47 protein-coding genes (1 of these 47 running past the window's edge) are annotated in these 57,671 nt (G+C 71.7%); 21 read left to right on the forward strand and 26 right to left on the reverse strand.

Translation table 11 applies throughout. From position 1 onward, the window contains the following. The 4 genes from AB0D46_RS10405 to AB0D46_RS10420 form a co-directional block, all read right to left on the reverse strand. Positions 1-1,373, reverse strand: a 1,373-nt coding sequence (locus AB0D46_RS10405) for a CHAP domain-containing protein (RefSeq protein ID WP_362876884.1), incomplete at its 3' end; no start/stop codon positions are given. A gap of 58 nt (positions 1,374-1,431) precedes the next feature. Continuing rightward, complete coding sequence (locus AB0D46_RS10410) at positions 1,432-2,880, reverse strand: peptidoglycan DD-metalloendopeptidase family protein (RefSeq protein ID WP_362876885.1); 1,449 nt, start codon at positions 2,878-2,880, stop codon at positions 1,432-1,434. Positions 2,881-2,931: 51 nt separating this feature from the next. Further along, positions 2,932-4,227: a transglycosylase family protein gene (locus tag AB0D46_RS10415; protein ID WP_362876886.1), complete on the reverse strand. Its 1,296-nt coding sequence runs from the start codon at positions 4,225-4,227 to the stop codon at positions 2,932-2,934. Positions 4,228-4,589: 362 nt separating this feature from the next. After that, on the reverse strand, positions 4,590-6,089 hold the full coding sequence (locus AB0D46_RS10420; RefSeq protein ID WP_362876887.1) for a hypothetical protein: 1,500 nt from the start codon (positions 6,087-6,089) through the stop codon (positions 4,590-4,592). 107 nt (positions 6,090-6,196) lie between these two features. On the opposite strand from AB0D46_RS10420, the gene AB0D46_RS10425 reads away from it, so the two are divergent. Continuing rightward, positions 6,197-6,736: a WcaF family extracellular polysaccharide biosynthesis acetyltransferase gene (locus AB0D46_RS10425; protein ID WP_362876888.1), complete on the forward strand. Its 540-nt coding sequence runs from the start codon at positions 6,197-6,199 to the stop codon at positions 6,734-6,736. Beyond that, positions 6,733-7,851: a glycosyltransferase gene (locus AB0D46_RS10430; RefSeq protein WP_362876889.1), complete on the forward strand. Its 1,119-nt coding sequence runs from the start codon at positions 6,733-6,735 to the stop codon at positions 7,849-7,851. The genes AB0D46_RS10425 and AB0D46_RS10430 overlap by 4 nt, the downstream gene beginning before the upstream one ends. A 120-nt stretch (positions 7,852-7,971) precedes the next feature. Here the strand turns inward: AB0D46_RS10430 and AB0D46_RS10435 are convergent, their stop codons facing one another. The 4 genes from AB0D46_RS10435 to gmd form a co-directional block, all read right to left on the reverse strand. Then, positions 7,972-8,190, reverse strand: a complete 219-nt coding sequence (locus tag AB0D46_RS10435; protein ID WP_362876890.1) for a DUF6458 family protein — start codon at positions 8,188-8,190, stop codon at positions 7,972-7,974. A 290-nt stretch (positions 8,191-8,480) separates the two neighbouring features. Beyond that, a complete protein-coding gene (locus AB0D46_RS10440; protein ID WP_362876891.1) occupies positions 8,481-9,176 on the reverse strand; it encodes a hypothetical protein in 696 nt (231 codons plus the stop codon). Positions 9,177-9,261: 85 nt separating this feature from the next. Continuing rightward, entirely contained in the window at positions 9,262-12,039 is a 2,778-nt protein-coding gene (locus tag AB0D46_RS10445; protein WP_362876892.1) for a LamG-like jellyroll fold domain-containing protein, read from the reverse strand. A gap of 244 nt (positions 12,040-12,283) precedes the next feature. Then, positions 12,284-13,297 (reverse strand): GDP-mannose 4,6-dehydratase, encoded by a 1,014-nt coding sequence (gene gmd / locus AB0D46_RS10450; RefSeq protein WP_362876893.1) that lies wholly within the window; start codon positions 13,295-13,297, stop codon positions 12,284-12,286. A gap of 290 nt (positions 13,298-13,587) precedes the next feature. Here gmd and AB0D46_RS10455 point away from each other — a divergent pair, with 290 nt between their 5' ends. Continuing rightward, positions 13,588-14,532, forward strand: a complete 945-nt coding sequence (locus AB0D46_RS10455) for a GDP-L-fucose synthase (protein WP_362876894.1) — start codon at positions 13,588-13,590, stop codon at positions 14,530-14,532. A gap of 14 nt (positions 14,533-14,546) precedes the next feature. Here the strand turns inward: AB0D46_RS10455 and AB0D46_RS10460 are convergent, their stop codons facing one another. Continuing rightward, the gene (locus AB0D46_RS10460; RefSeq protein ID WP_362876895.1) at positions 14,547-16,034 is read right to left on the reverse strand and encodes a sugar transferase; all 1,488 of its coding nucleotides are present in this window, start codon (positions 16,032-16,034) and stop codon (positions 14,547-14,549) included. A gap of 382 nt (positions 16,035-16,416) precedes the next feature. Here AB0D46_RS10460 and AB0D46_RS10465 point away from each other — a divergent pair, with 382 nt between their 5' ends. Both AB0D46_RS10465 and AB0D46_RS10470 read left to right on the forward strand, forming a co-directional pair. Further along, positions 16,417-18,684 carry a M4 family metallopeptidase gene (locus AB0D46_RS10465; protein WP_362876896.1) on the forward strand — a complete coding sequence of 756 codons (2,268 nt, stop codon included), beginning with the start codon at positions 16,417-16,419 and terminating at the stop codon, positions 18,682-18,684. Between the two features lie 479 nt (positions 18,685-19,163). Beyond that, entirely contained in the window at positions 19,164-20,621 is a 1,458-nt protein-coding gene (locus tag AB0D46_RS10470; protein WP_362876897.1) for a nitronate monooxygenase, read from the forward strand. Between the two features lie 118 nt (positions 20,622-20,739). Here AB0D46_RS10470 and AB0D46_RS10475 read toward each other — a convergent pair whose 3' ends face one another. The 4 genes from AB0D46_RS10475 to AB0D46_RS10490 form a co-directional block, all read right to left on the reverse strand. Then, on the reverse strand, positions 20,740-21,189 hold the full coding sequence (locus AB0D46_RS10475; protein ID WP_362876898.1) for a hypothetical protein: 450 nt from the start codon (positions 21,187-21,189) through the stop codon (positions 20,740-20,742). A gap of 237 nt (positions 21,190-21,426) precedes the next feature. Beyond that, positions 21,427-24,063, reverse strand: a complete 2,637-nt coding sequence (glgP, locus tag AB0D46_RS10480) for an alpha-glucan family phosphorylase (RefSeq protein ID WP_362876899.1) — start codon at positions 24,061-24,063, stop codon at positions 21,427-21,429. A gap of 120 nt (positions 24,064-24,183) precedes the next feature. Next, positions 24,184-25,053 (reverse strand): hypothetical protein, encoded by an 870-nt coding sequence (locus AB0D46_RS10485; protein WP_362876900.1) that lies wholly within the window; start codon positions 25,051-25,053, stop codon positions 24,184-24,186. Positions 25,054-25,225: 172 nt separating this feature from the next. Beyond that, positions 25,226-25,762, reverse strand: coding sequence for a GNAT family N-acetyltransferase (locus AB0D46_RS10490; RefSeq protein WP_362876901.1), 537 nt, complete (start codon positions 25,760-25,762; stop codon positions 25,226-25,228). Positions 25,763-26,183: 421 nt separating this feature from the next. On the opposite strand from AB0D46_RS10490, the gene AB0D46_RS10495 reads away from it, so the two are divergent. From AB0D46_RS10495 to glgB, 4 genes are all read left to right on the forward strand, one after another. After that, positions 26,184-28,178, forward strand: a complete 1,995-nt coding sequence (locus AB0D46_RS10495) for an alpha-1,4-glucan--maltose-1-phosphate maltosyltransferase (RefSeq protein WP_362876902.1) — start codon at positions 26,184-26,186, stop codon at positions 28,176-28,178. Then, entirely contained in the window at positions 28,175-29,881 is a 1,707-nt protein-coding gene (gene treS / locus AB0D46_RS10500) for a maltose alpha-D-glucosyltransferase (protein ID WP_362876903.1), read from the forward strand. The genes AB0D46_RS10495 and treS overlap by 4 nt, the downstream gene beginning before the upstream one ends. A gap of 155 nt (positions 29,882-30,036) precedes the next feature. After that, the gene (locus AB0D46_RS10505; RefSeq protein WP_362876904.1) at positions 30,037-31,485 is read left to right on the forward strand and encodes a maltokinase; all 1,449 of its coding nucleotides are present in this window, start codon (positions 30,037-30,039) and stop codon (positions 31,483-31,485) included. Then, a complete protein-coding gene (gene glgB / locus AB0D46_RS10510) occupies positions 31,482-33,764 on the forward strand; it encodes a 1,4-alpha-glucan branching enzyme (RefSeq protein WP_362876905.1) in 2,283 nt (760 codons plus the stop codon). Before AB0D46_RS10505 ends, glgB begins: the two co-directional genes overlap by 4 nt. Here glgB and AB0D46_RS10515 read toward each other — a convergent pair. Together AB0D46_RS10515 and AB0D46_RS10520 are read right to left on the reverse strand one after the other, a co-directional pair. Next, entirely contained in the window at positions 33,754-34,134 is a 381-nt protein-coding gene (locus tag AB0D46_RS10515; protein ID WP_362876906.1) for a thioredoxin domain-containing protein, read from the reverse strand. The two genes, glgB and AB0D46_RS10515, sit on opposite strands and share 11 nt — an antisense overlap. A 120-nt stretch (positions 34,135-34,254) precedes the next feature. After that, entirely contained in the window at positions 34,255-34,647 is a 393-nt protein-coding gene (locus AB0D46_RS10520) for a MerR family transcriptional regulator (RefSeq protein WP_362876907.1), read from the reverse strand. A gap of 400 nt (positions 34,648-35,047) precedes the next feature. Here AB0D46_RS10520 and AB0D46_RS10525 point away from each other — a divergent pair, with 400 nt between their 5' ends. Further along, complete coding sequence (locus AB0D46_RS10525; RefSeq protein ID WP_362876908.1) at positions 35,048-35,668, forward strand: helix-turn-helix domain-containing protein; 621 nt, start codon at positions 35,048-35,050, stop codon at positions 35,666-35,668. Positions 35,669-35,786: 118 nt separating this feature from the next. Here the strand turns inward: AB0D46_RS10525 and AB0D46_RS10530 are convergent, their stop codons facing one another. Further along, on the reverse strand, positions 35,787-36,812 hold the full coding sequence (locus AB0D46_RS10530) for an ATP-dependent 6-phosphofructokinase (RefSeq protein WP_362876909.1): 1,026 nt from the start codon (positions 36,810-36,812) through the stop codon (positions 35,787-35,789). A 310-nt stretch (positions 36,813-37,122) separates the two neighbouring features. On the opposite strand from AB0D46_RS10530, the gene pta reads away from it, so the two are divergent. The 3 genes from pta to pyk all read left to right on the forward strand — a co-directional run bounded on the left by pta (position 37,123) and on the right by pyk (position 42,000). Further along, positions 37,123-39,237, forward strand: a complete 2,115-nt coding sequence (gene pta / locus AB0D46_RS10535; protein ID WP_362876910.1) for a phosphate acetyltransferase — start codon at positions 37,123-37,125, stop codon at positions 39,235-39,237. Positions 39,238-39,292: 55 nt separating this feature from the next. Next, a complete protein-coding gene (locus AB0D46_RS10540) occupies positions 39,293-40,507 on the forward strand; it encodes an acetate kinase (protein ID WP_362876911.1) in 1,215 nt (404 codons plus the stop codon). Between the two features lie 62 nt (positions 40,508-40,569). Next, positions 40,570-42,000, forward strand: coding sequence for a pyruvate kinase (gene pyk / locus AB0D46_RS10545; RefSeq protein WP_362876912.1), 1,431 nt, complete (start codon positions 40,570-40,572; stop codon positions 41,998-42,000). A gap of 100 nt (positions 42,001-42,100) precedes the next feature. Here the strand turns inward: pyk and AB0D46_RS10550 are convergent, their stop codons facing one another. The 4 genes from AB0D46_RS10550 to AB0D46_RS10565 all read right to left on the reverse strand — a co-directional run bounded on the left by AB0D46_RS10550 (position 42,101) and on the right by AB0D46_RS10565 (position 46,374). Next, on the reverse strand, positions 42,101-43,468 hold the full coding sequence (locus AB0D46_RS10550) for a hypothetical protein (RefSeq protein ID WP_362876913.1): 1,368 nt from the start codon (positions 43,466-43,468) through the stop codon (positions 42,101-42,103). Then, positions 43,458-44,033, reverse strand: coding sequence for a DUF6114 domain-containing protein (locus tag AB0D46_RS10555; RefSeq protein WP_362876914.1), 576 nt, complete (start codon positions 44,031-44,033; stop codon positions 43,458-43,460). Before AB0D46_RS10555 ends, AB0D46_RS10550 begins: the two co-directional genes overlap by 11 nt. Before the next feature lie 107 nt (positions 44,034-44,140). Then, positions 44,141-44,779: a DUF6230 family protein gene (locus tag AB0D46_RS10560; RefSeq protein ID WP_362876915.1), complete on the reverse strand. Its 639-nt coding sequence runs from the start codon at positions 44,777-44,779 to the stop codon at positions 44,141-44,143. Positions 44,780-45,381: 602 nt separating this feature from the next. Beyond that, positions 45,382-46,374: a tetratricopeptide repeat protein gene (locus tag AB0D46_RS10565; RefSeq protein ID WP_362876916.1), complete on the reverse strand. Its 993-nt coding sequence runs from the start codon at positions 46,372-46,374 to the stop codon at positions 45,382-45,384. A gap of 304 nt (positions 46,375-46,678) precedes the next feature. On the opposite strand from AB0D46_RS10565, the gene AB0D46_RS10570 reads away from it, so the two are divergent. After that, positions 46,679-47,317 carry a TetR/AcrR family transcriptional regulator gene (locus AB0D46_RS10570; RefSeq protein WP_362876917.1) on the forward strand — a complete coding sequence of 213 codons (639 nt, stop codon included), beginning with the start codon at positions 46,679-46,681 and terminating at the stop codon, positions 47,315-47,317. A 108-nt stretch (positions 47,318-47,425) separates the two neighbouring features. Here the strand turns inward: AB0D46_RS10570 and AB0D46_RS10575 are convergent, their stop codons facing one another. The 4 genes from AB0D46_RS10575 to AB0D46_RS10590 all read right to left on the reverse strand — a co-directional run bounded on the left by AB0D46_RS10575 (position 47,426) and on the right by AB0D46_RS10590 (position 51,488). Continuing rightward, positions 47,426-49,126 carry a methylmalonyl-CoA mutase family protein gene (locus tag AB0D46_RS10575; protein ID WP_362876918.1) on the reverse strand — a complete coding sequence of 567 codons (1,701 nt, stop codon included), beginning with the start codon at positions 49,124-49,126 and terminating at the stop codon, positions 47,426-47,428. 109 nt (positions 49,127-49,235) lie between these two features. After that, entirely contained in the window at positions 49,236-49,565 is a 330-nt protein-coding gene (locus tag AB0D46_RS10580; RefSeq protein ID WP_362876919.1) for a DUF3817 domain-containing protein, read from the reverse strand. Positions 49,566-49,685: 120 nt separating this feature from the next. Next, entirely contained in the window at positions 49,686-50,195 is a 510-nt protein-coding gene (locus AB0D46_RS10585; protein WP_362876920.1) for a MarR family transcriptional regulator, read from the reverse strand. Positions 50,196-50,216: 21 nt separating this feature from the next. Then, positions 50,217-51,488 carry an MFS transporter gene (locus tag AB0D46_RS10590; protein WP_362876921.1) on the reverse strand — a complete coding sequence of 424 codons (1,272 nt, stop codon included), beginning with the start codon at positions 51,486-51,488 and terminating at the stop codon, positions 50,217-50,219. A gap of 138 nt (positions 51,489-51,626) precedes the next feature. Between AB0D46_RS10590 and AB0D46_RS10595 the strand changes: the two genes are divergently transcribed. Both AB0D46_RS10595 and AB0D46_RS10600 read left to right on the forward strand, forming a co-directional pair. Further along, positions 51,627-52,619, forward strand: coding sequence for a DUF5937 family protein (locus tag AB0D46_RS10595; protein WP_362876922.1), 993 nt, complete (start codon positions 51,627-51,629; stop codon positions 52,617-52,619). Between the two features lie 243 nt (positions 52,620-52,862). Further along, a complete protein-coding gene (locus tag AB0D46_RS10600; protein ID WP_362876923.1) occupies positions 52,863-53,870 on the forward strand; it encodes a glycoside hydrolase family 6 protein in 1,008 nt (335 codons plus the stop codon). Positions 53,871-53,963: 93 nt separating this feature from the next. Here the strand turns inward: AB0D46_RS10600 and AB0D46_RS10605 are convergent, their stop codons facing one another. Continuing rightward, positions 53,964-54,260 carry an MTH1187 family thiamine-binding protein gene (locus AB0D46_RS10605; RefSeq protein WP_362876924.1) on the reverse strand — a complete coding sequence of 99 codons (297 nt, stop codon included), beginning with the start codon at positions 54,258-54,260 and terminating at the stop codon, positions 53,964-53,966. Beyond that, entirely contained in the window at positions 54,257-54,604 is a 348-nt protein-coding gene (locus tag AB0D46_RS10610) for a DUF3817 domain-containing protein (RefSeq protein WP_362876925.1), read from the reverse strand. The genes AB0D46_RS10605 and AB0D46_RS10610 overlap by 4 nt, the downstream gene beginning before the upstream one ends. Before the next feature lie 151 nt (positions 54,605-54,755). Between AB0D46_RS10610 and AB0D46_RS10615 the strand changes: the two genes are divergently transcribed. The 5 genes from AB0D46_RS10615 to AB0D46_RS10635 form a co-directional block, all read left to right on the forward strand. Further along, complete coding sequence (locus AB0D46_RS10615; RefSeq protein WP_362876926.1) at positions 54,756-55,394, forward strand: AIM24 family protein; 639 nt, start codon at positions 54,756-54,758, stop codon at positions 55,392-55,394. Continuing rightward, on the forward strand, positions 55,394-56,044 hold the full coding sequence (locus tag AB0D46_RS10620; RefSeq protein WP_281209704.1) for an AIM24 family protein: 651 nt from the start codon (positions 55,394-55,396) through the stop codon (positions 56,042-56,044). The genes AB0D46_RS10615 and AB0D46_RS10620 overlap by 1 nt, the downstream gene beginning before the upstream one ends. 11 nt (positions 56,045-56,055) lie before the next feature. Then, positions 56,056-56,859 carry an AIM24 family protein gene (locus AB0D46_RS10625; RefSeq protein WP_362877006.1) on the forward strand — a complete coding sequence of 268 codons (804 nt, stop codon included), beginning with the start codon at positions 56,056-56,058 and terminating at the stop codon, positions 56,857-56,859. A gap of 85 nt (positions 56,860-56,944) precedes the next feature. Continuing rightward, positions 56,945-57,421, forward strand: a complete 477-nt coding sequence (locus tag AB0D46_RS10630; RefSeq protein WP_362877007.1) for a MarR family transcriptional regulator — start codon at positions 56,945-56,947, stop codon at positions 57,419-57,421. A gap of 120 nt (positions 57,422-57,541) precedes the next feature. After that, positions 57,542-57,671 carry the beginning of a PepSY domain-containing protein gene (locus tag AB0D46_RS10635; protein WP_362876927.1) on the forward strand. Its footprint extends 446 nt past the window's final position, so only the first 130 of its 576 coding nucleotides appear in the window; its start codon is at positions 57,542-57,544; its stop codon lies off the right edge, out of view.

Raw genomic sequence — 57,671 nt, forward strand, 5'->3', positions numbered from 1 at the left:
TGTCGGACCGTGTGCAGGACCCGCCCGTCCGCGGCCACGAACGCCACCTGGAGCTCGTCGTTGACGGCGGCCGCGGACACGTCCGCCACGGTCACTCCGGACACCACCGGGGACAGCGAGTTGAACACCCACTCACCGCTGAAGAAGCGAGCACCGTGGTACTGCTTCGCACCGTTCTCGGTCGTCAGAACCACCTGGAGGTCATTGCCCGTACCGGCGATCGCGACGTCCGCGATGGCGGCCGGAGCACCCTCCGCGGACACGTCACCCCAACCCAGCCACGTTCCGTTCGCCAACCGCGCCGTGTGGTGCAGGACCCCGTCGGCCACCGCCACGAGCTGCACGTCCGAGCCCGTACGGGCCATCGCCACCTTCGTCACCGGCTTGTCACCCGCCGGGTTCCCCACCGCCGCCAGCGGAGTCCAGTTGCCGTCCGCCCGGCGCACCGTGTGGTACACCTTCCCGTCCGCCACCACCGCCACCTGCAGCTCCGCACCCACCGAAGCCGCCGCCACCTGCGTCACGTTCGCCAACTGACCGGCTGCCGCGTGGACATCGCCGAACCCGGCCCACTGGCCGTTCGCGAAGCGGACGGTGTGGTGGAGCTTGCCCTCGTTGCTGACGGCGAGGACGTGCGTGTCGCCGTTGATGCCGGCCTCGGCCGTGGTCCGGACGCCCGAGGGGATCTCGCCCGCCTCGTTGTCGACGTTCCCGAAGCTCGACCAGGTTCCGTTCGGGTTGCGGACGCCGTGGTGGAGCGACCCGCCCGCCTCCACGGCGACCTGGGCCCGCCACTGTCCGGACGGCGCGGGCGGCGTCACCACCGGCGGCGGGGTTCCGGGTACGCCCACCGGTGAGACGAAGGCGAGGGCCTTGCCCGCGCCCGGGTTGTTGTAGGTCCGCCAGTTGAACCAGTTCTTGTACGAGACCTTGCCGCTCTCGTTGCCGCCGACGGTCTGGATCTGCGAGCCGTCGGAGGAGACTCCGACGACCAGGCTGACGTGGTTCGCCTCGCCGGAGACCGAACCGTCGTCGTCCCACAGGACCGCGTCGCCTATCCGCGGTCCGCTGGTGTGCAGGGTTCCGTTCTTCTGGCCGTAGCTGTGGAAGGACGCGGCGGCCGCGTTGAGGCCGCTGGTGTTCGCGCCGGCCTGCTTCCAGACCCAGCGGGAGAACTCGGCGCACCAGGCGGACGGGTACACGCATCCGTAGTACGGCGTGCAGTTGTTGCCGACCTGGTTGCGTGCGATGTCCGCGACGCTGGGGGCGTTGGCCGCCGCCGACTGGGCCGAGGCCATCCCCAGCATCGGGGCGAGCACGACGGCGGCGAGGAGGAGGGAGCGGCTACGGGCGGACTGCTTGGCCTTGAACATGAGGGAGAGGTCCTTTGTGGAAGAAGTCGGGTGAGGGGGAGGAGCGGCCCGTGCCGGGTCAGTTGTAGGTGCCGGTGATCGAGACGCCGGTACGGGTGCCCGTGACGCCCGTCAGGTCGACGGAGCCGACGCCGGTCCAGTTGCCACTGACCTGACGGACCGTGTGCAGGACCCGCCCGTCCGCGGCCACGAACGCCACCTGGAGCTCGTCGTTGACGGCGGCCGCCGCGACATCGGTGACCGTCACTCCGGACACCACCGGGGAGAGGGAGTTGAACACCCAGTCGCCGCTGAAGAAGCGGGCTCCGTGGTACTGCTTCGCACCGTTCTCGACCGTCAGAACCACCTGGAGGTCATTGCCCGTACCGGCGATCGCCACGTCCGCGATGGCGGCCGGAGCACCCTCCGCGGACACGTCACCCCAACCCAGCCACGTACCGTTCGCCAACCGCGCCGTGTGGTGCAGGACCCCGTCGGCCACCGCCACGAGCTGCACGTCCGAGCCCGTACGGGCCATCGCCACCTTCGTCACCGGCTTGTCACCCGCCGGGTTACCCACCGCCGCCAGCGGAGTCCAGTTGCCGTCCGCCCGGCGCACCGTGTGGTACACCCTCCCGTCCGCCACCACCGCCACCTGCAGCTCCGCACCCACCGAAGCCGCCGCCACCTGCGTCACGTTCGCCAACTGACCGGCCGCGGCGTTCACGTCACCGAAGCCTCCCCACGAACCGTCGGCGAAGCGGACGGTGTGGTAGAGCTTGCCCTCGTTGCTGACGGCGACCAGGTGGGTGTCCCCGTCGATGCCGGCCTCGGCGGTGGTCCGCACGCCCGAGGGGACGTCGCCGCCCTCGTTCTGGACGTTCCCGAATTTCGACCAGGTCCCGTTCGGGTTGCGGACGCCGTGGAACAGCCCCCCGCCCGCCTCCACCGCGAACTGGGCCCGCCACTGGCGGGTCGGCGCGGGTGGCGTCTCCACTTCGCCGCAGTTCTTGCTGCTGAGCGTCGAACCCATGCTGAACGGGACGCCGTTGAAGACGGATTGCTTGACCGTCCCCTGGTACTGCTGCTCGTAGTGCAGGTGGGCCCCGGTGGAGTTGCCGGTGTTGCCGACGATGCCGATCTTCTGGCCTCGGGTGACGCGCTGTCCGACGGTGACGTCGTGGTCGTTCAGGTGGGCGTACAGCGTCTTGGAGCCGCCGCCGTGGTCGATGACCACGTACTTGCCGTAGCTGGTGGTGAGGGACTTCACGACGCTGACGGTGCCGTCGGCGCTGGCGAGGACCGGCTGGTTCTCCGTCGAGGAGCCCCGCGTCCAGTCGATGGAGAGGGTGGAGGGGCTGTGGCCGCCGTACGTCTTGCCCAGCCAGGACTGCTGGCAGCTGAAGGGCATCTGGTAGGCGGGGCCCGCCGCGTGCGAGGGCGTGGCCGCGAAGGCGACCAGACCGGAGGCGGCCAGGGCCAGGCCGGTGGCGGAAGTCAGGACGCGGCGGGAGAAGGCGAGAGACATGAGGATTCCTCGAAAGTTCGGGGTGGGGGGCGCGGCGCGGGTCGGCGCGGGTCAGTTGAAGGTGCCGGTGAGGGCGACGCCGTCGCGGGCGGCGGGAACACCGGTCAGGTCGACGGAGCCGACGCCGGTCCAGTTGCCGCTGACCTGTCGGACCGTGTGCAGGACCCGCCCGTCCGCGGCCACGAACGCCACCTGGAGCTCGTCGTTGACGGCGGCCGCGGACACGTCCGCCACGGTCACACCGGACACCACCGGGGACAGCGAGTTGAACACCCACTCACCGCTGAAGAAGCGAGCACCGTGGTACTGCTTCGCACCGTTCTCGGCCGTCAGAACCACCTGGAGGTCATTGCCCGTACCGGCGATCGCGACGTCCGCGATGGCGGCCGGAGCACCCTCCGCGGACACGTCACCCCAACCCAGCCACGTACCGTTCGCCAACCGCGCCGTGTGGTGCAGGACCCCGTCGGCCACCGCCACGAGCTGCACGTCCGAGCCCGTACGGGCCATCGCCACCTTCGTCACCGGCTTGTCACCCGCCGGGTTACCCACCGCCGCCAGCGGAGTCCAGTTGCCGTCCGCCCGGCGCACCGTGTGGTACACCTTCCCGTCCGCCACCACCGCCACCTGCAGCTCCGCACCCACCGAAGCCGCCGCCACCTGCGTCACGTTCGCCAACTGACCGGCCGCCGCGTGGACATCGCCGAACCCGGCCCACTGGCCGTTCGCGAAGCGGACGGTGTGGTGGAGCTTGCCCTCGTTGCTGACGGCGAGGACGTGCGTGTCACCGTTGATGCCGGCTTCCGCGACGGCGCGGACGCCGCCGGGTACCGCGGCCGCCTCGCCCTCGACGTTGCCGAAGCGGGTCCAGGTGCCGTCGGCGAAGCGCGTCGCGTGGTGCAGGCCGTTGCCGGAGTCGACCAGCACCTGCGCCTTCCAGGACTGCGCGGGGGCCGGCGGGGTGGGGGCGTCGGGGTACGGGTTCGCGTGGTCGGTGCCGAGTCCCCTGCTGCGGCCGCAGCTCGGCCAGGCGCCCGGCCCCTGAACGGCCAGGACCTTCTCGGCTATCAGGATCTGCTGCTTCTTGGTGGCCTGGTGTGCGTACGCGGCGTACGCCGTGCCGCCGAAGGCCCGCCAGGTCGACGCGGAGAACTGGAGGCCGCCGTAGTACCCGTTGCCGTTGTTGATGCTCCAGTTGCCCGAGCTCTCACACTGGGCGACCTTGTCCCAGGTCGCCACGCTGGCCGCCGAGGCCGAGGTGGTGCCCAGCGGGAGTGCGACGGACGCGCCGATGGCGACGGTGGCGGTGAGCGAGGCGAGCGCGGTGGTTCGACGGCGAGCAGGCATGGCGGATCCCCCGGGATGATGACGTGGATGTGCTGCGGACGCGCAGTGGAGCGGTGCCCGGGGGTACGCGTTTTCGGCCGCACCACCCGGTGTTCCCCCGGCCCCTGCGGGCCGTTGACACGATCATGTCCGCTGGTCGGAGGCCGATCCAGGGGTTCCGGCCGGCCGAAAGCGGCCCCGGCCTGAAGCGTCCGCCGGGGCTGGAACCAGCCATCGGGGAGGCGTCACCGACGTCGGCTCCCGGACATGCCGAAGCTCCGCTCGCGGGCGACGGGCGAGCGGAGCGGGGCGAGCGGAGCCGGCCGTGCGGAGCCGGCAGGCGGGCCCTGCGGAGGGATGCCCCGGCGGCAACCCCGCGCGCGTCAGCGCAGGGTGGTGGCCCCGTCCTGACGGTACGTCGCCACCAGCGCGAGGCACAGCGCGGCGATGGCGACCCGGCCCGAGGCCTGGAGCAGCGGGCCGCGCAGCAGGATGAAGGAGTACCCGGCGACGAGCGGGACGACGACGGAGATCAGGCTGCCCGGGGGTGAGCGGCGGGTGGCGCGCTTGGCGTAGCGGCGGTCCACGCGGGCGGCTGCGTACCCCATGCCGAGCAGTCCGGCGCCCATGCCGAGCGGGCCGAAGTCGATCCACAGCTCCGCCCAGATCGGGGAGGAGAGGTTGGTGTTGACGGTGCCCATCCAGGTACCGACCATCACGCCCGTGTCGCGCGGCTTGCCCGGCCACATCGAGCGCGGCACGGCGAAGAAGATCGATCCGGCGAGCTGGCGGCCGTAGAAGTGGCCGGGCCCGGAGTTGGAGTAGGTGATGGTGTTGGCGAACATGCCGATCTGGTCGTAGTCCTTGAGCGCCATCGGCTCCAGGAACGACGTCGTCTCGACCGGCTTGTAGTTCTTCTCGTCGTAGCGGAAGCGGTCCGCGAACGGGAACACCAGGAGGGCGATCACCACGGCCATCGACAGGGCCACCCGGTACATCGCGGCGCTCACCGGGAAGACGGTGAACAGCAACGCGAACATGACGGTGAGGAACCAGTACCGCGGGTTGGAGATCGGGTTGTTGACGATCAGGTTCAGCCCGGCGAGCGCGGCCCAGGTCACGATGACCGACACCTTGCGGCGGGCGAACTTCGAGGTGATGAGCCAGCGCGTGTACAGCAGCAGCGCGAGCAGCGCCGGCACGGTGCCGAAGCCGCGCAGCAGGGCCTGGCCGGCCTGGCCGTCGCCGTTGGATACGCCCGCCTCCTCGATGCCGGCGATGATCTCCTGCCGGCTGGAGAAGAACACGGTCGGGCCGCCCAGCTTCACGATGAAGGCGGCGCTGCACAGGAAGGCGAGGACGGTCAGCAGCTGGAGCCGGCGGCGGTGCGCCATGACCGGCCGCGGTTCCTTCTGGGAGCCGCCCGCGCGGCCGGTGGGCCGGTGGCGGGCCAGCAGCACGCCGACGTCGAAGGCGGTGCAGCCGAGCAGGACGAGGCCGACGGCGACGGTGAGGTCCGAGCGCGGTCCGACGACCGGGGTCGGTACCTGGCCGAGTACGGCCTGGGCGAGGGGGGCCACGCCCATGGCCATGTAGACGAAGAGCCAGAAGGAGCCCTGGAGGAGCTTGCGACGACTGGTGAGGACCATCGCCGAGAGTCGGGCGCCGGCGTACATGGTGAGCAGCAGTTGGAGCCAGAAGGCCGCGTCGCGGGCGCCGGCGCCGGACTGGACGGCGACGAAGAACGGCAGGAAGACGGTGAAGCCGAGGGCGAGCGGGACGGACAGCGCGCGGGACAGCAGCGTGCGCGGGGTGGTGACCCTGCCCCACTTCGCCTCGTCCTCGACGGGGGGCCGTGCGGGTGTGACGGTGGGCTTGCGCATGTCCGTAGCCACTCTTGCCCCCACCCCTGTGCGTGATCCGCGCGCAGTCTAGTCTGAGCGGGCTGCGCCCGGGGAGGCGCGTCGGGGTGGACGATGAGGGGCGACTGTTGCGTGATCTTCCTGCCTTCACGCTGGCCGGGTACGACAAGGGGCGCGGGCTGCTGACGCAGGCGCTCTGGTTCGCCGTGATGAACACGGTGTTCATGGCTTGGTGCTGTCCGGCGCGGTGGCGCGTGGCCCTGCTGCGGGCCTTCGGGGCGAAGATCGGCGAGGGCGTTCTGATCCGGCACAAGGTGCGGGTGCTGTGGCCGTGGAAGCTGACCGTCGGGGACCACACCTGGATCGGTGAGGGCGCCTGGTTGCTGAACCTGGAGCCGGTGACCATCGGGGCGAACGTGTGCCTGTCGCAGGAGTCGATGCTGTGCACCGGCTCGCACGACCACCGGGCCGCCGACTTCCGCTACCGCAACGCCCCGATCACCGTCGAGGACGGCGCGTGGGTGGCCGTACGGGCGACCGTGCTGGCCGGGGTGACCGTGGGCCGCTGCGCGGTCGCGGGCGCGGGCGCCGTCGTGCACGAGGACCTGCCGGAACTGACCCTGCAGACCCAGGACGGCCGGCGCCGTCCGGTCGAGGAGCCGAAGTGAGAGTTCTGCACGCCGTCACCCTGCACTCCCCCTCGCACGCCTTCGGCGGGCCGGTCCGGGTCGCGCTGAACCTCGCCAAGGGGCTGCGGGCCCGGGGTCACGAGGCCCGGCTGCTCGCGCTCGGCGAGGGTTTCCCCGCGCCGTGGCCCACCGACGTGGAGGGCGTTCCGGCCAAACTGTTCCCGGCCCGACGGATCCTCCCCCTCGGCTTCAGCGGGATGACCTCGCCGGCCCTGCTGGCGTCGGCGGGCCGGCTGGTCCGGGAGGCCGACGTGGTGCACGTGCACCTGGCGCGGGACCTGGTCACCCTGCCGGTCGCGCTGGCCGCGCTGCGCGCCGGCAAGCCGCTGGTGCTCCAGACCCACGGCATGGTCGACCCGAGCGGCAAGGCGCTGGCGAAGGTGCTGGACGCGGTGGCGGTACGCCGCCTGCTGCGCGGCGCCGACGCGGTGCTGTACCTGACCCCGCACGAACGGGAGGGCCTGGACGCGGTGGTCGGATCGCCGCTGGAGCGGGCCGTACGGCTGGTCAACGGCACCCCGGCGCAGGCGGAGCGGCCCGCCCCGCAGGGCCCGCCGCGGATCCTGTACTCGGCACGGCTCCAGGCCCGCAAGCGGCCGGTGGACTTCGTGGACGCCGCCCCGGCGGTGCTGGCCGTCCACCCGGACGCGCGGTTCGTGGTGGCGGGCCCCGACGAGGGCGAACTCGCGGCCGTCCGCGCCCGGATCGAGGCGCTCGGCCTGGGCGAGCGGTTCACCGTGCCGGGGGCGCTGTCGAGCGCCGAGGTGCTCGCCGAGCTGCGCCGGGCGCACGTGTACGTCCTGCCGTCGGTGGACGAGCCGTTCCCGATGTCGGTGCTGGAGGCCCTCGCGGTGGGCGTGCCCCCGGTGGTGACCCACTCCAACGGTCTGGCCCGCGACGTCGCGGCGGCCGACGCGGGCCGCGCCGTGGACCCGGGGCCGGAGGGCGTGGCCCGCGCGGTCCTGGACCTCCTGGACCCGGAGACCAACCGCAAGGCCTCCCTCGCGTCCCGCGAACTCGCCGCCGCCTCCTTCTCGATGGACGCGGTCCTGAACACCCTCCTGCCGGTGTACGAGGGCGCACTCCACCCCTGAGCCCCGGGGCCCCCTCGGTACGGTGGGGGCCGCGCGGCTCGAAGGGGCCCCCGGGACGGCCGCATCGCGGCCGGTCGGGGGCGTGGGTCGGTGGGCGCCGTGGGGGCGCCGGGGGGCGGTCTAGAGGGGGTCCCGGTGGTGGTTGTCGACCACCGGGAAGGCCGCCATGGCGCGGCGGCGCTTGAGGACGCTCGCGTAGACGGCGAGGCCGACGCAGCCGGCCGCCATCATGATGAGGCCGACGAGGTCGAGGTTGACGCTCTCCAGCTCCCAGTCGCTCGCGAAGGTGAGGATGGCCCCCACCACGATCAGGGCGATGCAACCGCCGATGCCCCGCATAGGATTCGCCTCCGCTGTGTCGTGTGACCGCGCGGGTACCCCGAACGCGGGCACGAAAACGCCGTCGCTGCCCGGGTGTTGTGGCTGCGACGGCGTTTCGTGGTGGTGCGGGAGGCCAGGACCGTACGGACTGGTGCTGTGGCCGGAAAGGTTTGCCGGGTCGCGGTGTTCGGTGCGGTGCGTCGCAAGGCGGCGGGCCGCGGCTCGTACTGGACGTACTTCCGTGGTCCGACAAAGCGGCGAGGTGCCGTGCCGGGCGCCGCGACCGGTGGACCCTTCCGGTCACAGCACTAGGCGGGGATCCAGGCGTAGCAGCCCGTGGAGTTGAACGTGGCGGTGCCGCCGGGGATCGTGGCCGTGATCCTGTCGCCCGCCTTGGGCGGGGTCTCGGGGCCGGAGGCCAGGATCGAGCCGTCCTTGCCCTTCGCCTCCCAGGTGCAGGCGACGTTCTGGGTCAGCGCCCGGTAGGTGCCCGCCGCGGGCGCGTTGCGGGATCCGTCGCCGAAGCCCTTCTCCGCGGCGGCCAGGATCGGCTTCTGCTCCGGGCACAGGTGCGTGATCGCGTCCTTCGCCCCGGTGATCTCACCGGAGATGATGGCCCCGGTCGCCGCGTCCTTGTCCCGCTTCGCGGTGCGCTCCACGCGCTGGCAGGACTCCTCACCGGTCTGCAGGACGGCCGCCGGGTCCATCTTCGCGGGGACCCGGCCGCTGAGGTACTTCTTCTCGTTGTCCTTGAAGCTGCCCGTCTTCGGGGTGAGCTTCGGGTCCGGCACGACCGGGCCCGTCGGCTTGGCGTCGGGCGCCACCGACGCGGCCGGCGCGGATGGCGTCGGTGAGGCGTCGGCCGGGTCGGGGACCGGGGAGGCGGCCGGCGGCTTCGGCTTGACCGCCGCCTCGGCGTCGGCCTTGCCGTCGCCCGAGGAGCAGGCGGTCAGCGTCAGGGCGGCGGCCAGCAGAACAGCAGCCGCTGCGGAGCGTCGGTACATCAGGTGGCTCCCGTACTCACTGGGTACTCGGGGTGGAGAGGCGTACGGGGCCCGGTGGTGACCGGGCCCCGTACGCGCTCGGCGGTTACTTCGGGCCGAAGGTGAGGATCAGCTGCGGGGCGGCGTCCGCGGCCGTCGACTCCGAGGACCAGAGCCACATCGGGTCGGTGCCCGTGCTCGTCAGGCCCAGGCTGGAGCTGGTGCCGAGCACCGCGGAGACCGCGGCGGTGTCCAGTTCGACGCTCTGGATGGCCGAGCCGTCCGGCACGCCCGCGATGCTGCCGAGCGGGGTGGTGCCGAGGGTGGGCTTGGTGTTGAACGTCGTGCCCGCGCCGCTCCAGGTGCCGGTGACCGGGACCACGGACACGGTGTCGGCGGTGCCGGCACCCGCCTGCGAGCTGGTCTTGAACTGGAGCGAGGCGGCCTTCAGGACCTGCCCGGACGGTGCGGCCGGGAGGGTGAAGCGCAGGTACGTCTCGTACGCCGAGGTGCCGCGCACCGCGAGCGAGGTGGACGTGCCGTAGGCGGCGTTCGGGGCGCCCTGGTTGATGTAGGTGTCCTCGGCCGCGACGACCTTGGAGACCGTGTCGGTGGGCGCCTTGGCCAGGTCGTAGTGGCTCTTGACCTGTGCCTGGGTGAGCACCGTCGGGTAGACGGCCGTCTCGTCGATCTGTCCGGCGAAGTAGTTGCTCGTCGGGCGGGTCGGCCAGCTTCCGAGGTTGTCACCGCCGACGTGCCAGTAACCGGCGTACGGGGTGAAGTTCGTGGCGCTGTTCGTGCCCTTGTTCTGACCGTCGACGTACAGGGTCATGCCGCCGGGGCCCTGCGTACCGACGACGTGGTGCCACTTGTTGTCGTTGTACGAGTCGAACAGACCGGTGGAGATGGTGCGGGTCGACCCGTTGTAGACGCCGAAGATCAGACGTCCGGTGTTGGTCATGTAGAGGTGCTTGTCGTACGAGCCGCTGCTGCTGGTCGTGTCGTTGCCGAAGCCGATCAGCTTGCCACCGCGCGTGGTGTTCGTCTTGAACCACGTCTCGATGGTGTAGGTGGAGCCGACCGACTGGCGGTGGTCGCTGTACACCTGCTGGCTGGTGCCGTTGAAGCCCATCGCCGTGCTGGAGCCGGAGACGGCGCCGGGGCTCTGGCGCAGCGTCGGGGCGTTCACCTGGATGCCGCTGGTGTTGCCACCGTTGGAGGAGTCGGCGACGTACGGGCTGACGGTGTCGTCGTAGCGCCAGTACAGCTGGGCGCCGTCGCTGCGGACCTTGTCCGGGTACGCCTGGACCGAGGTCGGGATCGTCACGGAGACGTTCGCCGACAGGGCGCTGGTGTTGCCGGCGGCGTCGGTGGCGGTGACGCGGTAGGTGTAGGCCTGGCCGGCCTTGACCGTCGTGTCGTTCCAGGAGGCCTGCGGGCGCTCGAACTCCAGGGAGTCGGCGTTGACCGTGGCGATCGGGGTGCCCGAGCCGTTCCGGTAGATCCGGTAGGTCAGCTTGCTGTCGTCCTGGTCGTAGCTGGTGCGCCAGCGGACCTGGGCCTCACCGGGCTTGACGCTGGCGGCGCTGGCGACCGGGGTGGTCGGCGCGCCGACGTCGCCGGTGGAGGCGAAGCGGGTCAGGCCCTGCTGCGGCTCGCCGTTGATGAGCGTGAACTCACCGCCGACCCACATGTACTTGACGTCGCCCTTCTGCGCGACGGACATGACGCGCGGGCCGATGCCCTCGCCGATGCCGTCGTTGGCGTTGGGGTGCCAGCCGAGCTTGCGCGGGCCGCGGACGAAGCCGTCCACCGGCGCGGGGGCGACGCCTTCGTGGTTGGTCCGCTGGGCCAGCAGGAAGTTCCGCTTGCCGTCGGGGAACTCCAGCTCGGTGGAGCAGTCGTGTGCGTGCGAGGAGCTGTAGAGGACTCCGTCGTACGGCAGGACGTACTGGGTCGCGCCGAGGCAGCGGTCGCGCCACTTCTCGCTGAAGTCGAGGTTCAGACCGATGCGGCCGTCGAAGACGCCACCGCCGGAACCCTCGTTGCCCGTGTAGTAGCCCGTCTCGTCGGCCGAGATGTCCTTGACGACCGAGTTGGACGGGATGTTGCCGTACGTCTTGGTGACCGCGCCCGTGGTGGCGTTGACGACGGCCAGCGCGTGCGAGTTCGCGTTGTTGACCGAGAAGAAGTCGCCGCCGAGCAGGACGTTCTTGCCGTCGTTGCTGATCTCGATGGCGCGGCCCGGCTCGTCGGCGTTGGCGACGAAGGGCTTCAGCACACCGGAGGAGGCGTCGACCGCGGCGAACCGCTCGCGGGTCTGGCCCTCGACGGTGTTGAAGTCGCCGCCCGCGTACAGCGTGTCGTCCGTGACGGCGAGCGCGCGCACGGTGGCGGGGAAGCTCGGGTGGAACGATGCCTTGGGGGTGCAGGTCTCGATGTCGATCGCCGCGACGCTGGAGACCGGGGTGCCGTTGACGGCGCCGAAGTAGCCGCCCGCGTACAGGGTCTTCTTGTCCTTCGAGACGACCAGGGCCCGCACGGTGGCGGTGCCCTCGCCGACCGTGAAGGCCAGCTTGCAGGAGGTCGGGTTGCCCGTGGCGGCGTCCAGCGCCACGAAGTTCACAGCTTCCTGCTCGGTGCCGCTACCGGCTCCCACCGGCGGGCTGACCGCCGAGAAGGTGCCGCCGGCGAAAACGGTTCCGTTCGCCTGGTCCATCGCAAAGACGATGCCGTTCGGCTGCCAGGTGGGCAGTTCGTCGGCCGTGAATGCCACCGGCGGCGTGATGGCCGACGCCTCGGGCATCAGCACCAGGCCGATGCCGGCGCCGGCGCCGGCCAGTGACAGGACGAGGGCAGCAGTCAGCCCTCTGGATCTACGCATGAGCCCCCCAGGGCAAAAGCCCGGTTTGATGGCTGAAATTATCCGAACAGCCATATGTACTGGCGCAGACTAGGGCTCACGCGAGGGCCCGGTCACCTCACTTGACCCATTGCATACCAACTTGGAATCAACAAGGTTCACGAGGAGGGTGCACTTCGGACATACGGCAGGTTTGCCCCGGTCAGGCCGCGAAATGGCGCGGCAATGACCGGGACACGGCAAATCGTAGGGGCAATATAAGCCCTCAGCGGTCGATGCGGACCGTCGCGCCCGCCAGCTGGTCCTCGACCTGACGGATATCGGCGTCCACCATGATCCGGGCCAATTCGGGCACCAGGACCGACGGCTTCCAGCCGAGGATCTCCCGCGCCTTGGAGGCGTCGCCGATGAGGGCGTCGACCTCGCTGGGGCGCTCGTACTTGGAGTCGTAGCGCACGTGCTCGTTCCAGTCGAGGCCGGCGTGCGTGAAGGAGGACTCGACGAACTCGCGGACGGTGGCGGCGACTCCGGTGGCCACCACGTAGTCGGTCGGCTCGTCCTCCTGGAGCATCCGCCACATCGCGTCGACGTACTCGGGGGCGTAGCCCCAGTCGCGGACGGCGTCGAGGTTGCCCAGGTAGAGGTGGTCCTGGAGACCGGCCTTGATGCGGGCGACGGCGCGGGTGATCTTGCGGGTCACGAAGGTCTCGCCGCGGCGCGGGGACTCGTGGTTGAAGAGGATCCCGTTGACCGCGAACATGTCGTACGCCTCGCGGTAGTTCACCGTGGTCCAGTAAGCGAAGACCTTCGCGGCGCCGTACGGGCTGCGCGGGTGGAACGGGGTCCCCTCGTTCTGCGGCGGCGGGGTCGCGCCGAACATCTCCGAGGACGAGGCCTGGTAGATCCGGGTGTCCACGCCGCTGGCCCGGATGGCCTCCAGCAGGCGCAGCGCGCCGAGCCCGGTCACGTCACCGGTGTACAGGGGGGCGTCGAAGGAGACGCGGACGTGGGACTGCGCGCCGAGGTTGTAGACCTCGTCGGGGCGTATGTCGCGCAGCAGGTTCACCAGGGCGACGCCGTCGGACAGGTCGGCGTGGTGCAGGACGAAGGACCGGTTGGCGGTCTGCGGGTCCTGGTAGACGTGGTCGATCCGCTCCGTGTTGAAGCTGGACGAGCGCCGCACGAGCCCGTGCACCGTGTAGCCCTTGGAGAGCAGCAGCTCTGCGAGGTACGAGCCGTCCTGCCCGGTGACGCCGGTGATCAGCGCGGTCTTGCCCATGGGGTCCCCCTGGTGGTGGTTGCTGTTCGTCGTGGTGAGGCGGTGCCTCGGGATGTGCGCGGGTCGAGCCCCGGCAGGGGGCGCACCGAGCGTTCGGGCCGCGGCCCGGGGCCGGATGGGTACCGTACACGTCCGTTGCGGCGGGCTTTGCGGCGGATTCCGCCCCCGGCCGGTGCGGCGGTCGCCGCCCCCGTGGAGGGCGGCCGCGTACGGGCCCGCGCGTCCGCCGCCGCGCTGCCGGTTGCTGACCGCGGGCGGACGCGCGGCGGCGGACTGGCATCATCGGCGGTATGACAAGTTCGCTGCCGCTCCTGCCCCCGCACGCCCGCGTCTTCGTCGCCGGCCACCGCGGCCTCGTCGGTTCCGCGGTCGTGCGTCGGCTGACCGCCGACGGCCACGAGGTGCTCACCCGGGGCCGGGCCGACCTCGACCTGCGCGACGCCGCGGCGACCGAGGCCCACCTCAGGGACGTACGCCCGGACGCGGTCGTGCTGGCCGCCGCCAAGGTCGGCGGCATCATGGCCAACAGCACCTACCCGGTGCAGTTCCTGGAGGACAACCTCAAGATCCAGCTCAGCGTCATCGCCGGGTCGCACGCGGCCGGCGTCGGACGCCTGCTGTTCCTCGGGTCGTCCTGCATCTACCCGAAGCTGGCCCCGCAGCCGATCAGCGAGGACGCGCTGCTGACCGGTCCGCTGGAGCCCACGAACGAGGCGTACGCCCTGGCCAAGATCGCCGGCATCGTGCAGGTCCAGTCGTACCGCAAGCAGTACGGGGCCTCGTACATCTCGGCCATGCCGACGAACCTCTACGGTCCGGGCGACAACTTCGACCTGGAGACCTCGCACGTCCTGCCCGCGCTGATCCGCCGCTTCCACGAGGCCGCGGCCGAGGGGCGCGAGGAGGTCACGCTGTGGGGATCGGGCACCCCGCGCCGCGAGTTCCTCCACGTCGACGACCTCGCGGCGGCCTGCGCGGTGCTGTTGGAGCGCTACGACGGCGACGAGCCCGTCAACATCGGCTGCGGCGAGGACCTGACGATCAAGGCCCTCGCCGAGACGGTCGCCGAGGTGACCGGCTTCCGGGGCACGCTCGCCTGGGACACCTCGAAGCCCGACGGAACGCCGCGCAAGCTGCTGGACGTCGGCCGCCTCACCTCGCTGGGCTGGAAGCCCGGCATCCCGCTGCGGGACGGCATCGCCGCCACCTACCGCTGGTGGCTCGACCAGAGCTGACTCCACCGCGGCCCTCAGTACGCTCCGCGACCGTCGACGACGGCGCGGAGGGTACGGCCCATCACGTCGACATCGCTGGTGAAGGACCAGTTGTCGACGTACTGGAGATCCAGCTGAATTGTTTCGTCCCAGGACAGGTCGGAGCGTCCGCTGATCTGCCACAGCCCGGTCATCCCGGGCCTCACCGAGAGCCTGCGCAGCTCGACCTCGTCGTACTCCGCCACCTCCTCGGGCAGCGGCGGGCGCGGGCCCACCAGTGACATGCTGCCGGTCAGCACGTTCAGCAGCTGGGGCAGTTCGTCCATGGAGGTGCGGCGCAGCACCCGACCCACCCGGGTCACCCGGGGGTCGCGGCGCATCTTGAACATCAGGCCGTCGTTCTCGTTGGCCCCGGAGAGCTTCGCCTTCAGCTGGTCGGCGTCCACCACCATCGTGCGGAACTTCCACATGACGAAGGGCTCGCCGTCGCGGCCGATGCGGTGCTGGCTGTAGAAGGCGGGGCCGCGCGAGCCCAGCCGGATCGCCAGCACGACGCCGAGGAACATCGGCGACAGCAGGATCAGGCCGACCCCGGCGCCGATGCGGTCCAGCGCCGACTTGAGCAGGGGTTGCACGCCGCGGCGCACGGGCGGCGCGATGCGCAGCACGGCGAGTCCGCCGGCGGACAGGGTTTCCAGCCGCTTGACGGATATCTCGACCAGTCCCGGGAACACCGCGAGTTCGAGGCCCTCGTCGTGCAGGGCCCACGCCACGCGGCGCAGCCGCTCCCCCCCGATCCGCACGCCGGGCGCGACGAGCACGAGGTCGGCCTGGTGGCTGCGGACGGCGCCGAGGACGGCGACGGAGTCGGCGTTCGACGCCTCGGGCATCCCGTCGTCGAGCCGTGCGGCGATGGGCGTTCCGCTGGTCAGGGCCCCGGCGCCGACGGGAACCACGCCGACGACGACGTACGGGTGGTCGGTGCGCGCGGCGAGGTGGGCGATGACGTGCTCGGCCGCCTCGGGCTCGCCGACGACCAGGACCCGGCTGACGGCGTGCGCCTCGCGGCGGGCTGCCGAGAGGTGGCGGTAGGTGAGCTTGTGGCAGGCGACGGTGATGAGCAGCGCCGGCAGCAGCGCCCCGAGGGCCGCCAGTCGGGGGGTGCTCTCGCCCGTCACCACGCGTGCGACGGCCAGGACCCCGATGAGAATCAGCCAGTCATGGAGGACGGGCAGGACGCCGCGGGATTCTCCGAGCACGCGCGAGGTGTAACGGCGCCTCAGCGCCTGCACGCCGGTCCAAGCCAGGGCCGCGCCGACGGCGCAATAGACGGGCCGGGCCTGCTGCGCGGCCTCGAACACGAGGCCGACGGGCACGGCGGCGCCGACGAAGTCGGCCGTGACGGCTGCGGGCAGGTACCAGCGGGCCTTGTCACCGAGCCGCCGCGCCGGGGCTTTCGCCGGCCCCTCCGACTCGGAGACTGCTCTGGCCACCCTTTGCGCAGGAAAATGGACATGCCTCATGGGCCCCCCTGGCACGTGGTCTATGACGATGGCGCGTGCCCGCGGCTTCCCCTGGCAACGAGCGACTGTCGCACCGGCAAACAGTACGACAAACACCCGTACGGTAAATGCCGTTTGCGTTAACGCGAGCGCTCGTTGCCCAAGTGTTAGAAACCGGTATCAACCACTCCGCATATGGGACACCCCTTTCGCACGCGAAGGTGAATGGTTCGGATACCGGATACGTATCTTCGGACAACGGACCGTTTCCAGCCAACCTTTTGACGCGGCCCTGACATCACGGCCCGCAGATGGCACTCTTCGACCGTTCATCGCACCAGCCCTGATCTGCCCGGAGGCCCTACCCAGCCGTCCGGAACCCCCCTTGCAGAAGGAGTCTGCGTTGAGTCCCACCCCCCAGAGGCGTGCCACCGCGGCCGGAGCGCTCGTCGCCGCGGCAGCACTGCTCGCCGTAGGCATACAGGCCGGCAGTGCCACCGCCGACGCCACCGCGTCGCAGGCCAGTGCGGCAGCCCAGCCCAACCCGGGCGCGGCCAACCTCAAACTCAGCGCTTCGGAGCGTGCGACGCTCCTTGCCGAGGCCAACTCCACCACCGTGCAGGCGGCCAAGGCCCTGGGCCTCGGCTCCGGCGAGAAGCTGGTCGTCCGCGACGTCGTCAAGGACGCGGACGGCACCACGCACACCTCGTACGAGCGGACCTACGACGGTCTGCCCGTGCTCGGTGGTGACCTCACCGTCCATGCCAAGGGCGGTGTCACCAAGGGCGTCACCAAGGCGACCAACCACGAGATCAAGGTCGCGGACACCACCGCCTCGGTCACGCCGGCCGCCGCCGAGAGCCAGGCCGTCTCCGCCGCCAACGCCGAGGGCTCGAAGGAGGCCAAGGCCTCCAAGAACGCCCGCAAGGTGATCTGGGCGGCCGAGGGCGCCCCGGTCCTCGCGTTCGAGACCGTCGTCGGCGGCCTCCAGCACGACGGCACCCCGAACGAACTGCACGTGGTGACCAACGCCAGGACCGGCGCCAAGATCACCGAGTGGCAGGCCGTCGAGACCGGCACCGGCAACACCATGTACAGCGGTCAGGTGACGCTCGGGTCCTCGCAGTCGGGCAGCAACTGGACGCTGACCGACGCCGCCCGCGGCAACCACAAGACGTACAACCTCAACCGCGGCTCGTCGGGCACCGGCACCCTCTTCTCGGGTCCGGACGACGTCTGGGGCAACGGCGCCGCCTCCAACCTGGAGACCGCGGCCGCCGACGCGCACTACGGCGCCCAGGTGACGTGGGACTACTACAAGAACGTCCACGGCCGCAACGGCCTGCGCAACGACGGCATCTCGCCGTACAGCCGGGTCCACTACGGCAACAACTACGTGAACGCGTTCTGGGACGACTCCTGCTTCTGCATGACGTACGGCGACGGTGACGGCAACGCCAAGCCGCTCACCTCCACCGACGTCGCGGCGCACGAGATGACGCACGGCCTCACCTCGGTCACCGGCAACATGACCTACAGCGGTGAGCCCGGCGGCCTGAACGAGGCGACCTCCGACATCTTCGCGGCGGCCGTCGAGTTCTACGCCAACAACCCGCAGGACGTCGGCGACTACCTGGTCGGCGAGAAGATCGACATCCGCGGCAACGGCACCCCGCTGCGTTACATGGACAAGCCGAGCAAGGACGGCTCGTCCAAGGACTCCTGGTACTCGGGTCTGGGCGGCATCGACGTCCACTACTCCTCGGGTCCGGCCAACCACTGGTACTACCTGGCCTCCGAGGGTTCGGGCGCCAAGGTCGTCAACGGCGTCAGCTACGACTCCCCGACCGCCGACGGCCTGCCCGTCACCGCGATCGGCCGTGACGCCGCCTCGAAGATCTGGTTCCGCGCGCTGACGGTCGGCTACTTCAAGTCGAACACGAACTACGCCGCCGCCCGCACCGCCACCCTCCAGGCCGCCGCCGACCTGTACGGCCAGGGCTCGACCACGTACAACAACGTGGCCAACGCCTGGGCCGGCATCGCCGTCGGTGCCCGCATCGCCAACGGCGTGACGGTCACCAACCCCGGCAACCAGAACACCGTCACGGGCAGCGCGGTGAGCCTGCAGATCCAGGCGAACAGCACGAACCCGGGTGCGCTGAGCTACGCGGCGTCCGGCCTGCCGGCCGGTCTGTCGATCAACTCCTCCACCGGCCTGATCTCGGGCACGGCCTCCACGGCGGGCACGTCCAACGTGACCGTCACGGTGACCGACTCGCAGGCCAAGACCGGTACGGCGGCCTTCACCTGGACCGTCGGCACCACGCAGCCGAGCGTGTTCGAGAACACGACCGACTACGCGATCGCGGACAACTCCACGGTCGAGTCGCCGATCACGGTGAACCGTACGGGGAACGCCTCCAGCGCCCTCAAGGTGGACGTCAACATCCTCCACACCTACGTCGGTGACCTGAAGGTCGACCTGGTCGCCCCCGACGGTTCCGTCTACAACCTGCGCAACCGCACCGGCGGCAGCGCGGACAACATCGTCCAGCAGTTCACCGTGAACGCCTCCTCCGAGGTGGCCCAGGGTGTCTGGAAGCTCCGTGTCGCGGACCTCGCGTCCGCCGACGTCGGCAAGATCGACAGCTGGAAACTCACCTTCTGACCCACCGGGTCCTGAGGTGAACCACGGCTGAACCGCAAGATCACGGGGCCGCCCGGGAGCAGACCTCCCCGGGCGGCCCTGTTCCACGTCCGGGCGACGGCGACGGCGGGGTGCCTCGGCCGACGGGTTGACGGGCGATCACCGGGGCCGTGTCCGCCGGGCGGCCCGTGACGCGCCGGACGGCGGCGGCCGCGTCCGCCCGGCGCTCCCCGGCCCGGCGCCGCCGGCCGCTCCTCGACCAGCGGCGGCAGCGCCTTCACGGCCGGCCCGAGTTCGCCGGCCCCCGGACGGCCGCCCGACGGCGGGCCACCGGGTCCGCGCACGACCCGGGGTGACGGGTCCGCCGGCCCCCGGGACCGGGACCTGCTGCCCCCGGGGGCGGGACCTTCGCCCGCTGCCGGCGGGCCCGGGGGCGGGGGGATGGTGGAGTCCGACGAACCTACGGAACCGTAGGTTCGAGTGATCCGAGGACGTGCGCCATGCCCCAGAGCCCCACGAACGCTCCCCCCGCGCAGCGCCCCTGGCTGATCCAGGGCGGCATGGGCGTCGGCGTCTCCGGCTGGCGGCTCGCCCGTGCGGTGTCCGTGACCGGGCAGTTGGGCGTGGTGTCCGGCACCGCGCTGGACGTCGTACTGGCCCGCGTCCTGCAGACCGGCGACCCGGGCGGTCACGCCCGCCGCGCCCTGGCCGCCTTCCCGTTGCCCGAGCTCGCGCAGATCGCCCTCGACTGCTGGTTCCGTGAGGAGGGCCTGCCCGACGACCGCACCCCGATGCGGACCACCCCGCGCCTGCGCGCGGCCGGCGGGGCCCCGGCGGAGGTCCTCACCGTCCTCGGCAACTTCGTCGAGGTCTGGCTCGCCAAGGAGGGACACGAGGGTGTCATCGGCATCAACTACCTGGAGAAGATCCAGCTGGCCACCGCCCCCGCGATGTTCGGCGCGATCCTGGCAGGCGTCGACCACGTGCTCGTGGGCGCGGGAGTCCCCGGTCAGATCCCGACCCTCGCCACCCGGTTGGTGCGCTGCGAACCCTGCGTGACCCGGGTCTCCGTCGTGGGTCAGGAGGAGCCGCTGGAGCAGCTCTTCGACCCGCGGGCGCTGCTCGCCGGGCACCTGCCCGGCCCGCTGCGCCGCCCGGAGGTGCTGGCCATCGTCTCGCTGCCGGTGCTCGCCGCCTACCTGGCCCGGGACGAGGCCACCCGTCCCGATGGCTTCGTCATCGAGACCAGCCGGGCCGGCGGCCACAGCGCCCCGCCGCGCGGGCCGATGACCCTGGACGCGGCGGGCGAACCCGTCTACGGACCGCGGGACCAGCCCGACCTCGCGCGGATGGCCGGGCTCGGGCTGCCGTTCTGGCTCGCGGGCGGCCAGGCCTCCCCGGAGGCGGTGGCCGCGGCCCGGGCGGCCGGCGCCGCCGGGGTGCAGATCGGCAGCGCCTTCGCGCTGTGCGAGGAGTCGGGGATGGCCCGGCACCTGCGCGAGGAACTCCTGGGCCGGGCGCACGCCGGCACCCTGACGGTCCGCAACGATCCGGGGGCCTCCCCCACCGCGTTCCCGTTCAAGGTGGCGCGGCTGCCGGGCACCGTGTCCGAACCGGAGGTGGCCGCCGCCCGGCGCCGGGTCTGCGACCTGGGGTTCCTGCGCACCCCGGTACGGGGGCGGCGCGGGCTGGTGTACCGGTGCGCGGCCGAGCCGGTGGCCGCGTACGTCCGCAAGGGCGGGGATCCCGCGGACGCCGAGGGCAAGCAGTGCCTGTGCAACGGCCTGCTGGCCACCATCGGCCTCGCGCAGCGCCGGCCGGGCGGGCGGACCGAGCCCCCGTTGGTGACGATCGGCAAGGACCTGTCGTTCCTGCCCCGGCTCTCCCCCGACGCCTCCCCTTATACGGCGGCGGACGTGGTCCGATGGCTGGAGCCCGGGGCGCGGCCGGCGACCTAGGGCCCGGGGCATCCGGCGGGTGGACGTGCGCGGGCCCGGCACCCCTGGGGGTGCCGGGCCCTCCTGCCGGTGTGGCGCGCGGTGCGACCCGCGGTCGGTCGGTGGTGCGGAGGGCCGATCAGTACCGGTCGTCCCCGTCCCAGTGGTCGCCGCGGTCGTCGCCGCGGCCGTCGTCGCCGTCGTGGCGGCCGCCGTGGTGGCCGTGCCCGTCGGTCGGCTTGAAGTACACGGAGCGGACGTTCAGGTTCCGTGCCTCGTCGCCCGGCTCCAGCACCTCCTGCGGCTCACCGCCGCAGTTGCGGTCCCCGAAGACCAGCGCGAGGGACCCGGTGTCGTTCACCACCTTGAAGGCCGGGTGGTTGCGCGTGCCCGGCAGCTGGTAGCAGGTGTCGTTGTCGGCCGGTTCGATCGACCGGCTGTGTACGTCGCCCTCCTCATCGGCGTACCGGTAGTACAGCTCGCCGAGCGAGTCGCGGTCGTGCCGGTCGCCGGCCATCGACTGGCCGGCGGTGGGCAGCACGAGCGCGAGGCTCGCGAGCAGCACGGTGGCTGTGGTGCGTAGACGCATGGGGGATCCGTTTCTCGTGGGTCCACGGATGCCTGTCCTGTCGGCATCCGCGGCCAACGTAGGAGCGACCCGCTCTGAAGAAACGTTTCTGCATACACAACGTGTTCGATGGTTCACCCTCCCGGGGCGGCCCCCCGAGCCACCCGCGTCCGTACGGCCCACCGCCCCGCCCCGCGGCTGCGGGGCGGGGCGGTGGACGGTCCGCACAGGGCGCTACGGCGCCCGCCGGCCCGGGGTTCAGCGCAGCAGGACGCCGCCCGGAGCCTCGGTGTCGACCGGGGCCGCGACCAACCCGAGTTCGGCCGGGGTGGCCAGCAGCGGGTGCGAGGGCAGCACCCGGACGGTGTAGCCGAACGGTCCCGTACGGTCGAGGGCGAGCGGGCCCTCGTACACCCACCGCCCCTCCAGGTCGGGCCCGGCGGCGGGCTTGAGCGGGAAGCTCCGGCCGTCCCGGATGACGTCCTGCGCGTCGACCCGGCCCGCGACGGCCTGCACCTCCACGTCCTCGGGCGTCAGCGAGTCGAGCGCCACCCGCACCCGCAGCGTGAGGGTGGCCCCCAGTTCGGCGGTGCCCCCGACGGGCGCCGCGGCGACGGCCTCCACGTGCTCGACGGCCACCCGCGACCAGACCGCCCGGACCCGGCCCTTCCACCAGGCCAGGTCCCGCGCGGCGTCGGCGGTCAGGGCGCGGTGGGAGCGGGCGGCGGGCGTGTAGAGCCGTTCCACGTACTCGCGGACCATCCGCCCCGCGAGCACCTTCGGTCCCAGGGACACCAGGGTGCGCCGGACCATCTCGATCCACCGCACGGGCAGCCCCGTGCGCCCGGTCCGGTCGTAGAACCGGGGCGCGACCCGGTTCTCGATCAGCTCGTAGAGGGCGCCGGCCTCCAGGTCGTCGCGCCGGTCCTCGTCCGTGCCGAGGCCGTCGGCGGTCGGGATGGCCCAGCCGAAGTCGGGCTCGAACCACTCGTCCCACCAGCCGTCCAGGACGGAGAGGTTCAGGCAGCCGTTGAGCGCCGCCTTCATCCCGCTGGTCCCGCAGGCCTCCAGCGGACGCAGCGGGTTGTTCAGCCAGACGTCGCAGCCCGGGTACAGCTTCTGCGCCATCGCCATGCCGTAGTCGGGCAGGAAGACGATGCGGTGGCGCACCCGCGGGTCGTCGGAGAACCGCACCAGCTCCTGCACGAGCCGCTTGCCGCCGTCGTCGGCCGGGTGCGCCTTGCCCGCGACGACGATCTGCACGGGCCGGTCCGGGTCCAGCAGCAGTCGGCGCAGCCGCTCGGGGTCGCGCAGCATCAGCGTGAGCCGCTTGTACGAGGGCACGCGCCGGGCGAAGCCGATGGTCAGCACGTCCGGGTCGAGGACGGAGTCCACCCAGCCCAGTTCCGCGTCCGCGGCCCCGCGCTGCTTCCAGGAGGCGCGCAGGCGGTCCCGTACCTCCTGTACCAGTTGCTCGCGCAGCACCCGGCGCACGTCCCACACGTCCTGGTCGGCGATCTGAGCGACGGCGTCCCAGCGGGCGGAGCCGCCGACGGCGAGGGCGTCCTCGGTGCGCCCGGACCCGATCTGGCGGGCGCCGAGCCGCATGACCTCGGGGGCGACCCAGGTGGGGGCGTGCACCCCGTTGGTCACGGACGCGATGGGTACGTCGACGGGGTCGAAGCCCGGCCAGAGCCCGGCGAACATGCCCCGACTGACGGCCCCGTGGAGGGTGGAGACACCGTTGGCCCGCTGCGCGAGGCGCAGTCCCATGACGGCCATGTTGAACACCCCGGGGTCGCCGCCGGGGTACGACTCCGCGCCGAGTTCCAGGATCCGGTCGACGGGTACGCCGGCCAGTTCGGCGGCCTCGCCGAAGTGCCGGGCGACCAGGGCCCGCTCGAAGCGGTCGATGCCGGCCGGGACGGGGGTGTGGGTGGTGAACACCGTCCCGGCGCGCACGGCTTCGACGGCGGCGTCGAAGCCGAGGCCGCGCTCCCCTTCCAGTTCCCTTATGCGTTCGAGCCCGAGGAAACCGGCGTGTCCCTCGTTGGTGTGGAAGACCTCGGGGTCGGGGTGCCCGGTGATCCGGCAGTACGTGCGCACCGCGCGCACGCCGCCGATCCCCAGCAGCATCTCCTGGAGGAGCCGGTGGTCGCTGCCGCCGCCGTAGAGGCGGTCGGTCACCTCGCGGGCGACGGCGTCGTTGTCCTCGACGTCGGAATCCAGGAGGAGCAGCGGGACGCGGCCGACGCGGGCCTGCCAGACGTGGGCGTGCAGGGATCGGCCGCCGGGCAGGGTGAGCGAGACCCGGGCGGGGGCGCCGTCGTCCTCGCGCAGCAGCGAGACGGGCAGTTCGTTGGGGTCCAGGACCGGATAGTGCTCCTGCTGCCAGCCGTCACGGGACAGGGACTGGCGGAAGTAGCCGTGGCGGTAGAGGAGTCCGACGCCGATGAGGGGTACGCCGAGGTCACTGGCGGCCTTGAGGTGGTCGCCGGCGAGGATGCCGAGGCCACCGGAGTATTGGGGGAGGGCGGCGGTGATGCCGAACTCGGGGGAGAAGTAGGCGATCCCGGCGGGCAGGTCGGCGACGTTCTCCTGGCTCTGGTACCACCTGCCGCCGTGGAGGTAGTCATCGAGGTCGGCGACGGCGACGGCGAGCCGGCGCAGGAACCGCCGGTCGGCGGCGAGTTCCGCGAGTCGGGCCGCGGGCACGGCGCCGAGCAGCCGGACGGGGTCGCCGCCGGCGGCCTGCCAGCCTTCGGGATCGACGGATTGGAAGAGTTCTCGGGTTTCCGTGTGCCAGGACCAGCGCAGGTTGCGCGCGAGTTCGGCGAGCGGCACGAGGGGTTCGGGGAGGACGGGGCGCACGGTGAATCGACGGATAGCCTTCACGTGTTCCACCTTCGCAGGGGATGACGGATCGGAGCGGCCGCACCACGCTGTGCACCCGCGCATCGCCCCCGGAAGGCTAGCGGCGAACCCCGCCCCGGACCATCCCGCCCCTGCGGGGCGTCATCCGTGCGCGGGGCCGGCGGCGGTCAGCAGGGCGTCCAGGCAGGGGCGGAGGGTCGGGGGCACGCTCGCGCGGTCCAGTGCGCGCAGGGCGGCGCGGGCCGACGGTGGCAGGAAGCGGACGAGTTGCAGCAGGGCCCCCAGTTCGGTCTCCAGCGCGGAGGGGTCCGGTTCGTGCGCGGCGGCGCGGGCCAGGGCGGCGCACAGCAGGGCGCCGGTCTCGGGGTCCCAGGAGTCGGGCCAGTCCGCGGCCCCGGCGGCGGCCAGTTCCCGCACCCGCGGATCGGGGGCCCGCAGCAGGCGTACGTACTCCCGGGCGCGCGGGTCGGCTTCGAGGCGGTCCCACTCCCCCAGCTCCCGCGCGCCGGGGCCCGAGAGCAGCACCCGCGCCGAGGCGCCGGTGCCCAGTCGGTCGGCGGCCCGGCCGTAGGTCTCGATGCGCTCCAGCACCACCCGGGCCCCGAGCGGGGTGCGCAGGCCGAGGCCGGTGCAGGGTATGCCGCGCAGGCAGCGCACGACGGCCCGGGTGCCGGCGCCGACGGGTTCCACGGGGCCGGACACCTGGAGCCGGCCCGCCCGGGCGAGCAGCCTGGCCAGCACCGGGGGCGGGGAGGGCATGACGGCGAGCCGACCGAGGTCGGTGTCGTCGAGGCCGGTCTCCACGGTGGGCAGCGCGGCCAGCTGCGCCGCCAGCGCGCCGGGGTCCTCCTCCTCGCGGGCCGCGCTGACCAGCGCGGCGGCCAGGACCCGTTCCGCTTCGGGCCCCCACAGGGTGTCGGCGGCCTCCCGGGCGGCGGCCTCGCGCAGCCGGGGGTCGGGCGCGCGCAGGCGCCGTACGAGGGGATATTCCTGCTGCTCCATCGGACCCATGCCAGGCATTGTCGCGCCTGCGGGCCGGGCGGGCACCGGGTGGGCGCACGCCGGCGGAATCCTCCCGTCCGCCCGACCGCGCGCCCTGGTCGGGATCCGGTCGTACGGCCCGTCGGACGGCTCGTCGGACGGCCCGTGGGGCGGCCGGTGGGGCGGTCCGTCGGGCGGTCCGTCAGGCGTCGGTGGCCAGGCGGGCGTGGAGGTGCTCGTCGTGCCATCCGTCGGCGTGCAGCAGGGCGCCGCGCAGGGTGCCCTCCAGCGGGAAGCCGGCGTTGACCGCGACGGCGCAGGAGGCGGGGTTCGCCACGGAGTGACAGATCCGCAGCCGGTGCAGACGGCACTCCTCGAACGCCCATCGGGATACGACCGTCACGGCCTGTCCGACCGCGCCCCGGCCGCGGCCGGCGGGCAGCAGCCAGTAGAGGAACTCCGCGCTCGCGCCGGACCGATCGATGTCGGCCAAACCGACGAGTCCCACCGCGGCGCCCGCGGTCCCGTCCCCGTCGGGGTGCGCCACCGCCCAGGCGGCGCCCTCGCCCGCCTCCCAGCGTCGCGCCCAGCGCTCGATCCGTTCGACGGCGCCGGCCGGCGTCATCGGCTCGGTCCGGTTCCAGTGCCGGATGTCCGGATCCTCGTGCGCCGAGGCCAGGACCTGCGCGTCCGTGGCCCGCCAGGGGCGCAGGACCATGCCGCACGGCAGCGCGAACACCGGTTGCGGCGCCCCTTCCGCACCCCTCGATGGCGGTACTCCCGGGGCTGCCGGGACGGGTGGGACGGAGACCTCGTCGCTGTACATCGCTTTTTCCTCACCGACTTGACGGAGCGTCGGCACCCGGCGATCCGGTCCTTTGTGCGCCACGTGCCACTACGTACGAGTAGTTAACCAACGGCTCGGATTGGACGGGGTGTGCGTGGGGCAGGGCTCTGCGGGTACGCGCGGTACACGCACGGCGCACCCGCCCACCCCTTTCCCCGCCACCCGAGTGAACGCGGACAGGAGCGGCCATGCCCGCAGCCCAGCCGTCTTCCGAGCGGCTAGAAACAGAGCGAACAGAGCGTGCACTACCAGCCGTGATACCGGCTGGCCTGTTGTCACCGAGCCCTGCGAACTGCCCCCAGGTGATCCCATCATGATCGGTCGCATTCCCGTGCTGGACGTCCGCCCTGCCGTCGACTGCGGCGCCAGACCCGCCAAGGCGGTCGCGGACGAAGTCTTCGAGATCTCCGCCACCGTGTTCCGCGAGGGCCACGACGCCGTGGCCGCACACGTAGTACTGCGCGATCCGAGCGGGCGCCTGCGCCCGCCGATCCCGATGCGCGAACTCGCCCCCGGCACCGACCGGTGGGGGGCCCGGATCTCCGCCGAGACCGAGGGGAGGTGGACGTACACCGTCGAGGCGTGGAGCGATCCGGTCGCCACGTGGCGGTCACACGCCGCGATCAAGATCCCGGCGGACATCGATACCGGTCTCGTCCTGCTGGAAGGCGCGGAGCTCTACGAGCGGGCCGCCGCCAAGATTCCCAAGCGGGACGGCCGCGCCGCGGTGCGCGACGCCGCCGCGATCATGCGCGACGAGGACCGGACCGTCGCCGAGCGGTACGCGGTCGCGCTCGCGCCCGAGGTGGACGCCGCCTTCGCCAAGCGCCCGTACCGCGAGCTGGTCAGCGCCGCCAAGGCACTGCCGCTGCTGGTCGAGCGCAAGCGCGCCCTCTTCGGTTCCTGGTACGAGATGTTCCCCCGCTCCGAGGGAGCGGTGCTGGAGCCCGGCTCGGCCCCGGTCAGCGGTACCTTCCGGACCGCCGCCGAGCGGCTGCCCGCGATCGCGGACATGGGCTTCGACGTGGTGTACCTGCCGCCCATCCACCCCATCGGCTCCACCTACCGCAAGGGCCCCAACAACACGCTGTCGGCGGGCAGTTGGGACCCGGGCGTACCGTGGGCCATCGGCTCCACGGAGGGCGGGCACGACGCGGTCCACCCCGAGCTCGGCACCATCGAGGACTTCGACGCCTTCGTGGCCCGGGCCCGCGAACTGGAGCTGGAGATCGCGCTGGACTTCGCGCTCCAGTGCTCCCCCGACCACCCGTGGGTGGAGAAGCACCCCGAGTGGTTCCGGCACCGGGCCGACGGGACGATCGCGTATGCCGAGAACCCGCCGAAGAAGTACCAGGACATCTACCCGGTCCACTTCGACGCCGACATGGCCGGCATCGTCGCGGAGACCTGCCGGATCCTGCGGTACTGGATGGACCACGGCGTACGGATCTTCCGCGTCGACAACCCGCACACCAAGCCGGTGGTCTTCTGGCAGAAGGTGATCGCGGACATCAACAAGTCCGACCCGGACGTGATCTTCCTGGCCGAGGCCTTCACCCGCCCGGCCATGATGCGGGCCCTGGCGGCCGTCGGGTTCCAGCAGTCGTACACGTACTTCACCTGGCGCAACACGAAGTCCGAGCTGACGGAGTACGTGAGCGAGCTGGCGGACGACCGTTCGGCCTCGGTCATGCGGCCGAACTTCTTCGTCAACACGCCCGACATCCTGCACGAGTACCTCCAGCACGGCGGCCGCCCCGCGTTCGAGGTCCGCGCGGTCCTGGCCGCCACCCTCTCCCCCACCTGGGGGGTCTACGCGGGCTACGAGCTGTGCGAGAACGCCCCGGCGAAGCCGGGCAGCGAGGAGTACCTGGACTCCGAGAAGTACGAGTTCCGGCCACGCGACTGGGCCGCCGCCGAACGCGAGGGCCGCACCATCGCCCCGCTCATCACCACCCTGAACCGGGTGCGCCGGCTCAATCCCGCCCTTCAGCAATTGCGGGACATCCACTTCCACTCGACCGACAACGAACAGGTGATCGCCTATTCGAAGCACGCGGGCGCCAATTCCGTACTGGTGGTCGTCAACCTCGATCCGCACCACACCCAGGAGGCGACGGTCTCGTTGGACATGCCGGTACTCGGCCTCGACTGGCACGGGTCCCTCGCGGTGCGCGACGAGCTCACCGGCGATACCTATCACTGGGGCAGGGCGAACTACGTACGCCTGGAGCCGGGCCGCACGCCCGCACACGTACTGGCCGCGCTGCGACCGTCCCCGCCCACCGGAGGGTCACCCACCACATGATGATCAACGATCCCGTCCATGACACCTTCGAGGACACCCCCGCCAAGGACCGCGACCCCGACTGGTTCAAGCGGGCGGTCTTCTACGAGGTCCTCGTCCGCTCCTTCCACGACAGCAACGGCGACGGCGTCGGTGACCTCAAGGGGCTCACCGCCAAGCTGGACTACCTCCAGTGGCTCGGCGTCGACTGCCTCTGGTTGCCGCCGTTCTTCGCCTCACCCCTGCGCGACGGGGGCTACGACGTCTCCGACTACACCTCCGTGCTGCCCGAGTTCGGCGACCTCGCCGACTTCGTGGAGTTCGTGGACGCCGCGCACACCCGCGGCATGCGGGTGATCATCGACTTCGTCATGAACCACACGAGCGACCAGCACGAGTGGTTCCAGCAGTCCCGCAATGACCCCGACGGGCCGTACGGCGACTACTACATGTGGGCCGACAACGACAAGCAGTACCAGGACGCCCGCATCATCTTCGTCGACACCGAGTCCTCGAACTGGACGTACGACCCCGTACGCAAGCAGTACTACTGGCACCGCTTCTTCTCGCACCAGCCGGACCTCAACTACGAGAACCCGGCCGTCGTCGAGGAGATCGTGTCCGCCCTGCGCTTCTGGCTGGACCTCGGCATCGACGGCTTCCGCCTCGACGCCGTGCCCTACCTGTACGCCGAGGAGGGCACCAACTGCGAGAACCTCCCGCGCACCCACACCCTGCTCAAGCGGGTCCGGGCGGAGATCGACACGCACTACCCGGACACGGTGCTGCTCGCCGAGGCCAACCAGTGGCCCGAGGACGTCGTCGACTACTTCGGCGACTACGCGAAGGGCGGGGACGAGTGCCACATGGCGTTCCACTTCCCCGTCATGCCGCGCATCTTCATGGCCGTCCGAAGAGAGTCCCGCTACCCCGTCTCGGAGATCCTGGCGAAGACCCCGGCGATCCCGGAGAGCTGCCAGTGGGGCATCTTCCTGCGCAACCACGACGAGCTGACCCTCGAAATGGTGACGGACGAAGAACGCGACTACATGTACGCCGAGTACGCCAAGGACCCGCGGATGCGGGCCAACATCGGCATCCGGCGCCGGCTCGCCCCGCTCCTGGACAACGACCGCAACCAGATCGAGCTGTTCACCGCCCTGCTGCTGTCCCTGCCCGGCTCGCCGATCCTCTACTACGGCGACGAGATCGGCATGGGCGACAACATCTGGCTCGGCGACCGCGACGGCGTCCGCACCCCGATGCAGTGGACCCCGGACCGCAACGCCGGTTTCTCCTCGTGCGATCCGGGCAGGCTGAACCTGCCGGTCATCATGGACCCGGTCTACGGGTACCAGGTCACCAACGTCGAGGCGGCCATGGCATCGCCCTCGTCGCTGCTGCACTGGACCCGGCGACTGATCGAGATCCGCAAGGCGAACCCCGCCTTCGGCCTCGGTTCGTACACGGAACTGCCCTCGTCCAACCCGGCCGTCCTCGCGTTCCTCCGCGAGCTCGACGACGACCTGGTGCTGTGCGTGCACAACTTCTCGCGCTTCGCGCAGCCCACCGAGCTGGACCTGAGGTCGTTCAACGGGCGGGTCCCGGTGGAGCTCACGGGTGACGTGCGCTTCCCGCCGATCGGCCAATGGCCGTACCTGCTGACCCTGGCGGGACACGGCTTCTACTGGTTCCGCCTGCGGAGCGACCAGCGCTCCGACTGACGGACCGAGCAGGGGGGCGGGCACTCCTTTGGGTCAATCGCCCGCCCCTGTACGGATCATCCTGACCCGACACTCGCACATACCGGAGAAGCAACTGCCGCACATCCGGGACACTCTGCGCATTCTGTGACGGCCCGGGGAAAGGACGCGACGCCATGTCGGAGGCTGCATCCGCCCGGAGCCGGCTGACGGCCGACCGGGCCGCCGGGATCGGCCCGCTGGAACCCATGCTGAGGGCCTGGTTGCCCGCACAGCGCTGGTTCGCGGGCAAGGGCCGCACCATCAGCAGGTTGAGGGCCGTTTCGGCGGCCGAACTGCTGCCGCCGGGATCCACTCCCGGCCTGCTCCACCTGCTCCTCGACGTGGACGGGGACTGCTACCAGCTGCTGCTGGGCATCCGCCCGTCCCCGCTCCCGCCCGCCCTCGCGCCCGCACTGATCGGGACCGCCGAGGACGGCCCGTACGCGGGCAGGGCGGTCTACGAGGCGCTGGGCGATCCCCGGCTCGCCGCCATGCTGCTGGAGCGACTGCGCTCCCCCGGCACCCTCGGCCCGCTCCGTTTCGACCGGGACCCCCAGGCCCCGGTCCCGGCCGGGCTCCCACCCCGGCCGCTCTCGGGGGAGCAGACCAACTCCTCCCTCATCTACGGAGATTCGTTCATCCTCAAGGTGTTCCGCCGCGTCGGACCCGGCGTCAACCCGGACCTGGAACTGCCCCGGGCACTGGCCGACGCCGGCTGTTCGCGGGTACCCGCGCCCGTCGCCTGGTACGAGGCCGTGCTGCCCGGGCCCGAGCCGCTGACCCTCGGCGTGCTCCAGCCGTACCTGCGCGGTTCCGACGACGGCTGGCAGCTGGCCCTGCGCCGGCTGGCCGCCGGCGCCGACTTCACCGCGGAGGCGCACGCGCTGGGTCGGGCCACCGCCGAGGTGCACAGCGCCCTCGCCTCCGCCCTGCCCACCATCGCGCTGGGGCCCGAGCAGACCGCCCGGCTCGCCGCCGGGATGACCGCCCGGCTCGCCGCCACCGCGCGCGAGGTGCCCGCGCTCCAGCCCTACGAGGCCGGCCTGCGCGGCGCCTTCGACGCCCTGGCCGCGTCCCGGGGGACCGGGGTCCGAGCCCAGCGCATCCACGGCGACCTGCACCTGGGGCAGACCCTGCGCACCGTCGACGGCAGCTGGGCGCTGATCGACTTCGAGGGCGAACCGGCCCGCTCGCTCGCCGACCGGCGCCGACCGGAACCGGCCGTCCGCGACATCGCCGGGATACTGCGTTCCTTCGACTACGCCGCCCGCTCGCACCGGCCGTTCGCCCCCGCCTGGGCGGACGCCTGCCGGGCCGCGTTCTGCGAGGGCTACGCCCGCACCACCGGCCGGGACCCGCGCGAGGACCCCGTCCTGCTGCGCGCGTACGAGACCGACAAGGCGGTGTACGAGGCCCGCTACGAGTCCCGTCACCGACCCGACTGGCTGCACGTCCCGATGGCGGCGATCCGCCGCCTGTCGGAACCGCAGCGGCCCGCCCACCGCGTGCCGCCGACCCCGCCCGCCCCCGGTTCCGTTTCCCCGCATCCGCATCCGAAGCCCCCGAGGAGGCCGCTCGCGTGAGCGCCGCACGACAGCCGTCACCGACCGTCCGCGACGAAACCGCCCCCGAGACCGGGAAGAAGCCCCGTACCCCGCGGGCCCGGCGGGCCGACCCGCAGCACGGCGGCGTGCGGCCCGCGCCCCCGCTCGCCGCGGAGGAACGCTTCCGGCTGCTGGAGGGCCGCCACCACGACCCGCACGGGGTGCTGGGGGCGCGCGCCCAGCGGGGCGGGGTCGCCTTCCGGGTGCTGCGTCCGTACGCGAAGTCCGTGACGGTCGTGGCGAAGGGGCTGCGGGCCGAGCTCTTCGACGACGGGGACGGGCTGTTCTCGGGGCTGCTGCCGCTGACCGACGTGCCGGACTACCGACTGCTGGTGACGTACGACGGTGACGAGGTGGAGCTGCACGACCCGTACCGGTTCCTGCCCGCCCTCGGCGAACTGGACCTGCACCTGATCGGCGAGGGCCGGCACGAGGAGCTGTGGACGGCGCTCGGCTCGGAGCCCATGGAGCACCAGGGCGTGGCGGGCACCCGGTTCACCGTGTGGGCGCCGAACGCGCAGGGCGTCCGGGTCACGGGCGACTTCTCGTACTGGGACTCGGTCGCCTTCCCGATGCGCTCGCTCGGCTCGTCCGGGGTGTGGGAGCTCTTCCTGCCGGGGGTGGGCGAGGGGACCCTGTACAAGTACGACATCACGCGCCCGGACGGCAGCCACACCGTCCGCGCGGACCCGATGGCCCGGTACGCGGAGGTCCCGCCGGCGACCGCCTCGGTGGTGACCGCCTCCCGGTACGCCTGGCAGGACGCCGACTGGATGCGGACGCGCGGCGAGCGGCCGCCGCACCAGGCCCCGTTCTCCGTCTACGAGTTGCACCTGGCGTCCTGGCGGCCCGGCCTCGGCTACCGGCAGCTCGCCGAGCAACTCCCGGCGTACGTCAAGGAGCTGGGCTTCACCCACGTGGAGCTGATGCCGGTCGCCGAGCACCCCTTCGGCGGTTCCTGGGGCTACCAGGTCACCGGTTTCTACGCGCCGACCTCGCGGATGGGCACCCCGGACGACTTCCGGTTCCTGGTGGACTCGCTGCACCGGGCGGGCATCGGGGTGATCGTGGACTGGGTGCCGGCGCACTTCCCGCGCGACGAGTGGGCGCTCGCCGAGTTCGACGGCCGGCCGCTGTACGAGCACGGTGACCCGCGCCGGGCCGCGCACCCGGACTGGGGGACGTTGGAGTTCGACTACGGCCGCAAGGAGGTCCGCAACTTCCTCGTCGCCAACGCCGTGTACTGGTGCCAGGAGTTCCACATCGACGGCCTGCGCGTGGACGCGGTGGCCTCGATGCTGTACCTGGACTACTCGCGCGAGGACGGCGAGTGGTCGCCGAACGAGCACGGCGGCCGGGAGAACCTGGACGCGGTGGCCTTCCTCCAGGAGATGAACGCGACGGTCTACCGGCGCTGCCCGGGCGTGATGACGATCGCGGAGGAGTCCACGGCGTGGGACGGGGTGACCCGGCCGACGGACTCGGGCGGGCTCGGCTTCGGTCTGAAGTGGAACATGGGCTGGATGCACGACACCCTGCGGTACGTGTCGAAGGAGCCGGTGCACCGCAAGTACCACCACAACGACATGACGTTCGGGATGGTGTACGCGTTCAGCGAGAACTACGTGCTGCCGATCTCGCACGACGAGGTGGTGCACGGCAAGCGGGCGCTGGTATCGAAGATGCCCGGCGACTGGTGGCAGCAGCGGGCCACGCACCGGGCGTACCTGGGGTTCATGTGGGCCCACCCGGGCAAGCAACTGCTCTTCATGGGACAGGAGTTCGCGCAGGGCTCGGAGTGGTCGGAGGCGCACGGGCCGGACTGGTGGCTGCTGGACTCCTCCTACTCGGCGGCCGGTGACCACCGGGGCGTGCGCGACCTCGTCCGGGACCTGAACCACACCTACGGGGCGACGCCGGCGCTGTGGGAGCGGGACACCGTTCCGGAGGGCTTCGCCTGGGTGGCGGGGGACGCGGCCGACGACAACGTGCTGGCGTTCCTGCGGTTCGCGCAGGACGGCTCGCAGCTGCTGTGCGTCTCCAACTTCTCCCCGGTGGTCCGGCACGCGTACCGGATCGGGGTGCCGGAGGAGGTGCCCGCGTGGCGGGAGGTCCTCAACACCGACCGCCAGGTCTACGGCGGGAGCGACGTCCACCACGCCGCGCCGCTGCGGCCCGAGCCGGTGCCGACCCAGGGGCGGGCGGCGAGCCTGCGGCTGACGCTCCCGCCGATGGCGACGATCTGGCTCAAGCCGTAGCGGGCCGCTCCCGGAGTTCGCGCACCTCTTGGAGCTCCTGGAGCAGCTTGCGCTTGGGGCGGGCCCCGACCATCCGGCGGAGGGGCTCGCCGTCGCGCAGGACGAGCAGGGTCGGCATGGACAGCACCCCGTACCGCGTGACGGTGCCGGGGTTGCTGTCCGCGTCGATCACGACGACCTTGAGGCGGTCGGCCTCCTCCTCGGCGATCGCCGCCAGGACGGGGGCGAGCTGACGGCAGGGTCCGCACCAGGCGGCGGTGAACTCCACCAGTACGGTGCGCTCGCGTTCCCGCAGCACCTCGGCCTCGAAGTCGACGTCGGTCACCTCGATGACGGCGGACCTGCGGTCGGTTCCCTCGGTGTGGGGCATGGCGTTCCCTCTCGTGGCGTGGTGGTCGGTGGGGGCGGGACGTCCGGGGCCGGGGCCGGGGCCGGATTCCGGTTCGAGTTCGGGTTCCGGCACTGGTCCTGGCCCCGGTCCGGGTTCCGGTCAGCCCGTCATCTCGCAGCGCGGCGCGGCCGTCGGGCCGGCGCTCTCCTCGGCGGTGGCCAGTTGGTGGGCCACCTGCTCCCGTACGTCGGCCAGCCGGCCGATCAGCGCGTCGAGTTCCGCGAGCTTGCGGCGGTAGACGGCGAGGGAGGCCGGGCAGGAGTCACCGGCCGGATGGCCGGCCCGCAGGCAGTCGACGAACGGCCGGGTCTCCTCCAGCTCGAAGCCGACGTCCTGGAGCGTCCGGATCTGGCGCAGCAGGCGCAGGTCGTCCTCGTCGTAGCTGCGGTAGCCGTTGTCGGCGCGCCGCGCGTCGAGGAGGCCGCGGCTCTCGTAGTAGCGCAGCGTCCGTGTGCTGGTGCCGGCCCGTCGGGCCAGTTCGCCGATTCGCATGCCGCGACCGTAGACCTTGACGCCGACGTCAAGGCAAGGAGCCCGTCGGGAGGGGGCCCTCGCCACCCCCGTATGCGAGGGCCCCCCGGTACGGATCACGTACGGGCCGGGCGGCGGGTTCAGGGCCTGTGACGGGGATCACTTCACGGGTGTGGCCGGGCAGCTGAAATGGAGTGGCCAAATCCGTACTCTATAAATGGATCTTCGACTGATCCGATTACCGGACAGTCGCAGGGAAACCGGCCCAAAGCCCTTATCTTCATAGGACTTTCCTACGAGTTATGAGCTTGTTTGAACGGTTGGTAGTCGCCAAGCCTTGGCCACTTCTACCGTGTGCCCTGTGCACTCCAGCCCACCTTTCAATGCCCCCGCCGCGCGTCGTCTGCGTGCGGCCCTGGGCATGGCTCCCGGTCATGTCGCCTACGGCCTGCGAGCCCAGTACGGACTGCTCGTCGCGCCCGAGACCGTCATGGCCTGGGAGCGCGGCGAACAATCGCCGAGCTCGACCGAGCTCACGGCCCTCGCCGGCGTGCTCTGGTGTTCCCCGGCGGAGTTGCTCGCCGAGCCGGTCACCCTGCGGGAACACCGCGTCGCCCGCGGCTTCGACCCCGACGACCTGGCCCGCCGGGTCGGGATCGAAGCGAACGCGTACCAGAAGATGGAGGACACCGGGCGCTGGAAGGGCAACGAGCGGCAGTCCGCCGCCCTGGCCTCGGTGCTCGGCCTGACGCTTGCCCAGTTCATCACCGCGACCGGCAAGCACGACGAGCTCACCGACCTGCTCCGCAGCGCGGTGACCACCCGCTGGCAGGCGTACGTGAAACCGCTCGCCAAGCTCCTCCCGGTGCCCAAGGCCAACCTGGAACGGGCACTGGAGCTCCTGCACGGCGACTACCAGGCCCGGATGGTGTCCACCCTGAGCTGGGGCGGCGCCGAGGGCGCCGGGGCCGGAACCTCGGGCCGGGAGTTCCTCGCGGAGATCACCGACCGGTTCTGGGCCCTGGTCGGCGGTGCGGGATAGGACACACCGCCACCCCTCGGCCCGGCACGGCGAACGGCCCCGGGCGCTTCGCGGAGGAGGCGCACCGGGGCCGTTCGGCGGGTGAGGTGGGGCCGCGGGTCCCGGCCGGGCGTTCCGGTCAGAAGACCGACTCGGCCTCGTACATCCGGGCCTCGGGGACGGTCTTCAGCTCGGTGACGGCGTGGGCCAGCGGGGCCATCACGATGTCGGTGCCGCGCAGCGCGGTCATGTTGCCGAACTCGCCGCGGTGGACGGCCTCCACCGCGTGCCAGCCGAAGCGGGTCGCGAGGACCCGGTCGTAGGCGGTGGGGGTGCCGCCGCGCTGGACGTGACCGAGGATGACCGGACGGGCCTCCTTGCCGAGCCGGTGCTCCAGCTCGACGGCCAGGCGGTTGCCGATGCCGGCGAAGCGCTCGTGCCCGTACTGGTCGATGGCGCCCTTCTCGTACGGCATGGAACCCTCGGCCGGGTGTGCGCCCTCCGCCACGCAGACGACCGCGAACTTCTTGCCGCGGGCGAAGCGTTCCTCCACCATCTTGACCAGGGCGTCCACCTCGAAGGGGCGCTCCGGCAGACAGATGCCGTGGGCGCCGCCGGCCATGCCGGATTCCAGGGCGATCCAACCGGCGTGCCGGCCCATGACCTCGACGACCATCACCCGCTGGTGCGATTCGGCGGTGGTCTTCAGCCGGTCGATGGCCTCGGTGGCCACCATGACGGCGGTGTCGAAACCGAAGGTGCGGTCCGTGGAGGAGATGTCGTTGTCGATGGTCTTCGGTACGCCGACGACGGGCATTCCCGCGTCGGACAGCATGCGGGCGGCGGTCAGGGTGCCCTCGCCGCCGATCGGGATGAGCGCGTCGATCTCGTACCGCCTGGCCAACTCGGCCGCGTTCTCGGCGGCTTCGTGGAGGCGGGCGCGCTCCATGCGGGCCGAGCCGAGGATCGTGCCGCCGCGGGCGAGGATGCCGCTGACGGCGTTGATGTCGAGGGGGCGGTAGTGGCCGTCGAGCAGGCCCTTGAAGCCGTCCTCGAAGCCGATGACCTCGTCCCCGTGACCGACGACGGCGCGGTGTACGACCGACCGGATGACAGCGTTCAGGCCCGGGCAGTCGCCGCCTGCGGTGAGAACTCCGATACGCATCGTGCTGTGTCTCCTGCTCCTGGTCGTACCTGGCCGTACGCGTGCGGGCGGACAGCCGTACATATGAAGGGCGTATTGATGCCGCCTGTCCGATTGTTCCACGTGCCCGGGGGGCCGCGCGCTGCGCGCCACTCCGCCCACCGGGCCTTTCGACCCTCCCACAGGGCCTTTGTTCCGGCGGGCGCCCTATCCATTGGCGGAGGTATTGTCAAGGGGTCGAGCCCTACGCATTCGGGATGAACGACGCACGGATCGGCCCGCCGCACGGTGGGGCGCCACGACCATCACAGACCACGGACGGAGAGCACGCGTGACGCGCAGCGTGTACGTGACCGGTATCGAGCGGGGGGACGGCCGGCAGGTCGTCGAGCTGGGGATCATGGAGCTCCTGACCCGGCAGACGGGCCGGGTGGGCGTGTACCGCCCCCTGCTCCACGACGCCCCGGACCGGCTCTTCGACCTGCTCAAGGCCCGCTACCGGATCGAGCAGGACGCGGCCACCGCCTACGGCATGGAGTACCACGAAGCCTCCGCCATCCTGGCCGAGAAGGGTACCGACGAGCTGGTCTCCCGGCTGGTCGACCGCTTCCACCGGGTGGCCCGCGACTACGAGGTCATGCTGGTCCTCGGCACCGACTACGCCGACACCAACCTCCCCGACGAGCTGGCGCTGAACGCCCGCCTCGCCAACGAGCTCGGCGCGGTCGTCGTCCCCGTCGTGGGCGGCACCAAGCACCCCGCCGAGGCCGTGCGCGCCGAGACCCGCAACGCGTACCGCGCCTACGAGAGCCTGGGCTGCCACGTCGTGGCGATGGTCGTGAACCGGGTGGCCCCCGAGGACCGCGACGTCATAGCCGAACGGCTGGCCGCCCGGCTCCCCGTCCCGTGCTACGTGCTGCCGGACGACAAGTCGCTGTCCGCCCCGACCGTCGCGCAGATCACCCGCGCGCTCGGCGGCGAGGTGCTCCTGGGCGACGAGGCGGGGCTGGCGCGCGACGCCGTCGACTTCGTCTTCGGCGGCGCGATGCTGCCGAACTTCCTGAACGCCCTGACGCCCGGCTGCCTCGTGGTCACCCCCGGGGACCGCTCCGACCTCGTCATCGGCGCGCTCGCCGCGCACACCTCCGGCACCCCGCCGATCGCCGGCGTCCTGCTGACCCTGAACGAGCGGCCCGGACAGGACATCCTGACGCTGGCCTCGAAGCTGGCGCCCGGTACGCCCGTCGTCTCGGTGGCCGGCAACAGCTTCCCGACCGCCGCCGAGCTGTTCTCCCTGCAGAGCCGCCTGAACTCGGCGACCCCGCGCAAGCTGGAGACCGCCCTCGGCCTCTTCGAGCGGCACGTCGACACCGCCGAGCTGCGCGGGCTGCTGTCGGTGGCCCGCTCCGAGCGCGTCACCCCGATGATGTTCGAGCACGAGCTGCTGGAGCGGGCGCGCGCCGAGCGGCGCCGGGTGGTGCTGCCCGAGGGCACCGAGGAGCGGGTGCTGCGCGCCGCCGACGTGGTGCTGCGCCGCGGGGTCTGCGACCTGACCCTGCTGGGCGAGGAGCCGGCCATCCTGAAGAAGGCGGCCGACCTGGGCATCGACATCTCCGGCGCGCAGCTGATCGACCCGGCGACCTCACCGCTGCGCGAACGCTTCGCCGAGTACTACGCGAAGGCCCGCGCCCACAAGGGGATGACCGTCGAGCTGGCCAACGACGTGGTCACGGACGTCAATTACTTCGGCACCCTGATGGTCCAGGAGGGGCTCGCCGACGGCATGGTCTCCGGCTCGGTGCACTCCACCGCGGCCACCATCCGCCCCGCCTTCGAGATCATCAAGACGAAGCCCGACGCGGCGATCGTCTCCTCGGTGTTCTTCATGTGCCTGGCCGACAAGGTCCTCGTCTACGGGGACTGCGCGGTCAATCCGGACCCCGACGCCGAGCAGCTCGCGGACATCGCCGTGCAGGCCTCGGCCACGGCCGCCGCGTTCGGCGTCGAGCCGCGGATCGCGATGCTCTCGTACTCCACCGGCACCTCGGGTTCCGGGGCCGACGTGGACAAGGTCCGCAAGGCCACCGAGATCGTCCGGTCGCAGCGGCCCGACCTGCTGATCGAGGGGCCGATCCAGTACGACGCCGCCGTGGAGCCCTCGGTCGCCGCGACCAAGCTGCCCGAGTCCGACGTGGCCGGACGGGCGACCGTGCTGATCTTCCCCGATCTCAACACGGGCAACAACACCTACAAGGCCGTGCAGCGTTCGGCGGGCGCCGTGGCGGTCGGCCCGGTGCTCCAGGGTCTGCGCAAGCCGGTCAACGACCTGTCGCGCGGCGCGCTGGTGCAGGACATCGTCACCACCGTGGCGATCACCGCGATCCAGGCCCAGAACCAGGGAACGCGGAGCCCGGAGGTTCCGGCCGCCCCGGCCCCCGGGGCCTGACCCCGACCGGCCCGCCCGCATCCCCCACCGAACGCGACCAGGAAAGACCTTCATCGTGACCGCATCGCGCGTACTCGTCCTCAACTCCGGCTCCTCGTCGGTGAAGTACCAGCTCCTCGACATGGCGGACCGGTCCCGGCTGGCCGCCGGCCTGGTGGAGCGCATCGGCGAGGAGACCTCGCGGCTCACCCACGAACCGCTGACCGGGCCGGGTGCCGCGGCCGGCAAGCGCGAGCGGTCCGGCCCGATCGCCGACCACGGGGCCGCGTTGAAGGCGGTCGCGGCGGAACTGGCCGCCGACGGCATGGGGCTGGACTCCCCCGAACTGGCGGCCGTGGGCCACCGGGTGGTGCACGGCGGGACCCGCTTCACCGAGCCGACGGTCATCGACGACGAGGTGCTCGCGGAGATCCGCAGCCTGATCCCGCTGGCCCCGCTGCACAACCCGGCGAACGTCACCGGCATCGAGGTGGCGCGCGAGCTGCGTCCCGACCTCCCGCAGGTCGCGGTGTTCGACACCGCCTTCCACGCGACGATGCCGGAGCACGTGGCCCGGTACGCGATCGACGCGGCCACGGCCGACCGGTACGCCATCCGGCGGTACGGCTTCCACGGCACCTCCCACGCCTACGTCTCCCGGGCCGCCGCCCGGCTGCTGGGCAAGCCGGTGGAGGACGTGAACGTGATCGTGCTGCACCTGGGCAACGGTGCCTCCGCCTCGGCCGTGCGGGGCGGCGTGTGCGTGGAGACGTCCATGGGGCTGACGCCGCTGGAGGGCCTGGTCATGGGGACCCGCTCGGGCGACCTGGACCCGGCGGTGATCTTCCACCTGGCGCGGGTGGGCGGCCTGTCCATCGACGAGATCGACTCGCTGCTCAACAAGAAGAGCGGTCTGCTGGGTCTGTGCGGCGACAACGACATGCGCGAGGTGCAGCGGCGGGCCGACGGGGGCGACACCGCGGCCCGGCTGGCCCTGGACGCGTACGTGCACCGGCTGAAGAAGTACATCGGTGCCTACACGGCGGTGCTGGGTCGGGTGGACGCGGTGGTGTTCACCGCGGGCGTCGGCGAGAACGCGGCCGGAATCCGGGCAGCAGCGGTGCGGGGGCTGGAGGAGCTGGGCCTGGCGCTGGACCCGGAGGCCAACGCGGCGAGGTCCTCCGAGCCCCGACTGGTGTCAGCCGAGTACGCCAGGGTGGCGGTGGCCGTGGTCCCCACCGATGAGGAACTGGAGATCGCCACCCAGGCGCACGCGCTGGTTACCCACTAGTCACTTGGACTTTCCACCAGACGGAATATTCCGCTACGAAACAAACGGATAGGATCCGCTTCATGCGCCGTTCCAAAATCGTCTGCACGCTGGGCCCCGCCGTCGACTCGTATGAGCAGCTGAAAGCGCTCATCGAGGCAGGTATGAACGTGGCCCGATTCAACTTCAGCCACGGATCCCAGGCAGAGCACCAGGAGCGGTACGACCGCGTCCGGAAGGTCTCCGAGGACATCGGCCGGGCGGTCGGCGTCCTCGCCGACCTCCAGGGTCCGAAGATCCGCCTGGAGACCTTCGCCGAGGGTCCCGTCGAGCTGGTGCGCGGTGACGAGTTCACCATCACCATCGAGGACGTCCCCGGTGACAAGTCCATCTGTGGCACCACCTACAAGGGTCTCCCGGGCGACGTGTCCAAGGGCGACCAGGTCCTGATCAACGACGGCAACGTCGAGCTCCGCGTGACGGGGGTCGAGGGCCCGCGGGTCAAGACCATCGTCATCGAGGGCGGTGTCATCTCGGACCACAAGGGCATCAACCTGCCGGGTGCCGCCGTGAACGTCCCCGCCCTGTCGGAGAAGGACGTCGACGACCTGCGGTTCGCCCTGCGGATGGGCTGCGACATGGTCGCCCTGTCCTTCGTCCGGGACGCCGGCGACATCAAGGACGTCCACAAGGTCATGGACGAGGAGGGCCGCCGGGTCCCCGTCATCGCCAAGGTCGAGAAGCCGCAGGCCGTCGAGAACATGGCCGCCGTGGTGGACGCCTTCGACGCGGTCATGGTGGCCCGCGGCGACCTGGCCGTCGAGTACCCGCTCGAAAAGGTCCCGATGGTCCAGAAGCGGCTCATCGAGATGTGCCGCCGCAACGCCAAGCCGGTGATCGTCGCGACCCAGATGATGGAGTCGATGATCACCAACTCGCGCCCGACGCGCGCCGAGGCGTCCGACGTCGCCAACGCGATCCTCGACGGCGCGGACGCGGTCATGCTGTCCGCGGAGTCCTCGGTCGGCGCCTACCCGATCGAGACCGTCAAGACGATGTCCAAGATCGTCACGGCGGCCGAGGAGGAGCTCCTGTCCAAGGGCCTCCAGCCGCTGGTCCCGGGCAAGAAGCCCCGTACCCAGGGCGGCTCCGTCGCCCGCGCGGCCTGCGAGATCGCGGACTTCCTCGACGGCAAGGCGCTCATCGCCTTCACCCAGTCCGGGGACACGGCCCGCCGGCTCTCGCGCTACCGCGCGACCCAGCCGATCCTGGCCTTCACCACGGACGTCAACACCCGCAACCAGCTCACGCTGAGCTGGGGCGTCGAGTCCTACGTCGTCCCGCACGTGGACAACACGGACGCGATGGTCGACCTCGTCGACGGGGAGCTGCACAAGCTGGCCCGCTACAACGAGGGCGACACCATGGTCATCACGGCCGGCTCGCCCCCCGGTGTCCCGGGCACCACCAACATGGTGCGCGTCCACCACGTCGGCGGCTCCACCCGCGACTGACCCGGCGGCTCCGCCGCCGGAACGGCTCTGCCGCACAGAGCGAGGGCGGCACCCCGGATCATCGGGGTGCCGCCCTCGGTGCGCGTGCGGGTTGCTGCGGTTACTTCGGGCCGATGTAGTTCTTGAGGCCCGGGACGGTGAGGTTGCCGCCGAACTGGCCGGCCTGGACGACCTTGACGTTCGTGAAGAACGCGAAGGGGACGTTCAACGGCGGCGGGCTGTTCGGGGTGAACTCGATCGGGATGAGTCCGAACAGGTTCCCCTTGAGGCTCTCGGTGTACATCGTCACCTTGCCGCCGCGGATCGTGGACGTGGAACCCGGGCGGGACTTCAGCTGGGCGGTGTTCGCGCCCGTCCCGACCGTTTGGTACAGGTCCTTGATGTCGAGCGAGTCCGCCGTGAACTTCAGGACCTTCTTGGTCTTGCCGCCCGCGGTCTTCACCTCGACGATGCCCTCGTAGTCGAGGCCGTAGAGGGTCAGCAGCGAGCTGTCGAGGTACCAGGGCTCGTCGGGCAGGAGCGGGACGCCCGGCTCCAGCTTCGCGTCGGCCAGCGCCTTGGCGTCGTAGGTCGGGCAGGGGAAGGGTTCCTTCCCGTCCGGGTCCTTCGTCGCCTCGTCGTCGGTGTCCTCGTCCTTGGCGTCCTTGGCGTCCTTGTCCTTGGCGGCCTTGTCCTTGTCGGCCTCGGCGTCCTTCGGGTCCTTGTCGTCCTTCGGGTCCTTGGCGGGCGTCCTGCCCGTCTCGTCCTTGGGGGACTTCGCGGAGTCCTTGACGTCCTGCGGCAGTTCCTTGACCGGTACGCCGGCCTTGTTCGCCGCGTCGCGGATCGCGTCCGCGGCCGGGTCCGGGGTCTGCGCACCGCTCGGAGTGGGCGCGGGCGGCGGGGTGGCCGGCTTCTTCGCGTCCTGGAGGGGCTTGCCGAGCTCGTCGAAGAGGCCCTTGACGGCATCCCCGACACCCAGCGGGTCCAGCGGGTCGGGCGTCTTCGACGCCGAGGGGGACGGGGCCGTGCTCGTGGAGGGCGCCGTCGTGGGGGTCTGCTTCCCGGTCGTCGCGGCCCCGGAGGGCTTGACGGCGGAGGGCGGCTTCGTCGCCGAGGGGGTCGCCCCCGGCTTCGGTGCGCCGGTCGTGCTCGGCGAGGGGCCGGCGCTGGGCGACGTACTCGGTGACGGCGTCGTCGACGGGGAACCGCTCGGCGACGGCGAGGCCGACTCCGCGGGCTCGTCGGAACGCGTCACGCACGGGCCGGGCGCGAAGGGGATGTCCTTCTCGTCGGCCAGCGCCATCTTCGGCGCCATGCCCATCCCTACGAACACGGCCGTCGGCATCGCCGCCAGCGCCATCGTCTTGCCGACGGGTATCTGGAGCTTGTTCAGCAGCGACTTCCTGGGCGCCGCGTGCCGCGGGCCCTTTCTCTCACGGGACTCTGCGCCTGGGGCCACGCCCCGCTGCGTCTCGTCACCCCGCACTGTTCCTCCCGCCATCGGCGTGGGCAGTCGTCTCGGTCAGGTGCGCCGTTTCCGTGTCGCGGGGAGCCGGGACGCCGTACGGGTTGCCCGCCGGCACCTCCGTCTTGGCCGCCGCCGCCTCGGCCTCGGCCTCGGCTTGCGCCTCCGCCTCCTCGTCCACCGGTTCGCCGGGAGCCCACGACAGGGCGAGGGCGCCGCCGATCATGGAGGAGAGGAAGCCCATGAAGAAGCCGCCGAGGTTGGACACCGGGATCGACACCAGGGCCAGCAGGATCGCGGCGACACCCGCGAACACGCGGATGGTCTGCTGGAACCAGAGGGCCAGCCCGAGCGTGATCAGCAGGACCCCGATGATGAGCGCGCCGGCCCCGCCCGTCGTGGCCATCGCGAGGGTGACGTTGCCCAACCGCAGGTCCGCGTAAGGGAAGTAGGCGATCGGTACACCGCCGAGGAGCGTGAACAGGCCAGCCCAGAAGGGACGGCGGCCTCTCCAGGCGCGGAATTGGTGGTACACCACGGTGAGCCAAGCGTCGTCTGCGGCGCGAACCGGGGCCTGGGGGTTCATGGACAACAGCTCCCTGGAAACGGTGGTACGGAGAACTATGTGGAGCCCGCCGGGGCGGGCGGCGACGGCTGCCGCCGTCCGCCCCCGCGGTCACGCACCGGGACCGGTTACTTCTCGTCCTGGTAGCACGGCTGGTCGCCGCCGAGCAGACGCAGCTTCAGGTCGGGCAGCTTGAAGGTGCCCGCCGTGGTCGCCCACGCCTTCTGCCGGACGTTCGACAGGACGGCCTTGTCCGCACGCTGGGAGAACGCGTACGGGCTGGTGACCGTACCGGCCTGCGGCTTCGTCTTGTGGCTCGGGTCTCCGACCGCGACACCGATGTCAAGGTTCTTGAACTCGGCGTCCGTGTCGAGCTCCGCGACATCCAGGTAGATGTTCTCGGCGACGGCCGGCGTGCCCTTGTGGCCGGTCCTCAGCTGCAGGGTGATGGCACCCAGCGGCGTCGGGGTGACCAGGGACTGGCACATGTTGGTGATCTCGGCGTGACTGAAGCCCGAGATGGTGACCGGGTGCTTCTGCGGGTTGCCCTTGAGATCGTGCCCCTCGGCGATGCCGCCGTACTGGATGAGGTTGTCACCGTCGAGCTTGTCGGCCGAGACCTTGAAGTCCTGGCCGGAGACGCTGAAGGACGCCGCGAGGGCGCCCTGCGCCAGACCCACACCGACCGCGGCCGTGGCCGCGATGCTCGGCACCATGACGAGCGCGAAGCGCTTCCATCTGGTCCCGCCACGAACCTGAGAATTCATTTTGTTCCTCCTTCTCGGACGTACATCTCCGGTCCGGGCCGTACCCGTCCTGGGATGGGAGAAGTGCTACGTCCTCGGGAAGAAGCGCCGGCGGCCGAGCCGCGGCGCGGCCGCGTCCGATCCACCGGCGTTCACCCCCGAGCGACAACCACTGGGCCACGCGTTCGCGCAACCTGGAGGACAGGCCCTGCTGGTGCAGGGACCCCCCTGTCCACGGCCGGTGACACCGTCACCGGTCGGCTCGGTGGGGACCCTCCACCGCGGCTCCGGGTGAGCGGCGCTGCGGGAAGGACCGAGCGTCGCCGATCGTGGTGCATTCCCGGCCGGGGCACAAGGGGGTTCGTTACTGGCGGGTAACGGGTGGATAACCGGAGTGAGGCCCGGCGCTGTCGGGCGGGCACGCAGGGTGTCACCCAGGGCCACGACAGATCGGTGGAAGAGCGAACCAACCGGACAGTTCACGGGGTTCGACTTACTACGAGTAACAGCGGCCGCGATTACCAAGTTTTGGCAAAGCGCGGCCGCTGTTCATCGACGTGTCAACAAATCGCCGTCGGCCTCCGGGCGCCCTCGGGCCTCCTCCGGCCTGGCCCGGACGGGCTCTAGAAGAGCACCCGCGCGAGCGCCGTACGGGCCGCCGACACCCGTGGGTCGTCCGCCCCGATGACCTCGAACAGCTCCAGGAGCCGGACGCGGACGGCGTCCCGGTCGTCACCGAACGTGACCCTGACGGTGTCCACGAGACGGCCGAAGGCGTCGTCCACGTGGCCGCCCGCCAGGTCCAGGTCGGCGGCGTCCATCTGCGCGGCCGGGTCCTTGGGGTTCTGGGCCGCCGCGGCGCGCACCGCCTGCGGGTCCATCTCCCCCACCCGGGTCAGCAGCGCGGCCTGGGCCAGGCCGAGCTTCGCCTCGCTGTTGGTCGGGTCCTGTGCGAGCACGTCCTGGTACGCGCGCACCGCGCCGGGGAAGTCACCGGCGTCCAGCGCGCCGACCGCCGCCTCCAGCAGCGCGTCGTACGGACCGGCCGGCACGAAGTCCTCGGCCTCCACCGGGGCGCCGTCGGCGCCGGGGTCGACCTGGAGGCCGACGAGGCCGAAGCGCTCCTCGGCGACCTGGACCAGCTGGGCCAGGGTCTCGCGGATCTGCTGCTCGGGGGCGAGGCCCTGGAACAGCGGCAGCACCTGGCCGGCGACCACGGCGAAGACGGCCGGGATGCCCTGGATGCCGAACTGCTGCATCAGCGTCTGGTTGGCCTCGACGTCGACCTTGGCCAGTACGACGCGGCCGTTCGCCTCGACGGTCAGTCGCTCCAGGAGCGGGCTGAGCTGCTTGCACGGCTCGCACCACTCGGCCCAGAAGTCGAGGACGACCGGGACCTCGTTGGACAGCTGGATGACGTCGCTCTCGAAGCCGGCCTCGGTGACGTCGAAGACGAGGGCGGACGGCGGTACGGCGCCTCCGGGGGCACTGCCCGCGCCGCCGCCCTGTCGGGCCGCGTCCGCGCGGGCCTGCTCGGCCTTCGCCTTGGCCTCGCCGGCGGCCTTCACCGCGGCGAGGTCGACGACGCCGCTCATGGACATGTTTCTGGGCTGCATGCGTACATCCTCCCCCGAGTGCGCGCGCCGACGAAAAAGATCCCGAAAGATCGTCCGTGAAATGCCGTTGGACTTCGGTACGCGCCGTCGCGCACGGCCGCCGTCACCGACGGCCGTGTCGAACCGTCGTACCGATCTGCTGGGCGGCGCCGGGTCCCCACCCGACACCAGTAGCTCTTCGCGTGGTTGCCGCTCTTACGCTACGAGCCGTAGCGTAACTCGCCGGAGCCCCCGACGCCCAGTGATCTGAACCACACCGAAACGGCCCCCGACGGTTCCCCTACCGGCGGGTATGGTCTCGGCCATGCGCAACCCCTGCCCCGGCTCCAGCTCCCCGCACGGCCGCACCGGCCGGCCCCGCAGTGCCGCTGCGGACGCCGCGATCCTCGCGGCGACGCGGGACGCGCTGGTGGACCTGGGGTGGTCGAAGCTGACGATGGGCGACGTCTCGGCCCGCGCCGGCGTCGCCAAGACCACCCTGTACCGGCGCTGGGCCGGGAAGAACGAGCTGGTCGTGGACGCGGTCGCGGAACTCTTCGACGCGCTGGAACTCCCCGACCGCGGTTCGCTCGAAGCCGACATCGAGCACGTGGTGCTCCAGTTCGCGCAGCTGCTGCGCCGCCCCGAGGCCCGTACCGCGCTGATGGCGGTCGTGGCCGAATCCACCCGGGACGAGGCCCTGCGCGACCGGATCCGCTCGGCGATCGTGGACCGGCAGAAACGTCTCGTCGTACTGGGCCGCGAACGGGCGCAGGCCCGCGGGGAACTCCCCCACGAGGAGGACGAGTCCGTCGCGGGCCGCACCACGGACCTGATCTTCGACGTGATCGCGGGGACGGTGGTGCACCGGGCCCTGGTCAGCGCCGAACCGGTCGACGAGGTCTGGGTGACCTCCTTCACCACCCTGCTGATGCACGGCCTCCAGGGCGCGGGCCGGACCTGAGTCGGCGCCGACCTACGGGCACGGAAACGCGGACGCCGGCCGCGTCGCCCGGTGAGGGCGCCGCGACCGGCCGTGGCGCGCGGCCCGCAGGGGCCGGTCGCGGCGGGGTCAGAAGCCGGGGGGCTCGGTGTAGGTGCCCCACTCGTCGCGCAGGACGTTGCAGATCTCGCCCATCGTCGCCTCCGCGCGCACCGCGTCCAGCATGGCCGGGATCATGTTCGAGCCGTCGCGGGCGGCGTCCAGCATGGCGGCCAGCGAGGCCGTCACCTTGGCGTCGTCGCGGCCGGCCTTGCGCTCGGCCAACTCGCGCACCTGGACGGTCTCCACCTCGTGGCTGACCCGGAGGATCTCCAGGTCACCGGTGACCGATCCGTGGTGCACGTTGACGCCGACGACCCGCTTGTCGCCCTTCTCCAGGGACCGCTGGTACTGGAAGGCCGATTCGGCGATCTCCCCGGTGAACCAGCCGTCCTCGATGCCGCGCAGGATGCCCGAGGTGATCGGCCCGATGGGGTGCTGCCCGTTCGGGTGGGCGCGCAGACCGCGCTCCTTGATCTGCTCGAAGATCTTCTCGGCGTCCGCCTCGATGCGGTCGGTGAGCTGCTCGACGTACCAGGAACCGCCCAGCGGGTCGGCCACGTTGGCGACGCCGGTCTCCTCCATCAGCACCTGCTGCGTGCGCAGGGCGATCTCGGCGGCCTGCTCGCTCGGCAGCGCGAGGGTCTCGTCGAGGGCGTTGGTGTGCAGGGAGTTGGTGCCGCCGAGCACGGCCGCGAGGGCTTCGACGGCGGTGCGCACGACGTTGTTGTACGGCTGCTGCGCGGTGAGGGAGACCCCGGCCGTCTGGGTGTGGAAGCGCAGCCACATGGTCTTGTCGGACTTGGCCCCGTAGACCTCCTTCATCCAACGGGCCCAGATCCGGCGGGCCGCGCGGAACTTGGCGATCTCCTCGAAGAAGTCGAGGTGCGCGTCGAAGAAGAAGGACAGGCCGGAGGCGAAGTGGTCGACGTCCAGGCCCCGGGAGAGGCCGAGTTCCACGTACCCGAAGCCGTCGGCCAGGGTGTACGCGAGCTCCTGGGCGGCCGTCGCGCCGGCCTCGCGGATGTGGTAGCCGGAGACGGACAGCGGCTTGTAGGCCGGGATGCCGTTCGCGCAGTACTCCATGAGGTCGCCGATGAGGCGCAGGTGCGGCTCGGGTTCGAAGAGCCACTCCTTCTGGGCGATGTACTCCTTGAAGATGTCCGTCTGGAGCGTGCCGTTGAGCACCGCCGGGTCCACGCCCTGGCGCTCGGCGGCGACCAGGTACATGCAGAAGGCCGGGACGGCCGGCCCGCTGATGGTCATGGAGGTGGTGACGTCGCCGAGCGGGATGTCCTTGAACAGGACCTCCATGTCGGCGGCGGAGTCGATGGCGACGCCGCAGTGCCCGACCTCGCCCAGCGCCCGGGGGTCGTCCGAGTCGCGGCCCATGAGGGTGGGCATGTCGAAGGCGACGGAGAGCCCGCCGCCACCGGCGGCCAGGATCATCTTGTAGCGCTCGTTGGTCTGCTCGGCGTTGCCGAACCCGGCGAACTGGCGGATGGTCCAGGTCCGGCCGCGGTAGCCGGTGGCGTGCAGCCCGCGGGTGAAGGGGTACTCCCCCGGCCAGCCGATCCGCTCGAACCCCTCGTACGCGTCGCCGGGACGGGGCCCGTAGACGGGGTCGACGTCGTCTCCGGAGAGCGTCGTGAAATCGGCCTCGCGCTTGCGGGCCTTGTCGTACCGGGCCTGCCAGCGACGGCGGCCCTCCTCGATGACGTCAGCGTCCATACCCATGAATTTACTAGGACGTCCTAGTAAATGTCGATGGGAAACCCCCGGGGAGTCCCCGGGGGTCGGATTCCTTCGAGCCCGCAGCGGGCCGCGGCCCGGGCCTTCGCTAGGCCTTCGCGGTGGCGGGCGCGTCCACGAGCAGCGGCTCGACCTCGGCGCGGACCTTGCGCTCGACGAAGAAGGCGACCAGCGGGATTGTGCCGCTGACCAGCACCCAGAGCAGCTTGCCGAAGGGCCACCGGGCCTTGGAGCCCAGGTCGAAGGCGAAGACCAGGTAGATCATGAAGAGCACGCCGTGTGCCTGGGAGACCGCGAAGGTCAGGTCGGCACCGGTGTCGAAGCCGTACTTGGCCACCATGCAGGCGCAGAGGATCAGGAGCATGACCGCGGTCACGTAGGCCATGACGCGGTAGCGGGTCAGCACGCTTCGTTTCATGCCGACGAGCCTAACCGTCCCTTTTGCTCGATCTTGACGCGGGCCCCGGCTCCGGGCGCGACGATCGGGAGCGGGTCCCGGCCGTGCCTCCGACCGTGCCCCGGCCGCTCTCGCGACCGCCTATGCCTCGTCGAAGTCGGCGGCGGCCACCCGCAGCGGGCGGAGCAGCGCGAAGATCTCCGCGCACTCCTCCGCGTCGTAGGCGCCGAGCCCGAACTCGATCTCCATCAGGTCCTTCGTCGCCGCCTCGACGACCTCGCGGCCCTTCTCCGTGATGGAGGCGAGCGTGCCGCGCCCGTCGTGCGGGTTGGGGCGCTTGGCCACCAGTCCGGCCGTCACCAGCCGGTCCACGGTGTTGGTCACCGAGGTCGGGTGGACCATCAGGCGCTCGCCGATCTTCGACATCGTCAGCTCGCCGGCCTGGGAGAAGGTGAGGAGCACCAGCGCCTCGTAGCGCGCGAAGGTCAGTCCGTACGGCTTCACCACCGCGTCGACCTCGCCGAGCAGGATCTGGTGCGCGCGCATGATGGAGGTGATCGCGGCCATCGACGGCACCGGCCCCCAGCGCTGCTGCCAGAGTTCGTCGGCTCGGGCGATGGGGTCGAAGGGGAGACTGAGCGGCTTCGGCATCCACCAGACCCTACCGGGCGGTCATTTGGTGGCCGGCCCCGTCTCACCCCTCGGCCGCCCGGCCGCGCGCAGCGCGCCGAGGAGGAGCAGGACGACGGCCGTTCCGAGGAGCGCGGCGCCGGTGACGACGGCGTGCACAGGGAGGAACTCGGCCGCCAGGCCGGCCAGGGCCATGCCGACGCCCTGGCAGGTCATCATGCCGGTGGAGAGCAGGGTCATCGCCCGGCCGCGCACCTCGTCGGGAACGGCGTCGACGAACATCCGGTCGAGGCCGAGGGTGTAGGCGTGGGCCAGCCCGGTCAGGAGCAGTGCCCCGAGGACGACGGGTGCGGCGGGCCGCACCGCGTAGAGGAGGAGCGGCAGCGGGGCGAGGGCGGCCAGCGGCGCCACGATCCGCGAACGCGTTCGGGCGGTGAGCGCGGAGCCCGCCCAGACCTCGCCCGCGACGGTGCCGACGGGCAGCGCGCACATGAGGATGCCGAGGGCGACGGTGCCGGCGCCGATGTCGTGGGCGTACGGGGTCAGCAGCGCCTCCGGTACGACGACGAAGGCGGGCGGCAGCCAGAACAGCAGGGTGAGCGCGCGCAGTCTGCGGTCCCCGAACAGCACCCGCAGCCCGCCGGGCGGGGCGGCGCCGGCGGCCGGGGCCCGGGCGGGCCTGGCCCGCGTACCGAGGCGCAACAGCAGCGCGGAGGCCAGGAACCCGGCGGCGGTCAGGGCTATCGCCCCGCGCGGGGCGAGGACGGTGAGCAGCAGCCCGCCGAGGCCGAACCCGACGAGTTGGGCGCTCTGGGAGACCATGCGCAGCAGGGACCGGCCCAGGACGAAGGCCTCGCCGGAGCCGAGGATGTCGGCGAGGGAGGCGCTGCGGGCGCCCTGGAAGAGCGGTGCGACGAAGGCCATGGCGCAGCGCAGGACGAGCAGCGCGGCGACCGGGGTCGCCGGCCGGACCATGGCGGCGGCGCAGGCGGCGCACAGCAGGTCGCAGGTGACGAGCAGGCGGCGGGCGGGCAGCCGGTCGGCGAGCCCGGCGAGGAGGGTGCCGCCGAGGGCGTACGGCAGGAACCCGAGGGCGAAGGTGAGGGCGCTCATCAGGGGTGAGCCGGTGGCGCGGTGGACGAGGACGGTGAGGGCGATCTCGGCGACGACGACGCCGAGCAGGGACAGCAGGTGCGCGGCGAAGACCGTACGGAACTCCCGGACCCGGAAGACCTCCCGGTAGCCCGCGCCCGGCGGCGAGACGGGTGGGTCCGGGGTCGCGGCCCCGTCCGGGTCGAGGGACGTGGTTGTCATGGCGGCCACCCTGACCGGAACCTACGCTGCGACCCAGGGATTCGTTCCCGGCCGAATCCACGGGCGGGCGGGGCCACGTTCGACTGCCCGGTCGCCAACCGGTCGGGCCGTGGGGGGCTTTTCGGGGAGGGTGCGTCCATGGGGTTCCACTACCGCTTCGGGGCGGCGGACCTGCTGCGCTGCCGGTTCGCGATCTCGCCGCGCTGGGAGACCCAGGAGGCGGTACGGGTCCTGCTGCGGCCGGGCCGCCAGGCGTACCACCTGCCGTGGCTGAGCCGGATCCGGGACGCCGCGGCCGGGCTGGACCTGCGGCCGTTGTGGCTGCTGATGCCGCGCGCCGGGCACCACCCGGACGTGCTGAGCCCGCCGCCGCTCGGCCCGTCGGTGACGTTCGAGGAGGAGATGGCCCGGGTCCGGGCGGCCGACCCGGAGGTGGCCCGGGAGGACCTGCGCCGCTCGCTGGCCTGTACCCCGGGTGCGCGGGAGAGCGACATCGGGCGGCGGATGCTCGCCGATCCCGCGCGGGCGGTGCGGGAACTCGCCGATCTGACGGAGGCGGCCTGGCAGGCCCTCGTCGCCCCGCACTGGCCCCGGCTGCGGACCCTGCTGGAGGCGGACATCCTGTTCCACTCCCGGCGGCTGGCGGCGGGCGGGCTGGAGGCCCTGTTCGACGGCCTCCACCCCGACCTGCGGTGGGACGGCGGGCGTTCCACCCTGACCATCGAGCGCCCCGGCCACCACGACCGCGCGGCGGGCGGTCAAGGGCTGCTGCTGATGCCGAGCGCGTTCGTGTGGCCGGACGTGGTGGGTGGCTACGACCCGCCCTGGCAGCCGACCCTGGTCTATCCGGCGCGCGGCATCGGCGCACTGTGGACGGCCTCGGACGGTCCGACCCCGCAGGCGCTGGCCGGGCTGCTGGGGCGGGGCCGCGCGGACGTGCTGTGCGCGCTGCACGAGCCCGCCTCGACGCGGGCCCTCGCGCTGCGGCTCGGGCTGGCCCCCTCGACGGTGTCGGCACACCTCAAGGCCCTCCGGGCGGCGGGCCTGCTGATCCCGTCCCGCCACGGCCACCACGTCCTGTACGAACGCACCCCCCTGGCGATAGCCCTGACCGGCGGCACCGCTCCGTAGCCCGGATCCGGTGCGCGGTGTCGTACGGGGGGACGGATGTCCGTCATGTCACGATGTCCCGGTCCGCCGGGACCACCGGTCCAGCGGGGCGCCCCGTCCGCCGGGGCCTCCGCACCCCCGGCCCCGAACGGCCCGCGCCCTCCACCACCAGCCCCCCCACCCCCGCTCCCCCAGCACCCGCTCCCCCCACCGCCCGTTCCCCTGTCGCCCGTTCCCCTGTCGCCCGTTCCCCCGAGGAGCCGGATGTCCGTCGCCGTACGACGTCGCCCCGTCACCGCCCTCGGGCTCGCCCTGCTCCTCTCGGCCGCCACCGCCTGCGCCTCCGGACCCGCGCCCGCCGAGGGGCGACCCGGGGCGGCCGGCGCGGTCGCCGAGTCCGCGTTCTGGGTCGACCCGCGCAGCGCCGCCGCCCGGCAGGTCGCCGACTGGGAGGCGCGGGGGCGCCACAGTGACGCCCAGGTCCTGCGCCGGATCTCCGACCGACCGCTGGCCCTGTGGGTGCCGACCGGGAACCCCGTCCCGGAGGTCCGCCGGGCCCGCGCCGGCGCGAAGGCGGCGGGGCGGACCCTGGTGCTCGTCGCGCACAACATCCCGCACCGCGGCTGCGGCCCCACCGCGACCGGCGGCGCCGCGGACGCCCGCGCCTACCGCGCCTGGACCGGCGCGATCGCCGACGCCCTCGGGGACGCGAAGGCCCTCGTCGTCCTGGAACCGGAGGCCGTCCCGCACCTCATCGACGGCTGCACCCGCGCCGAACACCACGACGAGCGGCACCGGCTGCTCGCCGAGGCCGTCGACCGGCTCAAGCGGAACAAGAACACCAAGGTCTACCTGGACGCCGGCAACCCGGCCTGGATCCCGCACCCGGCGGACCTCGTCGCACCCCTGAAGAAGTCGGGCCTCGCCCGCGCCGACGGCTTCGCCCTGAACGTCTCCGGCTTCCAGGCCGAGGCCCCGAGCCGCGCGTACGGGGCCCGGCTCTCCAAGGCCACCGGCGGCAAGCACTTCGTCCTCGACACCGGCCGCAACGGCGCGGGCCCCCTGCCCGGCGACCGGAACGACGCCTGGTGCAACCCGCCCGGCCGGGCCCTGGGCACGCCGCCGAGCGACCGTACGGGCCATCCGTTGGTGGACGCGTACCTGTGGGTCAAGCGGCCCGGCGACTCCGACGGCGCCTGCCGCGGCGGCCCGCGGGCCGGCCGCTGGTGGCCGGACTACGCGCTCGGCCTGGCCCGCCGCGCCCGGAACTGACCCGGCGGCCGACGCCCCCCGGACGCGCGAGTGCCCCCCGGCCGGAGCCGGGGGGCACTTCGTCGTACGACGTACCCGGACCGTCGGTCACGGTCAGCCCCGCGCGAGGTGCCGTTCCACCGTCTCCACCTTGGAGGTCATCCCGTCACTGACCCCGGGCCGGATGTCGGCCTTGAGGATGAAGGACACCCGGGGCGCCCGCGCCTCGACGGCGGCCACCGCGCGCTTCACCACGTCCATGACCTCGTCCCAGTCACCTTCCACGGTCGTGAACATCGCGTCGGTGCGGTTCGGCAGTCCGGACTCGCGTACGACGCGGACCGCGTCGGCGACGTACTCCCCGACCTCTTCACCGACCCCCAACGGGGTCACCGAGAACGCGATGATCATGCCTGCGCCGCCTCGCGGGCGACGCGGGCGGCCACGACGCTGTCGGCCTCGTCGCGCTTGAGCAGCTTGTCGCCGTACAGGCCGCCGAAGGGCAGCACCGCGAGCAGGAAGAACAGGGCGACCTTCTTGACCGGCCACTTCGCCTTGTTCCAGACGTCGAGCAGGAAGACCGCGTAGATCGTGAACAGGAAGCCGTGCAGGATGCCGAGCGGCATCATCAGGTAGTCGATGTCCGAGACCCGACTCAGCAGCGAGCCGAAGATCAGCAGAGCCGGGAACGACAGGGCCTCCGGAACGGAGATGAGCCGCAGTCGGTGCAGGGCGGAAGCGGTCTTGATGTCCACGTGGAACCTTCGGGGGTGGCGGCCGGGGGTCCGTCCCAGTGTCTCAGCCGCTCCGGGAGATCTTTCCCCGGGTCCCGGCCGGGCCCGAGTGTGGCGCATATCGGCCACCGGGCCCTGTTCCGCCCCGCCCGCTGCGGATACCTTCTTTTGCGTGGCTCAGTTCCGACTCCAAGGCAGCAAGGTGCTCGCCGTCGACCTGACCGGTGACGCCGTGAAAGCGAAGAACGGCGCCATGGTCGCGTACGACGGCCAGATGGCCTTCAAGAAGATGACCGGCGGTGGCGAAGGCCTCCGCGGCATGGTGACCCGCCGGTTGACCGGCGAACAGATGACGGTGATGGAGGTGCAGGGACACGGCACCTGCTTCTTCGCCGACCGCGCGAGCGAGATCAACCTCGTCGAGCTGCGCGGCGAGAAGCTCTGGGTGGAGTCCAGCAACCTGCTGTGCGCCGACGCCGGCCTGCGCACCGGTACGTCCTTCACCGGCCTGCGGGGCGCCTCGACGGGCAACGGGCTCTTCACCACGACCGTCGAGGGCTCCGGCCGGGCGGCGATCACGTCCGACGGCCCGGCGGTGGTGCTGCGCGTCAGCGCCCAGTACCCGCTCTCGGTGGACCCGGGCGCGTACGTGGCGCACACCGGCGACCTCCGGCAGTCCTTCCAGTCCGGGGTGAACTTCCGCACCCTGATCGGCGAGGGCTCGGGCGAGGCGTTCCAGATCCGCTTCGAGGGCGAGGGCCTGGTCTACGTGCAGCCCAGCGAGCGCAACACGGTCGGGGGCGACGTCTGATGCCGTTCCGCGAGATCAACTCGAAGATGGTCGAGGCCCAGGTGGTCCCGGGCCGGAAGATGTACAGCCAGCGCGGCGCGATGCTCGCCTACCGCGGCGAGGTCTCCTTCACGCCCAGCCTGACCGGCGGTCAGGGCGGCGTGATGGGCATGATCGGACGCCGGGTGGCGAACGAGCAGACCCCGCTGATGGAGGTGGAGGGCAGCGGCACCGTGATGTTCGGCCACGGCGGCCACCACATCCAGGTGATCAACCTGTCCGGCGAGACGCTGTACGTGGAGGCCGACCGCCTCCTGGCCTTCGACGGCACGCTCCAGCAGGGCACCATGTTCATGGGCTCGCAGGGCGGCGTCATGGGCATGGTGCGCGGCCAGGTCAGCGGCCAGGGCCTGTTCACCACCACCCTCAAGGGCCACGGCGCGGTCGCCGTGATGGCCCACGGCGGGGTCATCGAACTCCCCATCACCCCCAACCGCCCGATCCACGTCGACCCGCAGGCGTACGTCGCCCACCACGGGGACGTCAGGAACAAGCTCTCCGCCGCGCTGGGCTGGCGCGACATGGTGGGGCGCGGCTCGGGCGAGGCGTTCCAGTTGGAGCTGTCCGGCCAGGGCGCGGTGTACGTACAGGCCTCGGAGGAGAAGCTGTGAACTTTGGTCCCGTGACCGGTGGGCCGGGCGGGCCCACCGTCTTCGACCCGTACACCCTGCCCTCCGACGACAACGTGAACCCGTACACCTTCTGCGTGGAGCTCAAGGGGAGCCAGTGGTTCCTGCAGAAGGGCAAGATGATCTCGTACTACGGGAGCATCGAGTTCAACGGCATCGGCCACGGTCGCTTCGACCGGCTGCTGCGCACCAGCTTCCACTCGCCGCTGCACGCGAGCGACTGGGTGGTGGCCGAGGGGCAGGGCAAGATGCTGCTCGCCGACCGGGCCTTCGACGTGAACTCGTTCGACCTGGAGAACGGCAACCTGACGATCCGCTCGGGGAACCTGCTGGCCTACCAGCCCACCCTCGCGCTGAAGCAGTCGATCGTCCCGGGTTTCCTGACGCTGATCGGAACCGGGAAGTTCGTGGCGGCGTCCAACGGACCGGTGGTGTTCATGGAGCCGCCGCTGCGTGTGGACCCGCAGGCACTGGTGGGCTGGGCCGACTGCCCCTCCCCGTGCCACCACTACGACCACGGCTACATGTCGGGCGTGATGGGCGGGCTCCGCTCGCTGACGGGCATCGGAGGCGCGTCGGGCGAGGAGCACCAGTTCGAGTTCGTGGGAGCCGGAACGGTGCTGTTGCAGTCCTCGGAGATGCTGATGGCGGAGCAGGCGGTCGGCACGGTCGGCGCCGGCGCGCACGCCGGCGACGCGCGGGGCGTGCCGGGCGCGGGCCAGGCTCCGCCGGGTTCCGTGGGCGTGCCGCGCATGCCGGGACAGCTGGGTGATCTGCAACGGCGCTTCGGACTGTGATCTTCCGCCGATCTCCGGGCAGCCGCAGATCCTCCCATTTTTGTACGTAATTCAACTTCTTAGGTAGAGTTCATTCATGGAGACCATGGAGACCGATACGGCCACCCGCTGGCTTACCGATGCCGAACAGTGCGCCTGGCGCACCCACCTGGACGTCAGCCGACTACTGATGCACCAGCTGGAAAAGGATCTCCAGCCCTTCGGACTCACCAACAACGACTACGAGATCCTCGTGAACCTCTCGGAGTCGGAGAACCACCGGCTGCGGATGAGCGACCTCGCCACCGCGACCCTCCAGTCCAAGAGCCGGCTCTCGCACCAGATCACCCGAATGGAGGCGGCCGGGCTGGTCCGCCGGGAGAACTGCGAGTCGGACCGCCGGGGCCTGTACGCGGTGCTGACGGACGAGGGCATGGAGACCATGCGCAAGGTGGCCCCGCACCACGTGGCGTCCGTGCGGGAGCACTTCATCGACCTGCTCACCCCGGCGAACCTGGCGGCCCTGCGCGAGTCCCTGGGACCGGTGGCGGAACACCTGCGGAGCAACCGCGGCAAGATCTGAGCCGCGGTCGCTCCGACGCGCCGTCCTCGACGGGCGGCCGGACAATGAGCGGTAATCGCTCACAGCCGGCCGTCCGCCGCGTGACCCCGGGCGCCAGGCCGGCCCGAGGAGGTCCAGCCCATGAAGCGCAATCTGTACGTTTCCGCCGCCGCGTCCGTCGTCCTGCTGGCCGGAGGTCCGGCGGTGGCCGCCGCCGCGACCGGCGCCGACACGGCGAGAACCGCTCCCGCCTCCGCCGTCGCGCGGGTCG

The sequence above is a fragment of the Streptomyces sp. NPDC048383 genome (assembly GCF_040651775.1).
Taxonomy (GTDB): Bacteria; Actinomycetota; Actinomycetes; order Streptomycetales; family Streptomycetaceae; genus Streptomyces.

What these genes read in the sequence shown, in the direction of transcription:
- AB0D46_RS10410 (WP_362876885.1), bottom strand. Translation starts at nt 2,880, where the DNA reads ATGTCTCTCGCCTTCTCCCGCCGCGTCCTGACTTCCGCCACCGGCCTG.
- AB0D46_RS10415 (WP_362876886.1), bottom strand. Translation starts at nt 4,227, where the DNA reads ATGCCTGCTCGCCGTCGAACCACCGCGCTCGCCTCGCTCACCGCCACC.
- AB0D46_RS10420 (WP_362876887.1), bottom strand. Translation starts at nt 6,089, where the DNA reads ATGCGCAAGCCCACCGTCACACCCGCACGGCCCCCCGTCGAGGACGAG.
- AB0D46_RS10435 (WP_362876890.1), bottom strand. Translation starts at nt 8,190, where the DNA reads ATGCGGGGCATCGGCGGTTGCATCGCCCTGATCGTGGTGGGGGCCATC.
- AB0D46_RS10440 (WP_362876891.1), bottom strand. Translation starts at nt 9,176, where the DNA reads ATGTACCGACGCTCCGCAGCGGCTGCTGTTCTGCTGGCCGCCGCCCTG.
- AB0D46_RS10445 (WP_362876892.1), bottom strand. Translation starts at nt 12,039, where the DNA reads ATGCGTAGATCCAGAGGGCTGACTGCTGCCCTCGTCCTGTCACTGGCC.
- gmd (WP_362876893.1), bottom strand. Translation starts at nt 13,297, where the DNA reads ATGGGCAAGACCGCGCTGATCACCGGCGTCACCGGGCAGGACGGCTCG.
- AB0D46_RS10455 (WP_362876894.1), top strand. Translation starts at nt 13,588, where the DNA reads ATGACAAGTTCGCTGCCGCTCCTGCCCCCGCACGCCCGCGTCTTCGTC.
- AB0D46_RS10460 (WP_362876895.1), bottom strand. Translation starts at nt 16,034, where the DNA reads ATGAGGCATGTCCATTTTCCTGCGCAAAGGGTGGCCAGAGCAGTCTCC.
- AB0D46_RS10470 (WP_362876897.1), top strand. Translation starts at nt 19,164, where the DNA reads ATGCCCCAGAGCCCCACGAACGCTCCCCCCGCGCAGCGCCCCTGGCTG.
- AB0D46_RS10475 (WP_362876898.1), bottom strand. Translation starts at nt 21,189, where the DNA reads ATGCGTCTACGCACCACAGCCACCGTGCTGCTCGCGAGCCTCGCGCTC.
- AB0D46_RS10485 (WP_362876900.1), bottom strand. Translation starts at nt 25,053, where the DNA reads ATGGGTCCGATGGAGCAGCAGGAATATCCCCTCGTACGGCGCCTGCGC.
- AB0D46_RS10495 (WP_362876902.1), top strand. Translation starts at nt 26,184, where the DNA reads ATGATCGGTCGCATTCCCGTGCTGGACGTCCGCCCTGCCGTCGACTGC.
- treS (WP_362876903.1), top strand. Translation starts at nt 28,175, where the DNA reads ATGATGATCAACGATCCCGTCCATGACACCTTCGAGGACACCCCCGCC.
- AB0D46_RS10505 (WP_362876904.1), top strand. Translation starts at nt 30,037, where the DNA reads ATGTCGGAGGCTGCATCCGCCCGGAGCCGGCTGACGGCCGACCGGGCC.
- AB0D46_RS10515 (WP_362876906.1), bottom strand. Translation starts at nt 34,134, where the DNA reads ATGCCCCACACCGAGGGAACCGACCGCAGGTCCGCCGTCATCGAGGTG.
- AB0D46_RS10520 (WP_362876907.1), bottom strand. Translation starts at nt 34,647, where the DNA reads ATGCGAATCGGCGAACTGGCCCGACGGGCCGGCACCAGCACACGGACG.
- AB0D46_RS10525 (WP_362876908.1), top strand. Translation starts at nt 35,048, where the DNA reads ATGGCTCCCGGTCATGTCGCCTACGGCCTGCGAGCCCAGTACGGACTG.
- AB0D46_RS10530 (WP_362876909.1), bottom strand. Translation starts at nt 36,812, where the DNA reads ATGCGTATCGGAGTTCTCACCGCAGGCGGCGACTGCCCGGGCCTGAAC.
- pyk (WP_362876912.1), top strand. Translation starts at nt 40,570, where the DNA reads ATGCGCCGTTCCAAAATCGTCTGCACGCTGGGCCCCGCCGTCGACTCG.
- AB0D46_RS10555 (WP_362876914.1), bottom strand. Translation starts at nt 44,033, where the DNA reads ATGAACCCCCAGGCCCCGGTTCGCGCCGCAGACGACGCTTGGCTCACC.
- AB0D46_RS10560 (WP_362876915.1), bottom strand. Translation starts at nt 44,779, where the DNA reads ATGAATTCTCAGGTTCGTGGCGGGACCAGATGGAAGCGCTTCGCGCTC.
- AB0D46_RS10565 (WP_362876916.1), bottom strand. Translation starts at nt 46,374, where the DNA reads ATGCAGCCCAGAAACATGTCCATGAGCGGCGTCGTCGACCTCGCCGCG.
- AB0D46_RS10570 (WP_362876917.1), top strand. Translation starts at nt 46,679, where the DNA reads ATGCGCAACCCCTGCCCCGGCTCCAGCTCCCCGCACGGCCGCACCGGC.
- AB0D46_RS10575 (WP_362876918.1), bottom strand. Translation starts at nt 49,126, where the DNA reads ATGGACGCTGACGTCATCGAGGAGGGCCGCCGTCGCTGGCAGGCCCGG.
- AB0D46_RS10580 (WP_362876919.1), bottom strand. Translation starts at nt 49,565, where the DNA reads ATGAAACGAAGCGTGCTGACCCGCTACCGCGTCATGGCCTACGTGACC.
- AB0D46_RS10585 (WP_362876920.1), bottom strand. Translation starts at nt 50,195, where the DNA reads ATGCCGAAGCCGCTCAGTCTCCCCTTCGACCCCATCGCCCGAGCCGAC.
- AB0D46_RS10590 (WP_362876921.1), bottom strand. Translation starts at nt 51,488, where the DNA reads ATGACAACCACGTCCCTCGACCCGGACGGGGCCGCGACCCCGGACCCA.
- AB0D46_RS10595 (WP_362876922.1), top strand. Translation starts at nt 51,627, where the DNA reads ATGGGGTTCCACTACCGCTTCGGGGCGGCGGACCTGCTGCGCTGCCGG.
- AB0D46_RS10600 (WP_362876923.1), top strand. Translation starts at nt 52,863, where the DNA reads ATGTCCGTCGCCGTACGACGTCGCCCCGTCACCGCCCTCGGGCTCGCC.
- AB0D46_RS10605 (WP_362876924.1), bottom strand. Translation starts at nt 54,260, where the DNA reads ATGATCATCGCGTTCTCGGTGACCCCGTTGGGGGTCGGTGAAGAGGTC.
- AB0D46_RS10620 (WP_281209704.1), top strand. Translation starts at nt 55,394, where the DNA reads ATGCCGTTCCGCGAGATCAACTCGAAGATGGTCGAGGCCCAGGTGGTC.
- AB0D46_RS10630 (WP_362877007.1), top strand. Translation starts at nt 56,945, where the DNA reads ATGGAGACCGATACGGCCACCCGCTGGCTTACCGATGCCGAACAGTGC.